50 protein-coding genes are annotated in these 57671 nt (G+C 38.3%); 5 read left to right on the top strand and 45 right to left on the bottom strand.

Annotated elements, in window-relative coordinates; genetic code table 11:
- Positions 1 to 261 precede the first annotated feature (261 nt).
- The 3 genes from CVD27_RS19765 to CVD27_RS19755 form a co-directional block, all read right to left on the bottom strand.
- Entirely contained in the window at positions 262 to 852 is a 591-nt protein-coding gene (locus CVD27_RS19765; protein ID WP_101649702.1) for a molybdopterin-dependent oxidoreductase, read from the bottom strand.
- A 165-nt stretch (positions 853 to 1017) separates the two neighbouring features.
- Positions 1018 to 1602 carry a general stress protein gene (locus CVD27_RS19760; RefSeq protein ID WP_101649700.1) on the bottom strand — a complete coding sequence of 195 codons (585 nt, stop codon included), beginning with the start codon at positions 1600 to 1602 and terminating at the stop codon, positions 1018 to 1020.
- 187 nt (positions 1603 to 1789) lie between these two features.
- Positions 1790 to 3835 carry a molybdopterin-containing oxidoreductase family protein gene (locus CVD27_RS19755; RefSeq protein WP_101649698.1) on the bottom strand — a complete coding sequence of 682 codons (2046 nt, stop codon included), beginning with the start codon at positions 3833 to 3835 and terminating at the stop codon, positions 1790 to 1792.
- A 172-nt stretch (positions 3836 to 4007) separates the two neighbouring features.
- Between CVD27_RS19755 and CVD27_RS19750 the strand changes: the two genes are divergently transcribed.
- The gene (locus tag CVD27_RS19750; RefSeq protein WP_101649696.1) at positions 4008 to 4220 is read left to right on the top strand and encodes a hypothetical protein; all 213 of its coding nucleotides are present in this window, start codon (positions 4008 to 4010) and stop codon (positions 4218 to 4220) included.
- 269 nt (positions 4221 to 4489) lie between these two features.
- Here CVD27_RS19750 and CVD27_RS19745 read toward each other — a convergent pair whose 3' ends face one another.
- Positions 4490 to 5449, bottom strand: a complete 960-nt coding sequence (locus CVD27_RS19745) for an aldolase catalytic domain-containing protein (RefSeq protein WP_101649694.1) — start codon at positions 5447 to 5449, stop codon at positions 4490 to 4492.
- A 284-nt stretch (positions 5450 to 5733) separates the two neighbouring features.
- Between CVD27_RS19745 and CVD27_RS19740 the strand changes: the two genes are divergently transcribed.
- The gene (locus CVD27_RS19740) at positions 5734 to 6885 is read left to right on the top strand and encodes an SLC13 family permease (protein ID WP_101649693.1); all 1152 of its coding nucleotides are present in this window, start codon (positions 5734 to 5736) and stop codon (positions 6883 to 6885) included.
- 66 nt (positions 6886 to 6951) lie between these two features.
- On the opposite strand, the gene CVD27_RS19735 is transcribed toward CVD27_RS19740, so the two are convergent.
- The 6 genes from CVD27_RS19735 to CVD27_RS19710 all read right to left on the bottom strand — a co-directional run bounded on the left by CVD27_RS19735 (position 6952) and on the right by CVD27_RS19710 (position 13213).
- The gene (locus CVD27_RS19735) at positions 6952 to 8592 is read right to left on the bottom strand and encodes an Ig domain protein group 2 domain protein (protein ID WP_374703090.1); all 1641 of its coding nucleotides are present in this window, start codon (positions 8590 to 8592) and stop codon (positions 6952 to 6954) included.
- Between the two features lie 646 nt (positions 8593 to 9238).
- Positions 9239 to 10315: a BMP family lipoprotein gene (locus CVD27_RS19730; RefSeq protein WP_101649691.1), complete on the bottom strand. Its 1077-nt coding sequence runs from the start codon at positions 10313 to 10315 to the stop codon at positions 9239 to 9241.
- Between the two features lie 184 nt (positions 10316 to 10499).
- Positions 10500 to 11324 (bottom strand): hypothetical protein, encoded by an 825-nt coding sequence (locus CVD27_RS19725; protein ID WP_101649689.1) that lies wholly within the window; start codon positions 11322 to 11324, stop codon positions 10500 to 10502.
- Positions 11314 to 11820 carry an RNA polymerase sigma factor gene (locus tag CVD27_RS19720; RefSeq protein WP_101649687.1) on the bottom strand — a complete coding sequence of 169 codons (507 nt, stop codon included), beginning with the start codon at positions 11818 to 11820 and terminating at the stop codon, positions 11314 to 11316. The genes CVD27_RS19725 and CVD27_RS19720 overlap by 11 nt, the downstream gene beginning before the upstream one ends.
- Positions 11821 to 12022: 202 nt before the next feature.
- Complete coding sequence (locus CVD27_RS19715; RefSeq protein ID WP_101649685.1) at positions 12023 to 12412, bottom strand: cupredoxin domain-containing protein; 390 nt, start codon at positions 12410 to 12412, stop codon at positions 12023 to 12025.
- A 66-nt stretch (positions 12413 to 12478) separates the two neighbouring features.
- Positions 12479 to 13213, bottom strand: a complete 735-nt coding sequence (locus CVD27_RS19710; protein WP_101649683.1) for a cation diffusion facilitator family transporter — start codon at positions 13211 to 13213, stop codon at positions 12479 to 12481.
- A gap of 429 nt (positions 13214 to 13642) precedes the next feature.
- On the opposite strand from CVD27_RS19710, the gene CVD27_RS19705 reads away from it, so the two are divergent.
- Positions 13643 to 14629 carry an acyltransferase family protein gene (locus CVD27_RS19705; RefSeq protein WP_101649681.1) on the top strand — a complete coding sequence of 329 codons (987 nt, stop codon included), beginning with the start codon at positions 13643 to 13645 and terminating at the stop codon, positions 14627 to 14629.
- Between the two features lie 103 nt (positions 14630 to 14732).
- Here CVD27_RS19705 and CVD27_RS19700 read toward each other — a convergent pair whose 3' ends face one another.
- Together CVD27_RS19700 and CVD27_RS19695 are read right to left on the bottom strand one after the other, a co-directional pair.
- Positions 14733 to 16043: a hemolysin family protein gene (locus tag CVD27_RS19700; RefSeq protein WP_101649679.1), complete on the bottom strand. Its 1311-nt coding sequence runs from the start codon at positions 16041 to 16043 to the stop codon at positions 14733 to 14735.
- Positions 16044 to 16111: 68 nt separating this feature from the next.
- Entirely contained in the window at positions 16112 to 16495 is a 384-nt protein-coding gene (locus tag CVD27_RS19695) for a MerR family transcriptional regulator (protein WP_101649678.1), read from the bottom strand.
- A gap of 310 nt (positions 16496 to 16805) precedes the next feature.
- On the opposite strand from CVD27_RS19695, the gene CVD27_RS19690 reads away from it, so the two are divergent.
- Positions 16806 to 17453 carry a lysozyme family protein gene (locus CVD27_RS19690; RefSeq protein WP_101649859.1) on the top strand — a complete coding sequence of 216 codons (648 nt, stop codon included), beginning with the start codon at positions 16806 to 16808 and terminating at the stop codon, positions 17451 to 17453.
- Positions 17454 to 17495: 42 nt separating this feature from the next.
- Here CVD27_RS19690 and CVD27_RS19685 read toward each other — a convergent pair whose 3' ends face one another.
- The 19 genes from CVD27_RS19685 to CVD27_RS19595 form a co-directional block, all read right to left on the bottom strand.
- A complete protein-coding gene (locus CVD27_RS19685) occupies positions 17496 to 18602 on the bottom strand; it encodes a glycosyl hydrolase family 18 protein (RefSeq protein WP_101649673.1) in 1107 nt (368 codons plus the stop codon).
- Positions 18603 to 18864: 262 nt separating this feature from the next.
- Positions 18865 to 20157, bottom strand: coding sequence for an MFS transporter (locus tag CVD27_RS19680; RefSeq protein ID WP_101649671.1), 1293 nt, complete (start codon positions 20155 to 20157; stop codon positions 18865 to 18867).
- 60 nt (positions 20158 to 20217) lie between these two features.
- Positions 20218 to 21393 carry a M24 family metallopeptidase gene (locus tag CVD27_RS19675; protein WP_101649669.1) on the bottom strand — a complete coding sequence of 392 codons (1176 nt, stop codon included), beginning with the start codon at positions 21391 to 21393 and terminating at the stop codon, positions 20218 to 20220.
- A gap of 63 nt (positions 21394 to 21456) precedes the next feature.
- Positions 21457 to 22899, bottom strand: coding sequence for an aldehyde dehydrogenase family protein (locus tag CVD27_RS19670; protein WP_101649667.1), 1443 nt, complete (start codon positions 22897 to 22899; stop codon positions 21457 to 21459).
- Between the two features lie 25 nt (positions 22900 to 22924).
- Positions 22925 to 23980 carry a homoserine dehydrogenase gene (locus CVD27_RS19665; protein WP_101649665.1) on the bottom strand — a complete coding sequence of 352 codons (1056 nt, stop codon included), beginning with the start codon at positions 23978 to 23980 and terminating at the stop codon, positions 22925 to 22927.
- The gene (locus tag CVD27_RS19660; protein ID WP_101649663.1) at positions 23970 to 25223 is read right to left on the bottom strand and encodes a M20 metallopeptidase family protein; all 1254 of its coding nucleotides are present in this window, start codon (positions 25221 to 25223) and stop codon (positions 23970 to 23972) included. The genes CVD27_RS19665 and CVD27_RS19660 overlap by 11 nt, the downstream gene beginning before the upstream one ends.
- 33 nt (positions 25224 to 25256) lie before the next feature.
- The gene (locus tag CVD27_RS19655) at positions 25257 to 26459 is read right to left on the bottom strand and encodes a cystathionine gamma-synthase family protein (RefSeq protein WP_101649661.1); all 1203 of its coding nucleotides are present in this window, start codon (positions 26457 to 26459) and stop codon (positions 25257 to 25259) included.
- A gap of 14 nt (positions 26460 to 26473) precedes the next feature.
- Positions 26474 to 27475, bottom strand: coding sequence for a cyclodeaminase (locus CVD27_RS19650; protein WP_101649659.1), 1002 nt, complete (start codon positions 27473 to 27475; stop codon positions 26474 to 26476).
- Between the two features lie 25 nt (positions 27476 to 27500).
- Entirely contained in the window at positions 27501 to 28685 is a 1185-nt protein-coding gene (locus CVD27_RS19645; protein ID WP_101649657.1) for a M24 family metallopeptidase, read from the bottom strand.
- A gap of 244 nt (positions 28686 to 28929) precedes the next feature.
- On the bottom strand, positions 28930 to 29928 hold the full coding sequence (gene eutB, locus CVD27_RS19640) for a hydroxyectoine utilization dehydratase EutB (protein WP_101649655.1): 999 nt from the start codon (positions 29926 to 29928) through the stop codon (positions 28930 to 28932).
- 48 nt (positions 29929 to 29976) lie between these two features.
- Entirely contained in the window at positions 29977 to 30798 is an 822-nt protein-coding gene (ehuA, locus tag CVD27_RS19635) for an ectoine/hydroxyectoine ABC transporter ATP-binding protein EhuA (RefSeq protein ID WP_101649651.1), read from the bottom strand.
- Positions 30798 to 31502: an ectoine/hydroxyectoine ABC transporter permease subunit EhuD gene (gene ehuD / locus CVD27_RS19630; RefSeq protein WP_101649649.1), complete on the bottom strand. Its 705-nt coding sequence runs from the start codon at positions 31500 to 31502 to the stop codon at positions 30798 to 30800. Before ehuD ends, ehuA begins: the two co-directional genes overlap by 1 nt.
- Before the next feature lies 1 nt (position 31503).
- Positions 31504 to 32163: an ectoine/hydroxyectoine ABC transporter permease subunit EhuC gene (gene ehuC, locus CVD27_RS19625; protein WP_308301806.1), complete on the bottom strand. Its 660-nt coding sequence runs from the start codon at positions 32161 to 32163 to the stop codon at positions 31504 to 31506.
- 56 nt (positions 32164 to 32219) lie between these two features.
- Positions 32220 to 32951, bottom strand: a complete 732-nt coding sequence (locus CVD27_RS19620; protein ID WP_101649855.1) for an aspartate/glutamate racemase family protein — start codon at positions 32949 to 32951, stop codon at positions 32220 to 32222.
- 35 nt (positions 32952 to 32986) lie between these two features.
- Entirely contained in the window at positions 32987 to 33280 is a 294-nt protein-coding gene (locus CVD27_RS19615; protein WP_180960366.1) for a 2Fe-2S iron-sulfur cluster-binding protein, read from the bottom strand.
- Between the two features lie 18 nt (positions 33281 to 33298).
- Entirely contained in the window at positions 33299 to 34963 is a 1665-nt protein-coding gene (locus tag CVD27_RS19610) for an L-aspartate oxidase (RefSeq protein ID WP_101649645.1), read from the bottom strand.
- 101 nt (positions 34964 to 35064) lie between these two features.
- A complete protein-coding gene (gene ehuB / locus CVD27_RS19605; RefSeq protein WP_101649643.1) occupies positions 35065 to 35949 on the bottom strand; it encodes an ectoine/hydroxyectoine ABC transporter substrate-binding protein EhuB in 885 nt (294 codons plus the stop codon).
- 257 nt (positions 35950 to 36206) lie between these two features.
- A complete protein-coding gene (locus tag CVD27_RS19600) occupies positions 36207 to 37895 on the bottom strand; it encodes a PucR family transcriptional regulator (RefSeq protein WP_101649641.1) in 1689 nt (562 codons plus the stop codon).
- A gap of 608 nt (positions 37896 to 38503) precedes the next feature.
- Positions 38504 to 39277, bottom strand: a complete 774-nt coding sequence (locus CVD27_RS19595; protein WP_101649639.1) for an SDR family oxidoreductase — start codon at positions 39275 to 39277, stop codon at positions 38504 to 38506.
- A 183-nt stretch (positions 39278 to 39460) separates the two neighbouring features.
- On the opposite strand from CVD27_RS19595, the gene CVD27_RS19590 reads away from it, so the two are divergent.
- Positions 39461 to 40000, top strand: a complete 540-nt coding sequence (locus CVD27_RS19590) for a hypothetical protein (RefSeq protein ID WP_180960365.1) — start codon at positions 39461 to 39463, stop codon at positions 39998 to 40000.
- A gap of 612 nt (positions 40001 to 40612) precedes the next feature.
- On the opposite strand, the gene CVD27_RS19585 is transcribed toward CVD27_RS19590, so the two are convergent.
- From CVD27_RS19585 to CVD27_RS19515, 14 genes are all read right to left on the bottom strand, one after another.
- Entirely contained in the window at positions 40613 to 41848 is a 1236-nt protein-coding gene (locus tag CVD27_RS19585; RefSeq protein WP_101649637.1) for an MFS transporter, read from the bottom strand.
- A gap of 132 nt (positions 41849 to 41980) precedes the next feature.
- Entirely contained in the window at positions 41981 to 43006 is a 1026-nt protein-coding gene (locus CVD27_RS19580; RefSeq protein ID WP_180960364.1) for an ROK family transcriptional regulator, read from the bottom strand.
- Positions 43007 to 43803: 797 nt separating this feature from the next.
- A complete protein-coding gene (locus tag CVD27_RS19575; protein WP_101649635.1) occupies positions 43804 to 44664 on the bottom strand; it encodes an HAD family hydrolase in 861 nt (286 codons plus the stop codon).
- 207 nt (positions 44665 to 44871) lie between these two features.
- Positions 44872 to 46353 (bottom strand): S8 family serine peptidase, encoded by a 1482-nt coding sequence (locus CVD27_RS19570; RefSeq protein ID WP_101649633.1) that lies wholly within the window; start codon positions 46351 to 46353, stop codon positions 44872 to 44874.
- Positions 46354 to 46722: 369 nt separating this feature from the next.
- Complete coding sequence (locus tag CVD27_RS19560) at positions 46723 to 48636, bottom strand: Ig-like domain-containing protein (RefSeq protein WP_101649630.1); 1914 nt, start codon at positions 48634 to 48636, stop codon at positions 46723 to 46725.
- 159 nt (positions 48637 to 48795) lie between these two features.
- Positions 48796 to 49347: a hypothetical protein gene (locus tag CVD27_RS19555; protein ID WP_101649628.1), complete on the bottom strand. Its 552-nt coding sequence runs from the start codon at positions 49345 to 49347 to the stop codon at positions 48796 to 48798.
- A gap of 462 nt (positions 49348 to 49809) precedes the next feature.
- Positions 49810 to 50139, bottom strand: coding sequence for a DMT family transporter (locus CVD27_RS19550; protein ID WP_101649626.1), 330 nt, complete (start codon positions 50137 to 50139; stop codon positions 49810 to 49812).
- A gap of 131 nt (positions 50140 to 50270) precedes the next feature.
- Positions 50271 to 51656 carry an ABC transporter substrate-binding protein gene (locus tag CVD27_RS19545; protein WP_101649624.1) on the bottom strand — a complete coding sequence of 462 codons (1386 nt, stop codon included), beginning with the start codon at positions 51654 to 51656 and terminating at the stop codon, positions 50271 to 50273.
- A 37-nt stretch (positions 51657 to 51693) separates the two neighbouring features.
- Positions 51694 to 52512 carry a carbohydrate ABC transporter permease gene (locus tag CVD27_RS19540; protein WP_101649621.1) on the bottom strand — a complete coding sequence of 273 codons (819 nt, stop codon included), beginning with the start codon at positions 52510 to 52512 and terminating at the stop codon, positions 51694 to 51696.
- Positions 52509 to 53438 (bottom strand): carbohydrate ABC transporter permease, encoded by a 930-nt coding sequence (locus CVD27_RS19535; RefSeq protein WP_101649619.1) that lies wholly within the window; start codon positions 53436 to 53438, stop codon positions 52509 to 52511. The genes CVD27_RS19540 and CVD27_RS19535 overlap by 4 nt, the downstream gene beginning before the upstream one ends.
- The gene (locus CVD27_RS19530; RefSeq protein ID WP_101649617.1) at positions 53435 to 54526 is read right to left on the bottom strand and encodes an ABC transporter ATP-binding protein; all 1092 of its coding nucleotides are present in this window, start codon (positions 54524 to 54526) and stop codon (positions 53435 to 53437) included. The genes CVD27_RS19535 and CVD27_RS19530 overlap by 4 nt, the downstream gene beginning before the upstream one ends.
- Positions 54527 to 54550: 24 nt before the next feature.
- Positions 54551 to 55090, bottom strand: a complete 540-nt coding sequence (locus tag CVD27_RS19525; RefSeq protein ID WP_101649616.1) for a glycerol-3-phosphate responsive antiterminator — start codon at positions 55088 to 55090, stop codon at positions 54551 to 54553.
- A gap of 288 nt (positions 55091 to 55378) precedes the next feature.
- Positions 55379 to 56098 (bottom strand): glycerophosphodiester phosphodiesterase, encoded by a 720-nt coding sequence (locus CVD27_RS19520; protein WP_101649614.1) that lies wholly within the window; start codon positions 56096 to 56098, stop codon positions 55379 to 55381.
- Between the two features lie 212 nt (positions 56099 to 56310).
- A complete protein-coding gene (locus CVD27_RS19515) occupies positions 56311 to 57297 on the bottom strand; it encodes a diguanylate cyclase (RefSeq protein WP_180960363.1) in 987 nt (328 codons plus the stop codon).
- Between the last annotated feature and the right edge of the window lie 374 nt (positions 57298 to 57671).

Here is a 57671-nt window from a genome sequence, read left to right as displayed (position 1 = left end):
CACCAGAAAAAAATACGTCATTATCTATTTGAAAAAATCACCGAGTGTCTTATTGAGGGTATTTTTGGTTTGTTATGGAGGTTACTTGTAGGTTTTTTTGGTCTTTTAGGCAGGTTGATTATGTCTATTTTTCATCATTTCTTTTAATTAATGTCCATTAGTGACCGTTACCCCAATAAGAAAATGCCTTGCTTCTTTTTTGAAGCAAAGCATTCTAAAAGAGAAGGATCGCGTACCCCCTTTGAAACATAGCTGAATATGCTAGCGGTACCGTTCTTCTTTAAATGGATTGGCTGTCATCGAATAGCCAAACTCTTCCCAAAAACCGGCCTCATCTTCTTTCATAAACTCGATTCCTGAAACCCATTTCGAGCCTTTCCAAAGATAAAATGTTTCTGGCGGAATAAACCGCAGTGGATAACCATGTTTGGGATCTATATCCTGCCAATCATGATGTTGATCCTTCCAACGGTAGACAAACAATGAATCCTCCCCTAATAAAGGCTCGAGTGGCAAATTAGCAGAATAACCAAATCTATCCCCATTATAGTAACCGTAAATTTTTATGTATTTAACCTCTTCATCGATTTCCACAAGTTTTAATAATTCTCTAAGGGCAATGCCTTCAAAAGTGGTATCAAATTTTGACCAGGTAGTAACACAATGCATGTTAACGGTTGAGATGGTCCTCGGCAGCTCCATGAATTCTTTATAGGATAAGATCTTTTCTTCTTTTACCTCACCAAAAAGCTTGAAATTCCAATAGGTTTTATTAAACACGGGGATATCCCCTTTGTGCAATATTGGCCATTTTTCTGTTTCGAATTGCCCAGGTGGAAGCAGCTTGTCCATCATACACCATCCTTTTTCCTATTAAACGATTATTAGACCACAGTATTTCGTATAGTATACTACAAAATAATTCAAGAAAACCATGTTAGTTTCCTGCACTGTATTCAATGAAAAAGGGTACCGCCTCCAGTTGTTTGGAGACAAGTACCCTTTTCTCTTCAATCCTTAAAATTCTCTGTTGTCTAAGTTCGTATTTGTTTGATTCAACGAAGTGACCGGAGTATTGTATGGATCATTTGATTTTATGGTTACGTCTGTATCGTTTTGGTTTATACTTGAATCCACTCGTTGTCCTTCACCTAGACGGTTTTGTCGGCGTTCCACCACAACAAGGAATTTACCTTCTTTTACATAGCCTTCGTAACGGTCCGCCTCCTCTTCAGGAATTCCTAATCCAATTAAAACTCCTGCCAAGCCGCCTACTCCCGCTCCGGCAGCTGCCCCAGTAAGAGTTGCAGCTATTGGCCCAGCCGCTACAATAGGCCCGATTCCTGGTATAGCAAGGGCACCTACGCCTGCAAGCAGTCCTAATATTCCACCAAGTGCCCCGCCTGTTGCAGCTCCCGTAAGAGCACTTTTTTCAGTTGTCGTACCAGTAGTATCATTAATGTCTTTTACAACGTCTTTGTCTTTCCCGATAACTGAAATATCTTCGGAGGCATAACCCTGTCGTTTTAAATCTTCGACCGCCTGAATAACCTCTTGTTCAGTATCGTAAACTCCCACCAAATTCTTTTCATGTTCGTACATTGAAATTCCTCCTTTGATTGGTTGTCCTTATTTTAACTACCCGACCTGAGGAGGAATGAAACATTTATTCTTTCATTGCTTTGGCCATTTCAATATTTTTTAAACAGCACCGTTTTTATCTGGCAGGTATTTTTACAGGTAGACAACTCATTCCTCAAGGCATAAGGGATCAGTCAGTCTTTTGGTGTCAGGCACCAGTTAATTTTTCGACGGTAACTCTCCCTGAAAAAAAAGTGGCGCCTCCGCCCATGTCTGCGATTCGGTCTGGAGTAAGCGAGTTGACCAGATGTTTTGTTCCTTTATCTGCTCCCCAAAGACCTTGAGTTACTGCCACACCTGGAAGGACGCCGTCACCAACACTCGCTTTAAGGATACATTCCCCTTGGTCGTTCCAAACCCGGACCTTCTCTCCATTTTTCACTCCCAATTTTTCGGCATCGTAAGAATTTAAAACCACTTCAGGCTCTTTTTCGAACCTAACATGCGTTGTCTGGTTTGCAAAGGTTGAATTTAAAAAGCTATGATTCGGCCCCGCTATGAATTGTAAGGGGTGATGAGAGTCATTTTTTAAAGGTTCATAGGTTGGTAATGGAGGATAGCCGTCCTGTTTCATCTTTTCTGAATATAGTTCGATTTTTCCACTCGGTGTTGGGAGCCTGACAGGAAATATCGCCTTTGCCTTTAAATATTGATGTTCAGTTAAGGTTTCGTAGTTTATTTCTTTTATATAAGGATTCATGGGATTCGCTAGTGATTGATTAATTAATTCTGCTTCTGTTTCGTCAAAAGCCGTTTCAGTGAAGCCCATTCCTTTAGCCAGCAGCCGGAACACCTCCATGTTTGACTTTGCTTCCTCGAATGGTTCGATTACAGGCTGTTGAAGCTGAATATAGTGATGCCAATACGATGTATAAAAATCCATGTTTTCAAAGGACGATGTAGCCGGTAGAAGAATGTCTGCGTATCTAGCCGTTTCTGTTAAAAATAAATCATGGACAACAGTAAATAGGTCTTCCCGCTCTAATCCTCTTCGAACCTTATTGCCAGCTGGCGCCACAACGGCTGGATTACTCCCATATACATAGAGTGATTTTACAGGGGGATCTAAAGTGAGCAAGGCTTCACCCAGCAGGTTCATATTAATCACCCGCGTTTTTTTATTTTTCAACAAATCAGGCCGTTGCAAATGAGCAGCATGATGGGCCAGGTAAGCGGAATTTCCTTTGATTGCCCCTCCTCCTTTTACTAACCACTGTCCTGTTAACGCAGGGAGGCAGGAAATCGTTCTCACAAACATACCGCCATTGTCGTGGTGCTGCGGTCCATTTCCTATCCGAATAAAAGCAGGGGAAGTTTTACCATACATCCTTGCCAATTGAATAATATCCTCCGCCGGTATGCCGGTAATGCCTGATACAATAGCAGGGTCATACTGCACAACATGTTCACGCAGCTGCTCATGACCGACTGTATATTGTTCTAGAAATGAGGAATCCACCATGTTCTCAGTAAATAAAATATTCATCAACCCTAAAGCCAGAGCCGTATCTGTCCCCGGTAAAATGGGAATAAACCAGTCTGCTAATCTAGCCGTTTGGTTTTTATGGACATCAATCACAATGATTTTAGCACCATTTTGTTTCCTTGCTTTTTGAGCAAGAGCAACTTGGTGCATGTTGGTACTTACTGCATTTATCCCCCAAAAAATAAACAGCTTGGTGTGGCTGGTATCCTCCGGATCGATTCCGAAACTTCCTCCCATTGTATATTTATAGCCAACTGCACCGGCTGAGTTACAGATACTCCTGTCAAGCTGAGTGGCTCCCAGACGATTGAAGAAGCGGCGGTCCATTCCTTCCGCACTAAGGTTCCCCATATTTCCATAAAAGCTGTAGGGCAGAATACTTTCGGCACCCTCACTGTTTATCAGTTTCTTCCAGCGGGTGGCAATCGTCTCAATAGCTTCCTCCCAGCTTATTCGAACAAACTTCCCTTCTCCTTTTACACCAAGGCGCTTCATTGGATACTTTAGCCGTTTTTCATCATAGATTCGTTCCGTCATATAACGAACTTTGTTGCAAATAAAACCCTTGGTGACTGGATGATTTGGATCACCTTCGACTTTGATAATTTTTCCGTTCTGTTTATGTAAAAGCAACCCGCATTGATCCGGGCAGTCTAGTGAACAAACTGAAGGGAAAATACCATCTGGGCTATCAATATAAGAGGGCATAGCCGGCCTCCTTTCCTTGGTGTCAGGCACCATTGTTAGATTCTACAATATCATAAAATAGGAATACTCGTCTCGAAGTGGTACTATTGGTCAATCAATTTCCTTTTGGCGTTATTATTTTAATCTGAATTGAACCTAACTCTAGATCATACATTAGTAAGAGGTGATTAAAATGGATAGACATCTAAAGCAAACTTTTAATTTCCGTTATTTGAAAATTGGTGAGATTGTTAATAGCGGAGTTTTGCAAATTGGTTGTGGAGCTGGTGAGACTCAACGAACCCCTCATGTTGCCTATACCACAGTAGGAACTTCATTAGTTGGTGTGTCAGCTCCTCCTCAATTTTCTGTCCCATTACAAGCAGCAATACGGGAGAAATTGTAAGATTTGCCCCTACTCTAAATAACTTCTTTAAGTTAATAACCTCCTAATATATGACTTCCTGTTGGAAGTCATTTTTCAGTTATTAAGCTTTCTTTAAAGGGAACATATTGCTCAAATAGACCTTATAAATAAATTCCTTAACCACATTAAGGATTTCTGCCTTTTGTTAAATGATTTCTTTATATAAAAATACACCCCAAAAGTTAAATTTTTCACTAACTTTTGGGGTGCCATTCCCTTCGCACTTCTTTTTATTTCCATTGAACTAATTACTTCGAAGCGGTCGCTAATGTAGCTTCTGGGGTGGTTACCTTGTCATAAAAATCGACGAATTGGTCACGTTCATCGCTATTGCGATAAGCCATTGCGACACGTGGATGTTCATTTAGCACACCAGAAATCATGTAAGGAATGATATAGCCCCACTCCCACTTTTGTCTCATTTCTACCATGTGCTTTTCTATTATGCCAAGTACTGGCCGCATTTCATAGCTTGATTTTTGAATATAACTAACGAGAAGTTCTGTATTACAGTTACCTGCCGCACGTCCCATGCCATAAACAGATGAATCTAAGAAGGTTACTCCATTTTGATACGCCATTAATGTATTGGCGAATGCTAACTGCATATTATTATGTGTATGAATGCCAAGCTGTTTGTTAGGAAGCAATGACTTAAATTTTTTTACTTGATGCTCAATCCCTGCAGGGTCCAAGCTTCCAAAGGAATCAACGATATATACAACATCTACAGGGCTTTCCTTCACCATTTCCATGGCTTCAATCAGCTGATGTTCAGGTACACTAGATAAAGCCATGATGTTAATGGAAGTCTCATAACCCAAATCATGAAACATTTGTACAAGCTCTAACCCTTTATCCACTTCACGGACATAGCATGCCACCCGGATCATATCCAAAACGCTTTGCTCACGTGGCAGGATGTCCTTCGGGTCCACACGACCAATATCTACTAGAGCAGATAGTTTCGTGAACTTTTTCTCTGGAATAATTTCTTTTAGAAAGTTATCATCCAGAAATCTCCATGGATTAGGCTCCTTCGCATTAAGAAGCCTAGCGGAATTTTTGTAGCCAATTTCCATATATTCAACACCGGCTTCACTTAGTCCATTATATAAGTCCTGAACAAATTCCACACTGAAATCCCAATTGTTGACTAGCCCGCCATCACGGATTGTACAGTCTAATATTTTGCTGCTATGTACCATATTTGCAACTCCCCCAGTTATTATGAGCATTCGTCATATTATTTGTTATTATTATTGCTTATATCATGATTTGATGAAAAGTGTCAAACTTATTTTTCAAATGAGAATGTTCTAAAAGAAATTTGGGGAAATTAACTTTTTATCCTCTTATATAATGTAAAGAGTTTTATTAAGTCTCTATTTTTCTTGTTTTGTAAAGCAAGCTACCCAACGACAAGAGAACGTGATAGAATCATAAGGTTAGATTTTGAGAATCATAAGGATAGTGTGTAGGTGATAGTACTGTGAAAGAAACTGTATTGATTCAACAAAAAAATAAATTTGCCATCCCATTTGGTTTACTAAAAAAAGATCTGGTCTTCACCATTTCCCTAGTTCTAGCCGCACTAAGCTGTCTCATTCAGCCGCCAAAACTGCAGTATATTAATTTCCATGTTCTGATTTCTTTATTTAATTTAATGCTTGCCATTAAAGCTTTTGAAGAACTGAAGGTTTTGGATAAATTAGCTATCAGCCTTTTAAATAAATGTAAGCATAGTAAATCGGTTTCAGCCATCCTTATTTTGTTATGTTTCTTTAGCTCCATGATTGTGACCAACGATGTAGCCTTGCTTACTTTTGTACCTTTGGCTCTAGTCATTAGCCAAAAGACAAACATTCCCATGATGGAAACAGTGATTCTTCAAACCATAGCTGCAAACATCGGCAGCAGTTTAACACCAATGGGAAACCCGCAAAATTTGTTTATTTATTCTTATTTTGGAATTCATCCGATGTCTTTTTTTACAACGGTGATCTTTATGGCTGTTCTTGGGATCAGTTCTCTCTATTTTCATATTCGAAGACTAAAGGGATCTAAACTAAGGGTAGACCTTAATCCGGTTATGATTGGAGATGGGAAAAAAGCGACGATTTGGGTTATGGCACTTATCATTATTATTGCTTCTATTTTTGGCATTTTAAATGATCAGATTGCCTTTATTATCACATTTATGTTTTCCCTTTTATTAAATAAAAAATTATTGCTCAAGATTGATTATTTATTACTTATAACTTTTATCTGCTTTTTTATTTTTATAGGAAATATATCTCATACTGAAGTCGTACAGACTTTTGCAGGTAAAAGCTTAAATGACGCGGGTTCTGTCTTTTTTAGTTCTATTTTTTTCAGCCAATTGATTAGTAATGTACCTGCCTCCATTCTTCTCTCCCACTTCACAACGGATTGGAAACCTTTGTTGTTAGGCGTAAATATCGGGGGACTTGGAACGATCATTGCTTCCCTAGCCAGTGTCATTTCATATAAATTGTATATTCAATCCAATCCAAGCGAAGGGAAAAAATACTTAACCAAATTTACGTTCTATAACTTTTCCTATTTATTCATTTTGGCACTACTACAGTATGCCATTTTAAAATTTTTAAAGATGATATAAAAAAATGCTAGGATCCTCTACTAATAGAGGTCCTGGCACCTTGAACGTTGTCACTTATAACAAGGATTAATTACTTATCACAAAATCATCAAAATTGATTCTACTTCCCGTTGTACCTGAAACCACAATCCTGAACCGAACTGGAGCTGTTTGGGTAAGGGTAAAAGTTTTAACTGTTAAAGAGGTTGAACTTGTATTCGTACTGCCAACGTTAGTCCATGTCGAGCCACCATTCGTAGACATTTGCAGCTGCCAATTTGCCCCGCTGTCGGTACTGAAATTAGCATGAGAAATTTGTACACTTTTTGCTCCGTTCACATCAAAATTCATCGAAATTTTTCCGGGAGCCCGCACCCGGGCAGACTGTAAGCCCGTTTTCTTATCGCTAGATAAATTCCCAATAAGAGCATTATCAAAATACCATGAACCACTTGCCAGAGATACATTTCCTGCAGAATACGCAGTTTTGGTTCCGGACTCAAACTTTTCATTCAAGTTTATGGTCCCTACCGAACCTCCGCTTGAACCGTAGCCATAGGACCCGGACTTAAATGTGGACGGATCATACCACTTATAACCTGACGCAGGTGCAGCCCACGGTTCTGCTACGGGCTCCGTGGATGTCTCAGGATTTTCCATTGATAACAAAGTCGTTCGTTGGTCCAACTGCAATCCGCTGACCTGGGATAAGGCTGTATAACTTTCCTGTTTTGCTAACCAGTCGACGATATTTACGAGTAACGTACTATCATTCTGTTCTTTAAAACCATCATACGTGGTCTTTGTTGATCCTGTTTCTTCACGTAAATATTTTGGAGTAGCATCTTCGACAGGAGAAGAATCGCCGATAAATGCAGCTTTTCCTAATCCTAGCTTGGAAACCGCTGCATAAGGACCCTCTGCTCTGCCCCCGCCATTATATACACCTTGATCGACAGCATTTCCCCAAGCTACCGTTGTTGGGGGAAGATAGACAATTCCTTTTGCTTTGTTAGGGTCCGTAATAGCTAATGTGGAACCTGCATGCATGGCCACAGTGGAAACACCACTTGTGATTCCAAAGGCTTGACTAGGTGCAACGATATCATTGGCAGTAACATCTCCAATCGCATTATATCGGTATCGGATCCCAAAGTTAGTTGCCAGCCAGTCTGATCCTGTTACACCCTGCATTGCTGCAGACGAAGCCTCTTCTGTGGTCATTCCTTTTGTCGGATTGGAATACGCCCCTCTGCGATAGCCATTAAAGACTTCGGAAGCATCCCAACGGTTTTTGTTGCGGTCCGCATTATAATGATCCCCAATAAAAAAGATACTTCCGCCATTTTGCACATACTGGATCATAGCGGCTTGTTCGGAGGTTTTGTAAGGAATATTTGCTTCTCCTATGATGAACACATTGTAGCCTTGTAAGTCTTCATAGGTAATCGGAGTGGTTTTTCGCAACTCTTTTGCATAATAGCCTTTGTTTGCCAGGGAATTGGCAAAATCAGAAAATCCCCCATTCAATACCCAGTCTGCTGCACCGGCTGTTTGTCCATGTGTATTATCAAATAAAATCTTCTTGCCATTCGCTGTTCCAACTGGCTGCAGTTGGGGAGCTGGATCCAGTGCATTCTCGGCTGAAACATACGGTGTGGCATAGATGAGAGTGGCAGACAAAAGCAAAAGAACGAATGCAAAAATGGTAAAGCCTTGACGTTTCATTTCGATCACTCCTTTTTATGTTGTCCTCCATAAAATACCACACCAATGTTAGGTGAATGTTAAGAATGATTAAAATTATAAAATTTTCCCAACTAGAATAACTAATCCAATTTACTTAACTTTTACAAACAAGAGAAAACCTTAATAAAACGTTTACATACTATTCATTCGAACTTAATGATTTAATTTTATAATGTAATTATTAAGCCCTAACTGTAATTCTTGCGGCTAAATAGGCCTGATGAAGTTGATTTATTAAACTAGAAGGAGAATTTCTGTGCAGTGGTTAGATAGTTTTTTATTTATGTGGATAAATAGAATTTTACTTTTCGGTACCGTAATCTCGTTTGTTTTAGCGGTCATTATATTTAAAAAGTCATCTGACCGTGATTTGCCGTTCATTTCTTTTCTTATAGGCATTGGCTTCATTAGCACTTTTTTTATCGTTCATTACACCTCCCGTTGAATAACCACTTTACCCCGCTCTCACTCGAGAGAGGGGTAAAGGTGAATGCATGACTTTACTTTTAGGAATCAAAATATGAGAAGATTTCTGGAATGCTTGGTCTAAAGTTATTTTAATAAAGCAGCACCTGTTCATAAAACAAAAAAAGGGCTACAACGAGTAACCCTTTTTATCCTTCCATTATTTTGGAGAAAATGTTTTAAATTCAGCAAGAGTTCCAGGAACTTTTATTGCTCCAGACTTAATTTTACCTGTCCAATCGGTAACAGCTTTATTAATTGCATCTTTATTGGCAGCTTTTGCATTTATAGGAGATAACCCTACACCATCTTCTGCTAATCCGTAAAGAATGTCCTTTCCACCAGGGAAGTCCCCATTTTGTGCTTTTTTGGCTGTATCTTGTACAGCTATATCAACACGCTTAAGAGCTGATGTTAGAACTACATCTGGACCCATGTCATTTTGATCACGATCTACACCTATTGCCCAAACGTTTCGGTTCGGGTCTCTTTTCTTTAAATCAACTGCTTCCTTAAATAACCCATTGCCTGTAGCTCCAGCTGCGTGAAAAATCACATCCGCACCAGTAGAATACATTTTAGAAGCGATTGATTGGCCAGCCTCCGATTTGTCAAAAGCACCTGCATATTGAACATCGACTTTTACTGAAGGTTTTGTAGCTTTAACTCCCGCTAAGTAACCAGCTTCGAATCGCTCAATTACTGCATTTTCCATACCTCCGATAAAACCAATATGATTAGTCTTCGTTGTAAGTGCAGCTGCAACCCCAGCAAGGAAAGCTGCTTCTTGCTCCTTAAAAAGAACACTAGCAACATTTGGCTCTTTTACTTCAGAATCAATAATGGCAAATTTAGTATCTTTTTGTTGTTTTGCCACTTCATCCACTGCACCTTGCATTAAAAAACCAATACCAAAAACTAAATCGTACCCTTGACGTGAAAGAGTATTTAAATTTGTTACATAATCAGCATCAGAAGTGGATTGAATATAATCGTATCCGCCTTTCCCTTTAGATAAATTATTTTCTTTCCCAAAGGCTTGAAGACCTTCCCATGCAGATTGGTTAAATGATTTGTCATCAACACCTCCAATATCAGTAACCATTCCTACTGAGAACGTTTTGGTTTTGTTACCCGCATTATTTTTTGCACCGTCATTATTTTTTCCGCATGCGCCTAAAAGAGTTCCAGCTGCAAGCAAAAGCGATAATGCCATGCCCACTTTACGCTTTATCAAGTGATTATACCTCCTAAATAATGGTTTGATTTTGTGCCAAGATGAATACTAAGATTATTATTACAAAGTTTCTCCAATGGTATTCTTTTCACTGAACTCCCCGAGTACTGAAGAACGAAAAAAGAGCTGTCACGTCCCAGCCCTTCTTCCACTCAAGCCCTATTTATTTGTATCTATTTCTACATTATTTTGTTTCCATCGGATTGTTTTCTAAAATTTTTTCAACTTCTTGATACCCCTCTAGAAATGCATAGTTATATCTAGCTGGAAGTGCGAATACATATTCATCATTTTGTCCCAGCATGGTTGGGCCAATAGGAGCTGCACCAATATGATATTCCTCCTTTTGAAGTGAGGACCATTGATCATGTGTAAATACCATAATCGGAATATCTTGTCTCGGTTTTTCCGCCGTCCAGTCGGGATGTCTAATTAAAAGAATTGGACCCTTTTCAATTACTGTATTTTGATCCGTAGAAATACCTTCCCAAGTATCCGTTACAATCTGATAACCCTCCCAACTTTTTGGTAACGTAAAGGTAAATCCATATTCTGTATTTTCATAAATAATCGTATCGGTAGCCGGATTGTTCTGATTATTTGACTCTTTATCATCTGCTGGTTTGTTTTGATTATTTGACTCTTTGTCATCTGCTGGTTTGTTTTGATTATTTGACTCTTTATCATTTGCCGGTTTGTTCTCATCTTTTGTAATTGGTTCTTTACTTTGTTGCCCTTGTTTATTTGAATGATGACTTGATGGACTATCTTTCGTTATGGGAATCGTAAGAATAGCGAATAACACAACTGCCGCTACACTAACTAAACCTACTGTCATCTTTTTCATTATTGCTCTCCCCTTTTTCTTCTTCTCATAGGAACTTGCAAATTGTAAAAGGTTTTCATGGATGATATCTTGGGTTTCTTTTGAAAACTTTTTATCATAATCTGGTTCTGGGAATGATCGAATTTTTCTCTCTAAATCAATAAGTTTCTCATTATCTTTCATAAAGAAAATCCTCCTTTACTTTTTGTAGCGTCTTTAACGCACGATGATAGGTTATCCGAACCTTATTTTCATCCCAATTTAATATGGATGCTGTTTCAGAAACAGAGAGTTCTTTAATCCCTCTAAGGATAATTACATCTCGATAATTTGCTTTTAAAGATTGGATCGCTTGATAAAGCAGCCTGTTATCTTCATTTAATTGGAGAATTTTCTCAGGTGTTTCCTTATCCGTTTCCTCATCCCGAAACCCGATTATTTGCTTCTTCCTTAAACGCTTCCTTTTTCTAATTTCATCTATCCCCACATGGCGAGCGATCGAAAAAAGCCAGGTTTTTGGACTTGATTTTTCCTGATAAGTATCAAAACCTTTAATCGCTCGAATAAATACTTCTTGGACCAGATCTTCTACATCACCTGAACCGATGTAATAAACCAAAAAATGGTATATATCTTTATTGTACATGTAAAACCATTCCGAAATTTTGTTGCTAATCATCAGCTGGTCAACTCCATTTTCCCTCCGATTTTTTTACTCATAAATTAGTCGAATCAGCGCCATATTTATTTCACTTTTCCAAAAATTATTTTAGATTAATAGTAAGTAAAGTTATAAGGAAAAGACAAATATTATTCCAAAATCCTGCTCGTTAGCTTAAGAAATACATAAAAAAAAAGCAAGGCCGATTGGCCCTGCTTGGTTATTTCACTATTACTTTCCCAGCCATTCCTTCCTGAAAATGGTACCGGCAGATCAAATCATATGTACCTGGCTCTTTCGGTTTCACGGTAATGGTTTTTTCTTGTCCCGCCTGGACTTCGACATCAATTGCGAGCTTTTCCACTGTGAAGGTATGCTTTTTCCTGCCTTTGTTTTTCAATATCAACGTTGTCGTTCTTCCATTCGGAATGGTGATATCTTTCGGATTAAAGTAATCATCGTTCAACCCGATCTCCATCGCTTTCACTGACTCGATAGGCTGTGTGAAGGCACCGGATTCGGCAAATACACTGAGTGAGCCTGAAGTTGTCGCAACCACAATTATCGCAAGTGAAACGACCAATGGAGTTAAACACTTTTTCACGTACATACCCATTCCCTCCTTTCCTAAGACTATCTTTTTCCAATTCATAAAATATTATCAATAACCTACGGATTATTCATGGTATTGGTCGTTCATGAGAGGAGAACTTCCAATTAGTTCAACTATATTGTCATAAGCCACTCGTAAAGATACCCCAAGCATTAACAATCCGATACTCACAGTAAAAACCCCATCTACAATATGAATGTTTGTACTAGAGGTAATGACTACTGCAATTAAGGCTAACAACGCACTAGTCACTGAAACAAGATCTTCGTAGAAGACAAATCTTGTTGGCGGAGTGGCTTTACTCACATTTTTAAATGATTCAATCACTAAACTGAATCCTTTACCAGTTACCCTAGCATCTTGATTTATTTCTTTCATTGCTTTTATTAATACGAACCCATCAATAACTAGATTCAATATTAAAATCAAAACGTTCATAATCAGGCCACTCCTTGGCTCAGAAGGGTGTTTTATTAAATGACATCCCTCATGGATGGTTTCAAAGGCCATCGTTAAAACAACCAATGCCGCGATTATACTAAAAATATGGTTCAAAGATTCAAACCCATTTGGAAATCGTTTTGACGGTTTTTTTTGTGATAAAACACTGCCCATAAAAATGAAACCTTGGTTCACTGCATCTCCTAAAGAGTGCATAGCCGCTGCAAACATGGCTCCACTACCACTTAGTACTCCAGCTATAAACTCGGTAACAGCAATAAACATGTTTCCCGTCATAGCTAATGCTGAAGATTTATTCCCTTTTTTTAATGCCTCCAACACTTGCTTCATTTCCATCTACTAACCTCCCCCAACCTATTTCTCTATATTGTTCCAAAGGTAATGGGAAATATTGATAAAACGGTAATTTTTCAATAATCAAAAAGGTCAAATAACGTTTAAATAAAATAAATAAACCCTCTTGTGTAAAAGATTATCTTTTTACACAAGAGGGTTTATTATTATTTTCACAATGATTTAATGATTAACTATAAGATAAATTAATGAATTCATAAACTTTTTTTATCATTTATTCATTAACTTGTAACAATTGAATTGTATACTAGCAATGGTTGAAGCGATTTAGATGGCACATTCCTTTTGACCATTAGTGGATTGGTAGTTTATTCCCTCCTTGAAATGGGTAATAACAAGGTTATAATCATATGGGATTTTTAAAATTTATATTTACATAAATACAATCTGACATGGAGGTGTTTTACAAAAATGGCTTCGTCTTTAAGTAGAAGTCTATACTTCGATAACGCAAAATTCTTCTTGATTTTCTTAGTCGTGTTTGGACATGTGATTAGCCCATTAAAGAGCAATGACGATATATTATTTTCTATCTACTCGGTCATATTTCTTTTTCATATGCCTGCCTTCATTCTCATTTCTGGATACTTTTCTAAAGGATTTCATAAGAAGGGGTATTTCATAAAAACAGTTAAGAAAATCCTGTTACCTTATTTGATCTTTCAAGTGATTTATTCTCTTTTTTATTATGGGAACGGACAGGTATCTACACTTAAATTTGACCTTTTCCAGCCTCATTGGACGCTTTGGTTTTTACTTAGCTTATTTAGTTGGAATGTACTCCTTTATGTCTTTGCTAGATTAAAATGGTTTGGGTTAGTCATAGCAGCCGCAATCGGAGTAGGCATCGGTTATTTCGATCATGTGGGAAGCTATTTATCACTATCAAGAACCTTTGTATTTTTCCCTTATTTTCTTTTAGGATTTTTATTAGAACAAAAGCACTTTAAACTAGTTAAAAAAGTAAAACATTCAACTGTCATTGGGTTTTCCGTTCTCTTAAGTACGATGATTTTAATTGGTCTATTCTTCCCAAAAGAGGCCATACCATGGTTACTTGGAGATACTTCATATGCTGATATGGGTTCGAAGGAAATGATCGATGGTTTGATACGGGGTTCTCAATATGTAGTTACAATTATTGTTATTTACGGATTCTTGGCGATTGTCCCGTCACAAGGATTTAAAATGACTGTGATCGGTCAAAGAACCTTATATGTATATCTTCTTCATGGATTTATTATTAAGACGATTCAAACCATTCTCTCTGATGAGACATTAAATGGTATATCCGATCATTACTTAACATTGATGGTCTTTTCTTTAGGGGTATGTTTATTATTAGGTAATTATTTGATTCAAAAATTTACTCGTCCATTGATTGAATTAAAAATATAAGGTAAGAAAAGAGAGTTGGTTCACCAATTCTCTTTTTCTTAACAACCTATTATGAAAAACATTTTTAATTAAAAAACTCCCTCTTCATAGAGAGGGAGCTAAATTAAGCATGAGCTTCTAGGTTTGAAGTTCTTACAATTTCTAATGACTTGATATGGTAACCATCTACTTCAAGCACTTTAAATTGGTAATTACCGTGATGGATCCTTTCACCTTCGGCAAGGTCCATTTTTTGTGATAATATCCACCCACCGATGGTATCAATATCCGTATCATCTAGATCAAGTCCGAATAAATCATTCACTTCTTCAATTAAGACTTTTCCATCTACGATGGTTTTATTTTCATTAATCTTATTAATTTCAGGGACCTCATCGGCATCAAATTCATCACGAATTTCACCGACAATTTCCTCAAGAATATCCTCGACCGTTACTAATCCAGCTGTTCCGCCATATTCATCCATTAGGATGGCCATATGAATGCGATCTTTCTGCATTTTAAGCAACAAATCGTGTATGGCAATGGATTCAATCACCTGGATGACAGGGCGTACGTAATGTTCAATTGAAATTTCTAGATTATTGTTGATAATATAATCTGTCAGAATCTCTTTCATATTGACCATTCCGACTATATTATCTTTTTCACCATCGATAACTGGATACCTTGTATAATTTTCATTCTTTACAATTTCTAGGCATTCTGCTAACGTTTGAGATTTATCGAAAGCAACGATTTCAGTACGAGGAACCATGATCTCTTTCGCAATTCGATCATCAAATTCAAAAATGTTATTCACATATTTAAATTCAGATTGATTAATTTCTCCACTCTTATAACTTTCAGTAATGATCAATTGTAGTTCTTCTTCAGAGTGTGCAGCTTCATGTTCAGAAGCCGGTTTTAATCCAAACATCCCGACAATTAATCGAGCAGAGCCGTTGAGTGCTTTAATAAAAGGATACATTACTTTATAAAAAAGGATCATTGGTCTAGCAAGGAGCAATGTGACCTTTTCTGCTTTTTGGATAGCCAAAGTTTTAGGTGCAAGTTCTCCCACTACGACGTGAATAAAAGTAACCGATGCAAATGCAATAATAAATGAAGCAATAGCTGAAGCAGACTCAGGGAGGTTTAAGCTAACCAACAATGGATGAAGAATATGCTCTACCGTCGGTTCACCTAACCAGCCTAAACCTAATGCTGTTACCGTAATACCCAACTGACAAGCTGATAAATATTCATCTAAGTTAGATACAATCTTTTTAGCTGCGATGGCATTTTTATTCCCTTCAGCAACTAGTTGATCAATTCGTGTACCACGGATTTTTACAATAGCAAATTCATATGATACGAAAAATGCCGTTAATGCAATTAGAATTGCGATTACTATCAAATTAATAAGGATCAATAGTCTCCTCACTTTTTGTTTTAAAGTGAGGAATACACCTCCTGGTTTTTAAAAAATCATTTTATGTTTTATCCAAATAATAACAACAATGTTTGGGCCAATGTCATTCCCTGTAAGGAAAGTTTATTTACGAGTATCTCTTTTTCATCTTTGTTTAATTTTTGGAGTACAGGCTCCATAGCCTTAATTTCCTCTTTTAGATGCTCCATGAGAACCGCAATTTGTTCACAGTGTTTTTCCACTTTTTCTTTATCTATTGTGTTCTCAGACTTTAACATTTTAATCGAAGATTTTATTTCCTCGAGTGGCATATTAAGAGTTTTATAGTGTTCAATCAATCTTAGGATTTGAATAGTATCTTCTCCGTACATCCGATAGTTTGAATCGGTCCTTACAGGGTTTAGTAAGCCTTTTTGGGTGTAATAATCAATGGTTCTTTTTGAAATGTTCATTAAACTAGCTATTTCACCAATCCGAAGCAACTCCCCAACTTACTCACCCCTTTCTAATTCTGTTAACTATAACACAGTCCAAACCGTACAGTCAACGTTATGGTTTTTTACAAAGAAAAAAATGGTTTTTAAATTACAACAATAAATTCTTTTTATAATAAAAAAACATTCTACTCTTTTGATAATAGAGTTTGTGAGAATGTTATAATGATATACGTTGTATATTAAACAAAAGTTTCAAATTTGTGCAGGAACATGTGTAAATACTAGATAACTAGCTTCAAAAAATGAGGTGGAGGATTCAATGATTATTAGAAGAAAAAAGAAAATCCAATTTATTCTCCTGTTCTTGATCATTTCTGCTCTAGGGATATTATGGGTTTATCACACCATTAAACAAAAAACAACAGAAAAAAATCTCATTGAATATCTACCATATATTTCCAATGAACTGAATAATTATCACTTATCAGAGTTTACACCCATTATTCTTGCGATTATGGATCAAGAAAGCCACGGAGAAGGAAATGATCCTATGCAATCTTCAGAATCGGCTGGCCTCAAGAGAAATGAAATTAATAATCCTCATGACAGTATCAAACAGGGCATTTATCATTTTACTGAAATGTACAAGTACGGTACAAAGCGGCAAGTCGATTTAAATACTATTATACAAAGTTATAATATGGGACCAGGCTATATCGACTTTGTAGCCGAACATGGTTTTAAACACAGTGAAAAACTCGCTAAATCTTATTCTGAAATTCAGGTTAAAAAATCCCCTTCCCTATATACATGTGGTAAAAATAAATGGAATTTTAGATACCCATATTGTTTTGGTGATTTTTCATATGCCAATAAAATAAACAACAGACTATCTAAAATTGAACAAATTCTCAAGAAAAATAGAGTGGGTGATTTCTCTTTTGAGGGAATTTACTTTCTGTTCTTTGCCTAGAAAGAAATAAAGCACCCCTAGGCAAAGAACATGTACGATACTTCACTTTTTTACTTTGATTTTCTCGGGTATCACCTTCCAGTACATTGGATCTTCTAAGCCGAGCCGCCAAATCCCGATTCCACGTAAGTTATATTTTTCTACAAGGTCAAGCTTAAACCGCAGACTATAGCTATTCTCAAACCATGCCTGGTGGCTATGGTTTTTTTTATCTACATAACTGAAATGAGGTGTTTGCGAATGGGAGTCCCATAGAACTTTTGCTTTGTATTTTGTTTTCTGACCCATTAACTGTGCATAGGAGCTATACAAGGCTTTGTCTGTTGTCGTATCCCAGTCCCATCCATAACCCGCGATACCTAGTAACATTTTTGATGGTGGTACCTTATGTTTCAAAGCATAACGAATCGTTGCTTCTGTCCAATTGACTGATGCGGTTGATCCGGGTGTTGTTCTCGGGTTGTGTTCATCGTATGTCATAATCATTAACCTATCCGAAAATTGACCAAGCTTTTCGTAATCAAACCATGGTGACCAGGGATTAGCACGGGAATCGCCTGTGTTTGCCGGTACGGAAACCGTAACTACCTTTCCATCACGATGCAGCGTATCAGTCAACATTTTTATTAGCTGACTAAAAGAATCTCGGTCAGTCAAATATAAATTTTCCATGTCAATATTAATACCGTCATATTTATACTGGTTCATTTCATTGCGTAAGTTTTGAATGAAAACATTGCGGTTTTTATCGTTATCGAGTACATTACTCGCTACTTGCTTGCCCTTCTCTACGGTTTCATATAAAAGATTATGTACAACCATATATACCTTTAGGTGCTTTTTATGAGCTGTCTGAATAACCTTTCTCTTATGATCAGCTGTAACGGAACCTATAAGATTGCCGGGACGTTTATCATCAAGCTTATACCAGAAGGGTGCAATGATGCTTAAACGGGTAGATTGCGAGTTCACTGTAGGTTGAGACCCTGGAAGAGTTCCTTCCTGTTCTGTGTAGAAACCTAAAACTTCACGAGGAGTTGTTTTCTTATTTGATTCCTCTTTTCTTTGTAACTGACTACAGGATGACATTAATAATAATGCCATGCTTAAAGAAATGACGGTGAATGACCGATAACCAGTTTTCGCCATAATACACCTTCTTCTATTTTGTATATTTCTTAAGTTGATAAGAATAGCTGTAACTTATTCACGAATTTACATCCCCCAAGTCAAAAAAAGACCTTGTAACCGAATTATCAATGACAAAAATAAAGAAAGGCAGAGTCATCCGCCTTTCTAAACATAAAATACTTTTCAACCAATGTGATCAACTCACCGATAGCAACGAAGAAACTATCATTTTATCCTATTCTACTCGGACTATTCAACTAATTTTTTCACTTCACAAACTTTAAACGGCTTCTATATTTCCATTTTTCTGAATATTATTTTTGTCCCTCTCCACTTTCCCTATTTTAGGAAGAAACCATATAGAGATTATAGCCATTACCCCTGTTCCCATCAAGAAGAAGGCTGGCATCAATTTATTTCCTGTAGCTGTCTGCAAGGATGTGATAATAAATGGTGCGCCACCACCGAAAATGGCTGTCGATATATTATAAGAAATCCCATACGCAGTATTTCTTACTCGATTTGGAAACAACATTGGCAGTGTAGAAGGAAAAACACCAATAAACATTGCTACGATTACACTTAGAGCAAAATAACCTACCAATGGTCCTGCCGGCGATCCACTTGTGACGAGAGCGATAATAGGAATCGCCGTAAATATCGACAATAAAGCAGATAACAGCAGAAACCTCTTTCTGCCAAATCGATCGGCCAGTGTTCCAAAAATCGGGAAGAGGATCATCATAAACACCATTCCACTAGTCGTAACGACTAGGGATTGAAGGGTCGATAGTCCAACTTGAGTTTCAAAGTAAGAAGGTAGAAATGTTAATAATGTATAATAAGCTCCATTTGCGAATGCTACAATGAAGAATGAGATGGCAAGAGGCTTACGGGCAGTCGATAACATTTCTTTCAAAGGATTCTTTGACAGCTTGTTTTCATTTTGCATCTTAATAAAAGTTGGCGTATCATCAATCTTAGTTCTAACGTACATTCCCACTAAGGCTAATGGCAAGGAACAAATAAAAGGGATCCTCCATCCCCATGCCGCCATACTATCATGACTGAGAATACCTGTAAGAACTGCTACAAAGATAGAACCGATGATGTAGCCGAGCAAGGAGCCTGATTCTAGTAAACTAGTGAATAATCCCCTTCGATGATTAGGAGCAGACTCATTCATAAATACTGACGCTCCTGTATATTCTCCTCCAGCGGCTAATCCCTGTGTCATCCGCATGACAATGAGTAACAACGGCGCCAAGATACCGATAGAACTATAATTAGGAATTAAGCCAATGATAGCCGTTGAAGAAGACATCATTAGAATCGTTACAACTAATATCTTCTTTCTCCCAAGCCTGTCCCCGATGGACCCAAAAATCAATCCCCCCAGCGGCCGGAAGAAAAACGAAATAGCGAATATCGCAAAACCGTAAAGCAAAGCTACAGAACTACTCTCTTCTGGGAAAAACTGCGCCCCAATAATTGCGGCAGTATAACTATAGATACCATATTCATACCATTCGACTAGATTTCCTATTGCAGTAGCCATAGTAGCCTTCTTCATCCATCCATCATCCCCCTTTTATTTAAAAAGCTCCTCCCTGAACGAGAGAGGAAGCTCACCTTATACCAATTCCTTCAACGTCAAGTTTCTTGGCAGATTTGCAAATGTTTCGCAGCCTGCTTCCGTTATTCTAATCGACTCACTCACTTCAAAACCATAATCATCCAACCATAACCCAGGAATAAGGTGGAAAGTCATATTAGGCTGTAAAATCGTTTTATCGCCTTTTCGAATACTTACAGTATGTTCACCCCAATCAGGCGGGTAATTGAGTCCCATTGAATAACCTAGACGTGATTCTTTTACGAAACCACTTTTCTCGATTGTTCTTCTCCACGTTTCTTCAATTTCTTCACAAACAATACCAGGGCGAATCATTTCTATACAGGCATTGATGCCTTCAACTGCGACCTCTGCTAGAATTCGCATTTCATCCTTTGGTGTTCCAATCTGGACAGTTCGAGCAAGCGGTGAATGATATCGTCTATAGCAGCCCGCTAATTCCAAAATGACCGCGTCTCCGTCCTTATATCGATTATCTGTCCAGGTCAAATGCGGGGTTGACGTTTTTTCTCCAGATGGGAGCAGCGGAACAATGGCTGGATAATCCCCGCCGAATTCTTTTGTTCCTGTAATCTGAGTGTAAAAAATCTTGGCCGCTACATCGCATTCCCTGACTCCTTCTTGAATCATATGGATTCCGGCCATCATTGCTTTTTCAGCAATTACTGCAGCTTTTTTCATATATTCAATTTCATCATCCGATTTGATAAGACGTACCCAATTCACCAGTAAAGTGGCATCTCGAAAGGAGGCATTTGGTAAACCTTTCTTAAGCTGTTCATAGCTTTTCGCAGTAAAATAATAGTTTTCCATTTCTACGCCAATGTTTCGGTTCTCTTGGCCAATTTCCTTTAAAATGTTTGCTACAAAATCCATTGGATGATTGACATCTGAATGGATGTACTTATCAGAGTATGGAATAATATTATCCCGATACAGCCAAGTGGTTACCTTCGCAGCATTAGCATCCATCTCCCTGCCAATCCACATGGGCTGCTCTTCGTCAATAATAACAACAAGCATCTGATGAACATAAAATGACCAGCCGTCATAACCAGAAAGATAATTAATATTGGCAGGATCAGTAATAAGGAGTACATCAATTCCCTTTTGAGTCATACTCTCTTTTGTTTTCCGAATTCTCTCTTTATACTCATATGTTGAAAATGTCATAAGCCATTCTCCTCCCTTATCTCTTATATGAAATGAATGACAGCCGGGGATTCGTCATTTGTTTTACCGGGCAGATAACTTAAAACATACTACCTTTGGTTCGGTCATTTCTTGAAGGGCAAACTTTATTCCCTCTCTCCCTAGACCGGATTTTTTCACTCCGCCAAATGGCATGGCATCCATTCGATAGTCGCTGCTGTCATTGATCATTATGCCGCCAACATCCAACTTGGATATAGCCTGATAAGCTAATTCAATATTTTTTGTGAAGATTCCTGCCTGCAAACCATAATCCACACTGTTTGATTTTGTAATCGCAGCATTTAAATCCAATGCCGGAAAAAGAAGGACCACTGGGCCAAAGATTTCTTCTTTAGCAATTTGGCAATCGTCCGGTACATTCGTTAGAACAGTGGGGGCATAAAATGCGCCGTTTCGCTTTCCACCAGTGAGTAAAATCGCCCCTTTGGCGATCGCCTCATCAACCATTTTTTCTACTCGGATGGCTTCTTTTTCTGTAATCAGCGGTCCCATATCCGTTTCCAGTGATTGTTTGTCACCTAAACAGTACTGCTCCGTCCGTAAGATAAATGCTTGCTGGAATTTCTCCATAATACTTTCTTGGATATAAATGCGCTGTACCCCGAGACAATTCTGTCCTGCTGCCCAAAATGCGCCCGATACAGTAGATTCCACCGCTTCCTCTAAATCCGCATCTTCCAGAACAATAACGGGAGAGTTCGATCCAAGCTCCATACTTATTTTTTTCAAACCAGCCTTGCGGACAATGTCTTCTCCTGCCTCCAATCCTCCTGTGAAGCTGATCATCCGAATCGCAGGATGGGTGATCAGTGTGTCACCGATTTCACGCCCATGTCCTGTAATAACAGATAATACTTTGGGAGGGAGTCCCGCATGAAAGAAGGCTTCGGCCAGCAATAAGGCACTTAGCGGTGTGACACTTGCAGGTTTTACGATAATGGCATTGCCCGCTGCAATCGCAGGCCCTACTTTATGGGCTACTAGGTTTAACGGATCGTTAAAAGGAGTAATAGCTGCAATAATGCCAATGGGGAAACGATAATAATATCCAACTCGATTTTCACTGCCAGGCAATTGATCAAAGGAAAGAGTCTCACCATTAATTCTTCTTGCTTCTTCGGCACTAATTCTTAGTGTTTGAATACATCTCGCAGCTTCTTTTCGAGCTTCCCGAATAGTTTTGCTTCCTTCTCTGCTGATGATGTTGGCGTATTTTTCTTTATTTTCTTCAATATAATCGGCCGCTCGATGGATAATTTCAATTCTTTCATGCACAGATAGTTCCGCCGAGATTTTTGCACCTGCTTTTGCCTCTTCAATACAATAAAGCATATCCTCTTTACTAGCAGCTGGAACATGATCTATTAGGCTATTATCTTGAGGATCCCGTACTTCAATAATCCTGTCACGTTCTACCCATATACCTCCGATCAACATCTTCTGTCCTCTCAATTGAACTGACATCCGTTTTCCGCCCTTCTCTTTTTTATTAAACGATTACCGCTTTGCGCTCACGGTTGATATGAATCAAGTCGATTAATAAAGAAAATCCTGTTTCTGTTTTACCAGCTCCTGCCCCGCTTAATGTGACAGGTCCAAGCAAATCACACTCATAGGTAATGGCATTAACGGCACCGCCGATGGAAGCCAAAGAATCGTGAAGATCGACTTTTTCTGGTGTAACTTGGGCTTTTATTTTCCCATTTTCCTTTTTCACCTTTGCTAGAAGCTTCCAGCGTTTCCCTTCCGTCTTTGCATCTTCGATGTCCTTTAATGAAATATCACGGATCCCTTTACACGCAACGTCTTCCACTTTTAACGGAAGGCCCATGATATAATTCGCTAGAATAACAATCTTATATCTTGCATCGTATCCTTCCACATCACTTGTAGGATCTGCTTCAGCATACCCGAGCACCTGTGCTTCCTTTAACGCCTGTTCGTAAGAAACACCTTCCTGTTCCATTTTCGTTAAAATATAATTGGTAGTCCCATTCAAAATCCCGCGAATTTCCTTTATTTCATTCCCAGCTAGTGTGGCGATTGGCATTCTTAACGATGGAGTACCGCTCATCACTGTTCCTTCAAATCCCCAGAAAACGCCATTTTTTTCAGCCATTGCTGATAATTCTTTATAGGCAAGAGCAACTGGACCTTTATTTGTCATCACCACATTTTTTCCACTTTCAAACGCTGCCTTGCAGTGATCAATCGCTGGCTGACCAGTTTTCACGTCTGTATAGGACACCTCGATAATCGTATCGGCATTTGTCCCGGTTATGGTTTGAAAGCTATCCCATCCAGTGATCAATCCCGGGGTAGGCGGATAATTTTCTAAATTCCCTGTTTCTTTTAATGTTTTTAAAGCCACTTGTAAATCCAAACCGTTCGGGTTATAAATAGAGCCTTTTATAAAATCAGAAATGGCTACTAAGGTTGCTTCAAAGCCTTCTTTTTCCCTTAATTCTTCTTTTTTCTCAAGCAAGATTTCTGCTAACCCCTGACCAACCACACCAAATCCAATAAACGCTAATTTATGAGACATGTATCTTAACCTCCATTTTTTTTATGAGGGACGGATGGGGTCCATCTTTCAAAAAATTTATAGCTGTTTGCGTCAAGATGGCAACTCCCTTTGGCAGGCTGCTCTCATCTAGATCAAAGTTCGGAGTGTGCAAATCCCTTTTGATGCCATCCTTTGTTCCACTTCCAAGGAAAAATAAAGCACCTGGAAGTTTTTGCGTTACATAGCCAAAATCTTCTCCGCCCATCCCGAAAGGACGTTTGACAATCTGCAGTTCCGGATACATTTCTTCCATTGACTTTAAAAATAAACGATTGATTCGTGCATCATTGTTTAAAGCCGGTTCACCTCTTTCGACGTCGAGCGAATAGCTGCCGCCCATTGGTCCTACGATGGATAGGGCCTTCTTTAACTCTACACTTAATAAATCCCGTGCTTCAGTTGTATAACTGCGAATCGTGCCTGCAATAACTACTTCATTCGGGATAATATTACTTGCCGTCCCTGCATGAATCTGTCCAATGCTAATCACCCCTGCATCCAAGGCCGGTAATTTTCTGGAAACAATCCCATGCAATGCTTGCATCACAAGTCCAAGCATCCAAATCGGATCGGTCCCTAATTCAGGGTAGGCGCCATGACCGCCGGTTCCAAAAATTTTAGCGGTAAACACATCAACATTAGCCATACTGTAACCATCGTTTACTTGTGCGGATCCGTCAGGGAGCCACGGACACATATGAAGAGCAATTGCAGCATCGACATGGTCATAGACACCTGCCTGAACCATGTATGGTGATCCTGAAAGGCCTTTTTCATCTGTTGCCTCTTCTGCAGGCTGGAAGATGAATTTGACGGTTCCCTTCAGCTCTTCTTTTTCAAACTTATCCGCGAGAAGATGGGCTGCCCCGAGCAGGATTGCAGTATGGGCATCATGACCGCAGGCGTGCATAACCCCTTCATTTTTCGAATGATAATCGAATGTATTCTCTTCCTTAATCGGAAGTGCATCCATATCGGCTCGGATCGCTATCACCGGTCCCTCACCTGATGTTAGCGTTCCGACCACACTCGTTTCGACACCAATGCCCATTTCGACTTCTATTCCTTTTATGTTCGAAAGTGATTCAGCTACAAACCTAGAGGTCCTGAACTCTTGAAAACTGAGCTCGGGATTTTGATGAAACCGGCGCCTCCACCCGACTAGCTTAGCTGATAACTCGTTTGCCTGAAGCACTGTAGGATGATCCGTATGTTCTACCATCTGCTAAATGCCTCCCTTCCATTTGCCTGTAAATTACTTCACTTTTAAAATACTTTCAATGTGGTTAAAGGCTTGCTCAAAATCCGCTATGATATCTTCGATCTCTTCAATTCCGCAAGAAATTCGGATCAGACCTTCCGGAATTCCCATTGCTGCACGTTCTTCTGGTGTACATTCAACATGGCTTGTGGTACGAGCCGGTCCTACTGTTGTTTCAACAGCCCCTAAGTTCGCTGCACGGTTGGCATATTGTAATTTTGGAAGCAGATCACGAACCGTATCCACTCCGCCTTTCACTGCAAAGCTGAGCATGCCGCCAAAGTTTTTCATTTGCTTTTTGGCCACATCATGGTTCGGATGTGTTTCAAGACCTGGATAATAGACAGCTTCAACGATGTCTTTTGTCTGTAAGTATGTTGCAAGCGCTATTGCATTTGCACATTGCTGACGAACACGCAGGTGAAGTGTTTTCATTCCTCGTAAAATAAGATAGGCAGCCATTGGATCCATTGTTGCCCCATTAATTTCACGGAAGTGATAAATTTTTTCCACAAGTTCGTGAGACCCGCAAACCACTCCGCCTAACGCATCTGCGTGTCCTCCTAAAAACTTAGTTGCACTATGGATAACCAAGTCAGCACCTAAAGAAAGCGGATTTTGATTCATCGGTGTGGCAAAGGTATTATCAACGACTACAAGTGCACCAGCGGCTTTACCTGCTTTTGCCATTCTTTCGATATCAGTAATTTTCACTGTTGGATTAGTTGGAGTTTCTAAGTATAAAATTTTGCAGCCTTTTTCAACTTCACGTTCAATTTGGTCGTGATTTCCAGTTTCACATAAGGCTACTTCAATTTCCTGGCGAGGCAAGAATTCAGTAAAAATCTTATTGGTACCGCCATATGTATCTTTGATGGATACAATGCGATCTCCGGGTACTAGAAACGTAGAAAGTGTATTGCTGATTGCGGCCATCCCTGTTGAGAAGCTTGTTGCTGCTTCTGCACCTTCTAGAGTTTTCACTTTATCTTCGAATGCCTGAACCGTTGGATTAGTATTGCGTCCATAGATATGACCTTTCTTTTTCCCAATCGCTACATCGTACCATTCATCCATATCGTCATAACCGTAAGCGACACTTAACACAACTGGTACTTGGGTTGCGCCATGTACTAAATAATCCTTCTCTCCTGCCCATACTGCTTTCGTTCCCATTTTTGCGTTTGTGTTTGTCATGAAAACCACTCCTCTTATTTATTTTGTAAAATTTTATTTTCAATGTTTAACCCTTTATTTCTTTTTATCATTTCTTGATAAGCAAACAGGGCAATGGCTGTATCCTGGACACCCGTTCCTGTTAAATCACATACAGTAATTTGTTCATCATTTACTCTTCCAGACGTCTTAAAGGATGTCAGTTCACCTAATTCCAAAACCCGCGACACCTCTGTAAGAACTCCAGTGGCAAGCGCATGATGGAGTTCCCCTAAGCGTGCACATTGTGCTTTTGTATCACACACGAGGATATCTGCCTTCGCTAAAACTTCCGGCTCTAATTCTTGTTTTTGTTCTGCATCTGATCCCATAGCTGTAATATGCAGCCCTGGATGCAGCCAATCTGCTTTGATTATCGGCTCTTTTGACGGAGTAGTCGAAATCACGATCTCACTATTTCTCACTACAAATTCCGCACTTTGAACTGCAATGACTTCCCTTCCTAATTCAGCAGTCATTTCTTCTGCAAACTTTTGGGAACGTTCCGCTGATCGGGAATATATAAGGACTTTTGAAAAGTTCCTCACTAGACTCAGAGCCCTTAGCTGGTACCTTGCCTGGCTGCCCGCTCCGATGACACCGGCTGTTTCAATCGTATTTTTGGAAAGATAGGCAGCGGCCACTGCACCAGCAGCAGCAGTCCGAACATCTGTTAAGTAACCATTATCTAACAGTACCGCCTCCGGAACCCCTGTTTGCGTGTTGATCAAGATCATCATTCCATTTCCAGTCGGAAGCCCGAGCTGAAAATTATTGAAAAAGCCGGACGAAATCTTGATCGCAAACATTTCTTTCCCTTTTAGATAAGCTGTTTTGACGTCGACTTCACCATTGTGTTCCTCCAAGTCTACTCTCATGATTGGCGGCATCACTGCTTCGTTATTCGCTAATTTGGTAAAAGCAGCTTCGACTAATTCCACTGCTTCTGAATTTATGTCAACATATTGCTTTAATTCTTGTTCTGTAAATATAAGCACTGAATATCTCACCTCCGCATAAGGTTTACTTTGAAAGCTGATGTCCCTTTAAAGTTAAGTCTCTTGGAATATTTGCAAAGGTTTCGCATCCGTTTTCCGTAATTCGGATGGACTCACTGACCTCAAATCCGTATTTGTCCAGCCATAATCCAGGAATAAGATGGAATGTCATGTTTGGCTGAAGAATCGTTTTATCGCCTTTTCGGATGCTCACCGTGTGCTCGCCCCAGTCTGGCGGATAATTACATCCCATGGAGTAACCAAGTCGTGATTCTTTTACAAATCCACTCTTCTCAATGGTTTTTCTCCAAGTCTCTTCAATCTCCTCACATGCTATGCCTGGACGAATCATATCTAAGCAAGCATTAATACCTTCTACTGCTACACTTGAGAGTGTTTTCATTTCCTCTGTTGGTCTTCCAATTTGAACCGTTCTTGCCAGTGGTGAATGGTATCGTTTATAGCAGCCGGCCACTTCTAAAATTACAGCATCGCCATCCTTATAGCGCTCATCTGTCCAAGTTAGGTGTGGTGTAGAGGTTTTTTCTCCGGATGGCAGAAGCGGGACAATCGATGGATAATCTCCACCAAATTCTTCTGTTCCTGTAATTTGCGTGTAGAAAATCTTCGCGGCGACATCACATTCCCTGACACCCTCTTCTATTAACTCGATTCCTGCCTGCATGGCTTTTTCGACAATCTTGGCTGCCCGTTTCATGTAACCAATTTCAGCTTCCGACTTGATCAGACGTACCCAATTTACAAGTAAAGTAGCATCCTCTAGGCTGGCATTCGGCAGACCTTTCTTTAACTGCTGATAACATTTCGCGGTGAAGTAATAGTTTTCCATTTCTACTCCAATGGAGCTATTGGCTTTTCCGAATTCTTTTAATCTATCAGCAACAAAATCCATCGGATGCTTAATATCTGAATGAACATAGTCATCAGGGTAAGAAATAATATTTTCATGCGAAAGCCATGTTGTCGCTTTGGCTCCGTTAGCATCTTGCCCGCGTCCAATCCATTTTGGCTGTTCTTCATCAATCATTAAAACCAGCATCTGGTGAACATAGAATGACCAGCCATCATATCCCGAAAGATAATTAAGGTTAGCTGGATCAGTGACAAGCAAAACATCGATTCCTTTTTGCATCATCCGTTCCTTTGTTTTTCGGATTCTTTCTTTGTATTCTGTTATTAAAAATGACATACTTCTATCACTCCCGTTTCTCAAATCGATTTACATAATTTTTTGAATATTTCTATTTGTTTGTATTATACGAAATGAAGCGATGTTTTTTCATCTGACATTGTGTATGAAAGATTCATAGTTTTTATAGTCAAATCCAAACATAGTTCAAAAAGAAAAACCGTCTTAGTCATCTATTTGGACAGAATGAATAAGACGGTTTTTATACTTTAAATCTCTTCAAAAATCGTAATTTGTTGAAAAATTATTTTTTATACAGATATTTTTGAATGATTGTAGGTAAAACGGAAAGATCGACATTTTGTCCGCTGATAATAACCGCAACATCACCCTTTTGATGCGGAATTTTACCATCTAAAACGGCTGCAATCCCGGTTGCTGCTGCACCTTCTAAAATCATTCGGTGTTTGTCCATCATAAAACCCATACTATAGGCTATTTTCTCTTCAGAAATGAGTACCACATCATTCATATATTTCTGGACCATTTGAAATGTGTATTGATTATCAAGTCCAATTCCGCCTAGTAAACTATCAGCCAGTGTCTCACTTTCTTCCATCATTATGGGTTTACAAGCTTTTAAACTTTCATACATGACTGCTGATTTTTCCATTGAAACTCCTGTTACTCTTATGTTACGATCCATAGATTTCAATGTTAAACCGATGCCTGAAAGCAGTCCGCCTCCTGAAAGCGGAACAATCACATCTGTTAAGTTGGGAAGGTCCTCAAGTAATTCCAGCCCAATGGTTCCTTGTCCAGCAATCACATAGGGATCATCAAAGGGCTCAATAACCGTTAAACCCTTATCTTTTTCCAGCTGATAACAGTGCACACCCGCTGCATCCTGACTGTCACCCACAATTTCAATCTGAGCTCCCAGCCGTTTTAATGAATCCACTTTTGCTTTTGGAACGCGATTTGATATACATACAACAGCATCAATACCTAGCTTTTTCGCTACATACGCAACTGCCATTCCATGATTTCCGGTTGAGTACGTTGTGACTCCTCGCTTGCGTTCTTCTTCACCCAAGCTTAGTATTTTATTGGCCGCACCTCTTACCTTAAAGGCCCCCACCTCATGGACATTTTCCAGTTTCAAATAGACATTTCGACTGATGAGTTCTGATAAAATAGTAGATTGAATGACTGGCGTCCGACATATGATTGAACTGATCTGTTTTCTTGCTTCCCATACGTCCTTAATTTTTATCTCTTTTCTCAGTTTTGTAAAAGACATCCAATCCTCTCCTTATTACTTCTTATTTCTTAATGTACAAATACGCCTTTACTTTGATTTCATTCGCTTTAAAAAGGATTGAAGACGATCACTCTTAGGCTTTTCAAAGATCTCCGTAGGAGGACCTTGTTCGACGATTTTCCCGCCATCCGTAAACACGATTCGATCAGCAACATCTTTAGCAAATTCCATTTCATGTGTGACAAGAATCATGGCCATATCCCCTTCTTCTGCAATTTCCCGAATAACATCAAGCACCTCGCCGACTAGCTCTGGGTCAAGTGCAGAGGTTGGTTCATCAAACAGCATAACTTTTGGACGCATAACCAAGGCACGCGCGATTGCTACACGCTGCTGCTGCCCGCCAGATAATTGCGCTGGGTAGTTATCCAGTTTATTGCCTAATCCTACCTTTGTCAGCATGGCTTTTGCCCGTTCTTCGGCCTCTTTACGGCTCATTCCAAGCACATTAACCGGGGCCTCTGTGCAATTTCGCAAAACAGTCATATGCGGAAAGAGATTGAATTGCTGAAAAACCATTCCGATTTGCCCCCTCATTTTATGTAAGTGTTTTTCATCAGCCTTTACCAGTTTCCCCTTTACCTCTTTATGCCAAAGCGGTTCACCGTTAATCTCTATAACACCTGAAGTCGGTTCCTCTAGAGTCATTAAAAGTCGAATCAGCGTTGTTTTTCCTGAGCCGCTCGGTCCGATAATTGCCACCTTTTCCCCAGGGGAAACTATGAAATCTAATTCACGAATAACTTTGATATCACCAAATGACTTACTTACTTGTTTATAAGCAACCAGTGGATTTACTGTATCCACCGCTTTCTTTTCAATTAACTCTTGTGTTTTTACTGCTAACATTATACCGCCACTCCCTTTTCTATTGATCTCTTTTCCTTTTTCCCTAGATTTCTTCGATTCATTTTAACTTCCAGTTTTTTAATCAATAGTGCAGAAGGATAGCTTAATAATAAGAAAAGTAAGCCTACGATCGTGAATGGTTCTAGATAACGGAAGGAAGCAGAACCAGCAATTTTTGCCGCTTGTAGCATTTCAACAACCGTAATAGCCGATAATAACGGAGTATCTTTAAACATAGAAATTAAATAGTTACCTAACATTGGAATAATGGGTGGTATTGCTTGCGGAAGGATAATCTTCATCCATTTCTGGGTACTAGAGAAATTAAGAGAAGTTGCAGCCTCCCATTGTCCCCGTGGAACAGAGTCAATTCCTGAACGATAGATCTCTGCACAATAGGTGCTGTAATGAACCCCTAATGCAAGTGTTCCCGCTACAAAGGGAGTTAAAGATACTCCGTAAAACGGTAATACATAGAAAACAAAGAAAAGCTGCACGAGCGGAGGGGTTGCCCGAATAAACTCGCTAATGGCGATTACTAACCATGTAATTGGTTTATAGGATACCCGCCGCAGAACAGCTAAAATTAATCCTAGTACCATTGCTAGGGCAAACGCAGTAATAGTGGCTGTAAGTGTTGTCCACATCGCTCGAAAAATGACGGGGAACACCTCAAATGTATAATTCCAATCCCATAAGTTCATGCTAAACCCTCCCTATAGATGCTCTACGCTCTAACCATCGGGCAAAAAAAATAAGAGGCAGGGCAATGAGAAAATAGATTACGAGTAAGGCGACGAAAATTTCTGTTGTATGAGCGACATTTGTATTACGTAAGGTTAAGGATTGGTATGTTAGATCTCCTAGGGTGATTAATGAAACAAGTGAGGTCCCTTTCATTAATTCTATCGAGAGATTTCCGAACCCTGGCAGCATGATTTTGAATGCTTGCGGAATAATAATTCTAATCATTCTTTGAAAGGGTGTCATATTTAACGCAATGGCAGCTTCTGTTTGTCCAATTGGAATGGATAAAATGGCCCCGCGAACAACCTCAGATGCATATGCACCGTAGCATAAGGACATCGCAATTACGCCTGCGGTCAATGGAGAAAATTCAATCCCGAAAAACGGTAAAACAAAGTAAATCCAAAATAATTGAACTAGTAAAGAGGTACCTCGGAAAATTTCAATATAAACCGTACAAATGACACTTATTACTTTGAATTTGGACAGTTTTCCCAGGCCGGCAATAAACGCAATCATATAGGTGAAAATCAAAGACAATACAAGCACTTGGATGGTAATCTTGGCCCCATTTAATAGGGAAGGTACCAATTCAATATAGGTATTTATCGTAACCACACTCCTGTCGTAAAGAATTTTATGCGGCGAGGGCAGAAATGGATGTTAACTCTATTTCACATATATCCTTCAAATCTCTTTTTAACGACTGACGAATAGACATAATTAATCATTGTAATATAATCAAAGACTGGCAGGTTAATCGCTTCTTGAACAGATGCAGCATAGGGCGGAAGCATGCTGCATTCTAATAAAATGGCTTTCACCATTGGGTTATTTTCCACCATTTGTTTGGCTGCCGAAACGACTTCTTTTTCTATTTGTTTCGCATCAAGCGTTCCCACTTCTTCAATGGCCGCTTTATAAAAATTCTCTTTATTTTCAAGCCCGCTTACGCAGATTGGGATAGAAGCATGAACCCCTGCTGCCTCTAACAAATCACTATCTAAAATCCTAGAATCCGCGCAGATTATTCCCACCTTTTCATCCTCACTTAACATGTTCGAGATAAATGGCACTTGCAGCAGACTAGAAAGAAAGATGGGAACTTCCACCCTTTCAGCTAGTTCTTTTTGAAATAATGCCATATAACCACAATCCCCTGTAATGGCTTTTACCCCTTCACTGACTAGCTCTTGGCAGGCCTCAACTAATGAGTCAAGGACGGTCCGATCTTTGTTAAACAAACGGGTAACCGAAAAGCCCTCAACTTTACGAAATCTTACAGGAAAAGAGTACGTGGTGGCATTGCCAACATCACCTGGAATAAACGGTGCAAAAGTGTCTAAAAGCAGAATTCCTATTGCTTCTCCATAACTTACTTGTCCTTTTCTCGCTTCATATATCATTCCTACCCCCACTTTCGTATTCCAACTTATAATCATCACTTTACTTCTTTCACAAAATCCCTTACTGTAATTCCCTTTGGCAGTGGACTAAGATGAAGGTATCCATCACTGTATGCTTCTGCAGCCTTCAAGCAGCTTAATCCGGATTTATGATTGATCATTATCCCGCATGTACCGCAAAGACCAGTTCTACATGAGAAACGATAAGCAATGGTCGGGTCTCTCTCACGATAGATTGTTTCCAAAACCTCTAACACAGTCATTCCTTTTTGAAGGGGGATCTCAAAATTATCCGTCCGAGGAAGGCGTTCCTCCTCCAATCGTTCCATCCTTATTTTTAGCATAGGTCACCAACTTTTTTCGGCTAATTTTCTCGAAAAATACAGCTTCCCTTTTTTCCATTGAACGGTTGTGTGTTCCGTATTCGCTATGGCTTCAGGAAAATCGATAAGACAATGTGCCCCTCTGCTCTCTTTCCTCATTAGTGCAGAACCTATGATCCCCCTGGCTGTCCATAGCATATGATTGGCTTCAATATAATCCAAAACTTCTCTAGCAAAAGGTTTCCCAACACCTGTTACCGTCACTTTGGCAAGGTCTTGATGAATCATTTCCAATTCATCATGTGCTGTTTTAAGCTCCATTCTGGTTCTTAAAACACCAACATGTTCACCCATAATATGACGAATCTGGTCCTTCATTTGATAGGGGCGCTTTTTACCAGAGGATGTGGCGATCGAGCTTACAAACTTATTAGCCCTGTTAATCAATTGCTCTATCTTGCTGTCAGAAAGATTGGGCACTGCCTCCCTATAACATGCCGCCGCTTTTCCTGCTCTTGCTCCAAATACCAAACATTCGGAAAGTGCATTATTTCCTAAACGGTTACCGCCATGAAGGCCGCCTGCTGTTTCACCTGCAATATACAGCCCTTCTACACTGGATGCACTCCATTGGTCTACCTCCACTCCACCCATTATAAAATGAGCAGCAGGCGCTATTTCCACAAGATCCTTCGCTAAATCTACACCATGCTGAAGGCATAACTTATATTCATGAGGAAATAATTGCTTAATTTCTTTAATCGATGCTGTTCCATCCAGCCAAACCCCATTATGTTCAGTTCCCCTGCCTAAACGCACTTCCCGCTCCACTGCATAGGCTAACCGGTCCCTCGTAACATCCTCGAGTTTTTCAGGTTCATAGCGATACATAAATCTCTCATAAGATTTGTTGAACAACTTGGCCATAGGATAGAAACTCATACAAAATCCACTAAGAGATTCCGGGTAAATAAGACTGACAGGATAAAATTGAATTTGCTCCATATCAATCAAAGCCGCACCCGCTTGTAACGCTAAAGAAAAACCATCCCCTGTTGCTTGAATGGGATTACTAGTAACAGGGTATAGCTGACCAGCTCCTCCTGTTGCAAGAATGACTGAATGGCTTAAAAGCAATACAATCTCTGCTTTCGCCAAGTCATAAACAACCGCCCCATGTACTTTATTTTCAAAACTTATTAATTCAATCGTTATGGTATCACTCATTAGCTTGATGTTCGTAAGATTTTTCACTTTCCGTGTTAACGTTTGGATGATTGCCCGACCGCTATTCCCCTTTTTAGCACTAATTGAACGTGGGTGACTATGCCCGGAAGCTGAAGAAACTAAAAGATTTCCATCAGAGGCGATATCCGGTTTCATTCCCCACTCCACCAAATCATTAATGATTTTTTCAATATCTTGGACAAGTGCTTGGACCAATGGAAATTTACTTAACCCCTTTCCACTGACAAGGATGTCATTTGTATAGGATTCAATCGTGTCATACTTACTTGACCAACTCCCGGATCCTGCCATTTGAACAGCCCCTACCGTCGAACCACTTTTACCTGCAATCCCCTTGTCAATCACAAGAACATCCCTGCCGGTCAGACCTGCATACACCGATGCCATTAACCCAGCAGCACCGGAACCAATGATTAAGATGTCTGTTTCTATGATTCTCATAAAAACCCCCAGCCAGAAAATAAAGTGTTCCGTATCTTACATGCTTTTAAAAAAATTCAGAAATCAGATAAAACATCTGATTTCTGACTGAACCTTATTTCTTACTTTAATACGTCCTCGACTGTGACATCCTTAGGCAATTCATCTTCCGACATACCGAACTTTTTCAAAATCTTTAAAAGCTCCCCTGAATCCTTCAAAGCTTGCAACTCCTTGTTATAGGCCTTACGAAATTCATCATCTCCCTGCCTGAAGACAATGGCCCCATAAGCCCTGAAACTTTTTCCATCTATTACGGGCTGTACAAAGTCATTAACACTCTCGAGATTTGGATCATTAGCTGATTCTAGCATTTTACGAATGGACGGCCCTGAAACTGTGACAGTATCAACACGCTTTGACTGTAAGGCAGAAATGAGGGATGAATTATCGGGAAAAATGGAGATCTGTTCATTAGAGACACCGACTGCTGTTAAATAGCCGCTTTCAACAGAACCTCCGATTACACCGACTTTGACCTTTTTGTTTTTGGCAATATCCTCATAGCTATGAAGATTGTAAGGATTCCCTTTCTTAACAGCAATTGCCTGGCCAATCATATAGTCCGGATTTCCATATGCAACTTCCTTTGCACGTTCTGGCGTGATGTACATACCAGCTGTGATGATGTCAAAACGTTTGGCCTTGAGACCAGGTATTAATGAACCAAACTCTGTTAATACTCCGTTTACTTCTTTAATTCCCAGTCTTTTTAGAACAGCTCTTGCAACTTCAACAGATTCTCCTGTTAATTTCCCATCGGAAGTAGCATAAGCATATGGAATCTCGTTTGCAAAACCAACAGTAGCATAGCCTTGTTTTTTCATTTTTTCTAACGTGGTCTCTCCGCTGACTGAACCCCCTGCAGAAGTACTTTTGGAAGTACCACATCCTGCTAATACCACAAGCATAACACCTACTAGAATAGACATGATCCATTTTTTCATTGCTCGTACCCAACTCCTCATATTTAATTTGAAAGGATAAATCTTGGTCTTGCTATTATGTAAAAGTATTATGTCTGCATGTGTGCAATTTACTATTGGTGATTCTTATTATAAAAATAGGTGATGTAAAATACATTCGATAATTTGTATGAATTTTCTTAATATTCTTTCTTACATTTTGTATAATAACATGACTGACAATAAAAAAAGCCAGCAAAGAGATATCTATTTCTCTTTGACTGGCTTCTTTTGTTATGCTAAAATCTCATTTTCCATGTTTTGATACTTAAATCCAGTAAAAACAAATCCTCTGGATCCACCAGGGAAAGACCTGTCAATTCTTCAATCTTTCTTAAACGATAAAGCAAGGATTGCCGGTGCAAGAATAGAGCTTTTGCTGTCTTACTAACATTCCCTTGATAATGATTATAGGTACTGATGGTCTCTATTAAATCAAGATTCCTCTGTTTATTGTATTCTACTAATGGTTCAACTGTTGTCATAATAATTTCTTTCATTTCTGAGTTTTGAAAGAGATTTAACAACAAGCGGTCGATGCGGGTATTTTCATACATAACCCTATTCCCATATCCTTTTTTATTCCTGCTGATATTCAAAGCTATTTTAGCATTTTGGTAGCTTTCCTTAAAACCTAATATCCCTTCATTGTAATTGCCAATCCCCCAAGAAATGACGACATTAGGCAGTAAGTTTCGCAAGCGCCGATCCACTAAATCTAAAAAATTTGTAATCCCTTCTTTTTTATTATCCAGGGAAATTTCAAGAAAAACCAATAGTTTCTCTTCTTGATATGTAAGCATAACCTTTTTATGTAATGACTGGGCCGCATAGAAAATTTCTTCTTTTATATAATGAATCATGCTTTCAAACCATAACTGATAGAATTCTTCATCTAAATTCCTTTGTTTAAAAAGGTTCTTTAAATTTTCCGGATAACCCGTAATACAAATATATGGGCACGTAAGAGTATAACCCATCTTTTCAGCACGGGAATTTGCGAGATCCCAGGAGACAAATTCACCGTTATAGATGGCTTTAATAAAAGAATCGTGGAGGATGGATTTTGCTTCATCCACGGCATTTTTTCTAGAAAACCAGAGAGCGATTGTTGTTACGGCGTGCTCTAAAACATTGACTGTATATTGAGTTAAAAACTGTTCGAGCGAAATAGAAGATGGGAGAATTACAAATAAAAAGTCTTGTGTATTTTCTGAAACTTGAATAACCGGAAGCTGTACAATAGAATAATCCTCAATTTTAATCGTTTGTATTTTTTGAATCATTGGGTCATGTGAAGCAAGCGACACCAATTTTCTTGCAGGAATGATTCCTTTTACAGTATATTCCCGCCACTGATCAAGTAAGTCAGGGCAAACATTACTATTGGCTTGAACTGTTCCGATCTGATCAGTAATAATAACTGGGTACCCAACATTCTTGTATAAATAATTTGCAATACATGTCAACTCTGTTTCTTGAAGGATTAGATTTAAAAGCTCCTGCTGCACTTTTTCCGAACGTCTGCTCTCTTTATAATTAGCATCATTTAATTCAAGCATCACCTCTTCAATGATCTCAGAAAATCTGATTTCCCATGGGATTTCAATCAGAATTAATTGGTTCTTATTCGCTAGTTCAATGGCTTCTATTGGAATTTCAAAAATATGCCTGCCAAGTGCCACTACTAACGCAGATGCCTCTGAATCAATAATATCAGACAAAAATTTCAAGAATTCCTTATAATCTTGACCACAGCCGATTGCAGTGGTCAAAACAAATTCATTCTTGCGGACAAAGCTTTCTACTGGCATTTCCATCGCAGAAACCCACTGAACTTCTTTTTCCTTTACTAAATTTTCCCCTGTGACCACAATTGCGTCCTTCATAATTTCTAAATTTAAAATATCATTTACCTTTAAACTCATAGAAACCTCCTAATTTTCAAATGGCTTACCATGTTGTTTGTAGATTAGAATTTTCAATGTTTGTATTTTAGGAAGAAAAGTCTATGGATATTGAATTATGATTCGTCATAGGCTCAATAAAAAATTTTAGATTTCTCTTCCTTTTTGTTAAAAAATAACAGCAAAAAAACACATTGTTTTTTTGCTGAATGGGTAAATGAAATAAACTGTTAACTATTATTTATAATTCTACCAAAATAAAATTATTCAGTAAATTAGGTAAATAGTTTTGTTTTATAAAGACGGCAAATCTACACATTCTTTCATATATGGCTAATATGTACTGTAGACCTAGTAAGACAATTTTTTTCTGTTTCTTTCATAATCAAATAAATCTTCTGTTTTTAATGTTATAAAACCTAACATCACTCGTAACAATTAGTTACATAATAATTAATTAACTATCATCTGTCATTATATAAAATAACTAAAAATTAAGATTTGCTCTATTCATTGTGAACAAAAGTAAAAAAACAAAGCAGTTTCACTGATTTCTTTCTGTCATTTTTCCATGTCAATAAAGTTGTAACTTATTCACGAATTGATTTTCACCTATTGAAGGGGCTTAATTATCTTTTAAATCCACCTTCTGAATGTATGATCTGACCTGTAATCCAATCTGCTTCTTCGCTGACAATAAATTTAATGATTTTTGCGACATCTCTCGGTTCACCTATTCTACCGAAAGGAAACAACGGTTTTAATTGACTTTTTATTTCCTGTGTCATCCATCCTGTATCAGTTGGACCTGGATTGACTGCATTAACCGTTATTCCTAAAGGGGCTAGTTCTGCAGACAATGTAATAGTTAGAGCATCCACTGCCCCCTTTGTTGTTGCATAGGCTAATTCACCAGGCATGGGTCCTTGAAACTGACCTGAAGTCAGATTGACTATTCTTCCACCCGATTTTTTATTAAAGCCTTGGGCAAATTTACTACTTAATAGAGTCGTTGCACGAACATTTACCAGGTAATGTTTATCCAGTTCTTCTGCAGTTATAGTAGAAAAATCGTTGTTCGTTGAATAGGCAGCATTATTAATCAAGATATCAGGATAACCGAGTTGTACAGAAACTCTATTTATAAGTTGTTCCGCTGCATTAGGCTGAGTTAAATCCAACTCCATACATGACACCTTAACACCTGTTTTTAGTAGTTCTTCTTTTAATTTTATTGGCTCCTCTAAATCAATACTCCAGGGCATTTTTTTATCATATTCCGTCCAGTAGGTAAAAAAGATATGATAACCCGTTTCAGCCAACTCTTTACAAATAGCTGCTCCAATCCCTTTTAATCGGCTTACCCCTGTAATAATTGCTATTTTATCTTTTAATTGGTTCATTATAATCTTCCTTCCAACGAATGACGTTTAATTAATGGCTTACTATATTATAATTTAGTAATTTTATTATACTGTGAATTTTTTCTAGTTAACGTTTTTTGTTTACAGGGTACATAAAAAAACGTTCATTTCACACACAAACGAAATAACATATTCTACATTGTTTATTTAAGGGGGATCGTCATGTTTGGATTCGCTGATGTTATAAAATTTTTAATCTCTTTTTTTGTAATCCTTCCTATCGTTACCCTTATCCATCTATGCGGGCATATTTTTTTCGTTACGCTTTTCGGGGGATCAGAGAAAAAAATCGCCATCGGATGCGGTACTATGGTATTTTCCTTTTGGAATATTGAAGTAAGGAGATACTATTTCTGGAATGGGGCCTGCGAGTTTAAGACGTTAAAGCACGATAACCGTGTTACAAACACCTTCATTTACCTTGGCGGCTCTTTATTCAACTTGGCAGGTATTTTTCTGGTACACGCCCTTATTTCTCAAGGAATTCTAGTTAAATCAGTTTTTTGGTATCAGTTTATCTATTTCTCCTTTTATATGCTATTTTTCTCACTTTTTCCAATGTATTTTTCTGATGGGTCGCCTAGTGACGGGAAGGCGGCACTACTCACATTGAAGAACCAGCATGAAAAGAAAATAAGTGACGACATTCTATTCTTGAAAATTGAAGAGCAAAATAATCCCGAGGAACAAGCCAAGGATTAAAATAAGTAACTTTTTATCGGTTTTTAAACGTCTATTACCTTAGCAGATAATCCTTTTTTAATTACCGTCCGGGTTTTTCCGGATAAGCTGGTGAAAGAAATTATCAAAATATAATGTCCCGATGTTATTGTTGGGTTCTATGATAAAGATAAGGGTTTGGGAGATTCCTACATAGTTTTAAAAAAATTGTGTAATTTTCATTTGTTTAGGGGGTTGAATGGGATGCAATTCAGTGGACTTCGACTGGAATTCCGCGCGGTTTCGGATTTTTTCCGCGCACTTTCTTATTAATACCGCGCAAACCCCCTTTTTTTACTGAAATCCTTTCTTTTTCAGTTACATTTTTTAAAATCCCCCCAGACTAGTGAACTGGTTGCCTGCCTCTGAATTGAGCGGTCGAATTCTGCCCCTGCCCGGTAGTAGAAAAAGAAAAAGGGCTGTTGAAAAGCAACCCTTTTTACAACGCAAGCTTCAGTTAGTTTTAATACATATTTCACAATCTTGCTTGTGTCTTAAGATTTATATATTTATAAAACCTTGCAGGATTTCCAGCCACTATTGAATTAATTGGTTATCCATCTCTTATCTAGTCTTCTTACAGCATTCTTCAAATCATAAAAAAATGGTTGAACTTTTATTTTCGCTCTTTATTAACTCATTCTTTTTCAATAAGGCATTTAATTTTTCTGAACTTAGGAGCATTGCTGCAACAAAAATAACCATACAATATGGAAAAATTCCTATTGTTGAATGAGAGGCAGTGAACCCAAGAAGGGGTGGCATAAATGTACTTCCTGTATAGGCAACTGCCATTTGATAGCCCATAATGGTCTGGGAATGCTTCTTCCCAAAACGCGTTGGTGTTTCATGTAACATACACGGGAAGATTGGAGCTAATCCTAATCCAATCATAATAAAACCGACAAGCGAGAAAATAGACGGCAATGGCAGGAATAGAAGTGTGGTACCGCCTAATGCAATGATCTGCCCCATTCTAATCAGAGATGGGTTACTAATTTTAAAAGTAATAAAGCCAGTAATAAATCTCCCCATTGTTATTCCTGCATAATATAAGGAAACCCATTGTGCAGCTGCAGCTGCGGGTAACTCTTTAACATTAACCAAAAAGCTGCTTCCCCAAAGACCCACTGTTGATTCAACTCCACAGTAAAATAAGAAGGAAATCAGAGCCAGCTTCACTCCTTTTATTTGCAGAGGCTTTACATTTTTAGACTCTGACATATGAAGTACATCATTTAAATCTTCCTGCTCATCATTTAATGAGAGAGCATTGTTTTTCTTCACTTTGTTCCACAAGGGCAAAGTGAAGAAAAGGATAACCGCTAACGCGAACTGCATTACAGAAATGGTAAAATAACCACTTCTCCAAGAATTATCCCCTGAAATAAACTGAGCCATAATGATCGGACCCAAGGTAGCTCCGACTCCCCAAAAACAATGTAACCAGCTCATATGGTGGGCCTTATAATGTGTGGCCACATAATCGTTTAATCCCGCATCAACCGCTCCTGCCCCTAATCCAAGTGGTATCGCACAAACAATCAACCAAACAACGGAAGGAGCAAAATGAAATCCCAGCAAAGCAGCAGCAGTCATTAAGACGCTGACAAACGTGACTTTGCTAGTCCCGAACCTATTCAGTACCTTTCCGCTGACTAGGCTGGAAATAATGGTCCCCCCTGCAATGGTCATAAAAAGGAATCCAGCCGTCTCAAGCGGAGCCCCAAAGTCCAATTGCATCACTGGCCAAGCTACCCCCAACAATGAATCTGGTAAACCTAAGCTAATAAATGCTAAATAAATGATGATTAAAAGGAATGTTGTCATGTTTTACTTCACCTTTCATTATTTAGTGTCCAATGTACTTCACTTATTCTCCATTATGTAAACACACTTATTAAAGATATTTAAAAAGTATGGAAATAAAAACTTATTAAATTTCTTTAATAAGTTTCCAGATTAATTGTTTACTTCCTCGATTAGGAGATCAAGGCTTAATCTTTGTAATCCAAATAAATAGTCTTGCTTCAAATCACTCATTGTAAGCTCTGGAAGATGTTCTGACGGGATATATTTTGAGCTGTCTATGGCAATTTTATCTAATATTTCCTTTTCCACTTCATCCTTACAAAATATGATAGTATGAGGGTTAAGAACCGCTACAAAAGTGGCTACTAATCTGCTAATGGCATCAATCTCATTGTCCTTACCGATTTTAGATCCACTACCATTTTCAAAAGCTTGACCAAAATTTTGATCATTATACTGTGGGACGAATGAAATCTCTCCTGAAAAATAGGTACTTCCTCGAACCACTTCACCATTTATCATTATTCCTGCACCTGGTCCGTTTTGACCAGCATATAAATAGATAAGGGATTTCTTGCCCTTCATTCCTCTAGTTTTGTAATAACCGAGAACAGCAGCATTCATATCGTTCTCTACTACGACTGGTATTGAAAATTGATCCTCATAGTAACCTTTTAAATCAAAATTTTGAAACTGCTCGTATCCTGGTATATAAAAAATCCTACCACCATCAACCGAACCAGGAACGCCAATGGCCATAGAACTAATTTTCGGATATTTAATCATTATGTTATCAATGCATTTAGTTAATAAATTTAAACCATCCTCTTGTAAAACACTAGGCGCGCTTCCTTGTTCCTTTACATCTCCTACACAATTAAAAATAGTATAATTTGTCTCTGTTTTCTCTAAAAATATGGCCAGACCTAACATGTGCTCAGGATTATACTTATATCTTTTTGCTCTTCGCCCGCCACTTGAATCATCTAATCCAACTAAAATAATTTCCCCATCCTTCTCCATCTGTGTTAGGAACTTACTTATGGTTGGGAAACTAATTTCTAATTTATTGCTGAGTTCAATCTTTGTTGCACTTCCAAGTTCTAAAAGTGTTGTACGTATACCACGAAGGATTACTTTTTTCAAAGATTTCGGAGTAGCTAATATCTCATTCACTCAATTCACCACCATGAAGACTTATTAAAGATCTTTAATAAGTGTTGGTATTAATATACCATATACACTTTTTGAAAACAATGCAATGGAAATTCCCCTTTTTAATCACAGCCCATACTTATTATATTTGTCCACTAATTGTTAAAAAACAAAAACCCCATACCAAATCAGGTAACGGGTTTACTATAGAGTTGCAAACATTGTAAAACACATATGAAAAGCACTTGAATTCACTATATAATTCATAGTACTTTTTTTACTGATTTATCAACATTTCGGCAAATTTTAATTGTTTATTTTGTCTTAATTCACATAGTAAATCACAGGGTTTGAAATAATTATTGGAGTGTGTGTGAATTATTTGTGATCTAGTAAGAGGTCTTATCCTTAATTGAGTAACCAGTAATATTTAAATAAGCGGAGATTTTTCGGTTAGACTGCAGAATAGAGCTCGATTCGGGGGATATAAGCGGAGGTTTTCCGATTAAGCAAAGCAAAATTAACCATTTTCACGTTTTTCGAATCAATAGTCGGAATCTTTCCGTCTATTTAAGCTAATTTCAGTGCTATTTTCTAATTAAGAGAAAATTCTCCGCTTATTTATCAGACTTTCTTTTTGAAAAAAAGAAAATTCAAAAAAGGCTTAGAGATAGTTGCATCTCTATGCCTTTTTGACTGTGAAAAATACTGGGAAGTTTATGTGATTTGCTATTTGATTTGGTCTGCGATTTACCGTTTTGCACCTCACAAGTAAACCCGTACCAATTTAGGGCCGAGGTTCCATTTTTGCATTAAAATTAATCTTTTAACATAAGCCTAGACTTAAGATAATAAAATACCCCGTCTTCATCACAAGTAAAGTCCGTGACGTCATCGGCTACTTCTTTAATACTATCCGGTGCATTTTTCATCGCTACTGCATAATTCACGAGACGCAGCATCGGTAAATCATTGTCACTATCGCCTATTGCCATAGTCTCTGTCTCGGACAAATCAAACTGCTTTAACATCTGTTGAATTCCAGTAGCTTTGTTGACGTTCGCCACCATCAATTCGACATTATATTCAGTCGAGATCGAGGTCGTAAAGTCTATTTCTTGCTTTAATTGCTCTAGTTCTTCCTTCCAGCGATTGATCTGTTCCTTTGTTCTGCCAAAGAAATAGAACTTGGAGAATTCATTTCCAATCATTTCATCCGCCCATGTAATCTTTTCTTTAATCGCTTCCTTACGAGAAAGCCACTCATTTATACCCACACCTTCCGGCTTAGGCTCTCTTATTTCGTTTTCTACATATGGACGGTCCTGTTTTAATGTGATACGTGGTGAGCCATAGGGAAACAGCTCATAATAAACCTTGTTTTCCCTAGCCATTTTAATAACTGTTTCTACTAACTCACGTGATAGAGAATGTTTAAAAATTACTTCATGGCCTGCATATCCAACCATACCATTAGAGGCTACGATTCCATCTACTTGAAAACCTGGTGGTACGAGTTCCTCTATCTCCTCAAACGCTCTCCCAGTAGCAATGAATACTTTAATCCCGCGGTTTCTTACTTGATCAATGATTTCTTTCGTATGTATACTTACCTTATTTTGATGATTTAAGATAGTTCCATCCATGTCTAAAAAGATGGCCTTTGGATTAAATTCCACTAAAGTTCCCCCCTGTAGTGTAAAAAGTGTTCATTTAGTAAGTATACACTTTTTATTTAAATTTCCCACTATAATGCCATCTTCCCTCTGTATCAGTGGTATCTAAAAAGAGCTTTTAACTTATAAAAAATTATCATATAGGTGCAAAAAAAGAAGTCCCCTTCTATTGAAGTGAGACTTCTTTTTTGGTGTCAGGCACCACGAAGATTATTTACTTGTTAAAGCTGTATACGCATTCGCTTCACCGGAACCATACAATTCATCATGGCCTTTTTTACCATAATCTAGTGCTGATTTTTCGATTAGAGCCTCCACTTGAGATGGAGTATAATCCGGATGGGCAGCCTTAATGACTCCCGCGATTCCCGCTACTTTTGGTGCAGCCATTGATGTTCCGTGCAAATAGGCGTACCCATCATTCTTTTGCATGGTGAAATAGGCATCCAGGTATCTAGGCCATGTGGAAAGTGCTCGATAGGTAAAATTGCGTTGATTTAAATCTAATGTTGCATCATATACTGGTCCGTTATCTCCTCCCGGGGCCGCTACATCAATAAATCCATTTCCGTAGTTCGAATAGAAAGCAAGTTTATTGGTTGACCATTCATTGGAGGAAGATACATTAATGACTCCTGGTGTGCTGCCAGGAACCTCAATCGTTACACCGCTATATTTGATTCCTAAATAGCCATAGGATTCATTCATATAGTCCGTAAGTGCCTTTTTATCCGCGTAATTGAGGGAATCATTTCCTGCAGATGCCACAACGGTTACATTTTTCTTAACAGCGTACTGAACAGCCCGTTTCCAAAGGAGTACATCGGCCACATCACTATAACGAGTGCCTTCATAGTAATATTTAAGACTATCAAATCCTCCAATCGACATATTAATGACATCGACCCCATCGTTGGCCGCTTGAACTATCGCATCCACGATCGGTCCTGTTGGCGCACTGCCGCTGGCATCAAAAATACGATAGGCACGGATTCCCAAGTCAGGGCCGACACCTTTCACTTTTCCATTTCCGGCGATTGAACCGGCTACATGTGTTCCATGACCGTTGGTATCTGTGACATTGCTGGTATTTCCTTTCTCTTCAGGAACATCTCCATAATATCCGCCAGCAGGAACAAAGTTTTCACCACCCATAAAGTTCGCTTTTAGGTCTGGATGTCCAGCATCAATTCCTGAATCGATAATTCCGACAACCGCCTTATGTTTAACCCCAGTCGTTGTTTTTGTACCACCAGATTCAATGGCGTATGATTTTCCTCCATTTGTTAAATGTTGAATATCCCATTGGGAACTCCAATATGTACCATCAGGATCAGGAGTTAGGGCAACAGGCTGACCATCCGCCCCTTCTGGGTTTCCATTTTCCAGTTTAAAGGATTTCTCCACATTGGCTGCCACAACGGATGTTGAATTCAGCTTGTCTAGAAAATTAGGGTTTGAGGATTTTACTTCAAGCGCCCCAAGCTCAGGAATCGCTCTTACTACTACACCTCCTGCATTTTTCACTTCTGTTTGATAGTCCTTTGGCAATGATTGATTATAAGCGATTAGATAGTTTTTGCTTACCGTCTGTGTTTTTGCAGAGGTGTGAGTGCTAGTTGAAAAAGATAATAAAGACATAGCCAAAACACTGCTGGCAACCATTGTCATTCCTCTTTTTTTCTTCCTCATGAATAAAAACCTCCTTTATTTATTTTTCTTAACATTCCTAATTTTAAGTCTATTATTATCCAAAGAAAATAAATACTTCTCGCTTTATAACGACATCTAGCAACTGAAATTTCCCTATTTTTGTAAAATATTCGTGCATATAGATGAATAATTCCACTAAAAAACAATCACTCATTAAAACTTGGCTTATTTTGTCAAAAGAACAGTAAATTAAGACTATTACTTTTAAAAAAATCATCTCAATAAAAGACACTTGAATGGAGTCCAAGCAAAAAACACCCTTCAGAAAAAGGGTGCTTGGATTTAATAATTAATGCTTACGGAGATATGTAATTGTAGATAGGATACCAGAAAGGGACTAAGATTTATTTATTTTGAAACTGTTATTAGTCTTGTTGCACTTACCATCCCTTTTGCATCTTTCGCATACACATATACTTTTGTTCCAACCCGTTGCTTCGGGATATACACTTTATAATTTCCATAAACATTCGCCTTGGCTGTGTATGTCCTTGTTCCGATTTTTACTGCAACGGTTGCATATTTCTCTGTTTTTCCTGTTACATTCGTAGAATAGTATCTTACTATATTCACCGTCGGCTGATTCGGTGCCACTCGTATAACTGTAGTACTTCTCGCCACACTTACATGTCCCAGACTGTCTTTTGCCGTGACAGATAATTTTGTTCCTGTGTTTTGTACGGGGATCGTCACTTTGTAATTTCCTAGTTTATCCGCTTTTACTGTATAAGCTTTCCCGGCGATTGTCGCAGTCACCGTTGCATTGGCTTCTGTTTTTCCTGTCACTGCAGCTGCCTTGTTATTCACCGTGTAAACCGTTGGGATATTCGGGGCTACTTTTACAACTTTCATAGTCCTTGCCACACTTACATTACCTGCAAGGTCTTTTGCTGTGACAGAGATACTTGTTCCTGCATTTTGAACCGGTATATCTACATGGTAGTTCCCATACCCATCCGCTTTTGTCGTATAAGCTTTCCCGGCGATTGTCGCGGTTACAGTTGCATTGGATTCTGTTTTTCCTGTCACTGCCGCTGCCTTGTTATTTACCGTGTTTACGACTGCACTAGCAGGAGCCGTTTTATCTGTTATTCCTTTTGTAGTAGGAGTGCTAGGAGCGTTATATTGATCCTTATAGAATATCGTCAGTTGAGTGCCTGCCTTTTGAACAGGAATTGTCACCTTGAAAGCCCCATTTCCATCAGTGACAGCGGTGCCGATCACTTTGGCTCCGCTCATGACTTGAATGGTGACATTACTCGGTGCGGTGCCAGAAATAGATACATTATTATCATCGACGGGACCGACCTTCGGAGAATCTAACTTGTTTGTAATATAAGCAGAAGAAATATATCCGGTTAATTTTTGATCTGCTGTTTTGACTGGGTACCAGACAAATTGGTTGCTGATTGATTCTTGGTCGTACACAAAATCCCCTTCAACAGTTAGAGGAGTACCTTTTGTTAACTCATTCCAACTCGAAGAAGTACCAGGTTGTGGCCTTAATTTTGCACCATCTTTTGTTACAATGACTTTGTCTCCCGCTTTAAATCGATAGTTAGAAGGGTGCATTTGGTCAGAAATGATATATTCCTTCTTTAAAAATTCAATATTATTCGTGCTATCTGTTTGATATTTAAAGTCGCCTACACTAAAAGGGAACTGTGCTAGTTTGGTATCTTCCAAGTAACTATCTTGAAAAATATGGTCAAAAACCTTTTCTTGATACGCCATGTCATTCACAATCCCGGTATCTTGCTTAAGAGGACTATTTACAGGCTTTGTCCCATTATACGCCATAACTGGGAAGTACCAATTTTCTATCACCTCAGGTCCCGCCCCTTTTATTTTAGGAAGATCGGTACGATGATACATACCACTGAGGATTTCTACGCCTGCCTTGATATTATAGTAGATATCATCTTTTAATTGATTTACATCATAGCTTGATTGATTGGTAATTTGCATGATACCGATTCCGTCATCTGTCGAAATAAAGGGTTGGCCATCGTCGGTAAATTGTCTCCAGCCACTTTCTTGTGCTGCTATCGCTTTAACCACTTCAGGAGGAATCTTTGCTTCTACAGCAGCTTTCGTTAATAGGCAGTTTACTTGTTGAAACGAGGGATTTTGATTTGTTTGAACTTTACCTAATGTTGTACACTGGGCTGGCCATACCGTTTGTGCAGAAGCTTTTTCATGAGAAAATCCAAGCAGCATAAAACCAGCCAATAATCCCGTTCTTACTATGGGCAACTTCATTCTTTCATTCTCCTATTCAATTAATTTCCAATATTCATATTTTACCATGTGAGTAATTGTATTCCTATTAAATAGATTAATTGGTAGATAGAATTTGTAAAAACAGCAAAATAAAAACACTTGGATGCACTCCAAGCATTTTTCAAACGAGATAACTATTCAGATGCTTTTGATCAGTTTTATTTCTCCATTTTTAGGGGTTAATTCACTGATGTTTTCATATTTTTCATTCGTATCGTTTTGATTCTCCACTACATATTCTTTAAAGGAGTAGTTAAAGAGTTTACGGGCGACTTTTCCTTTTTCACCAACCAAGTTGAACCAGCCTTGTCCAACATAAAAAGGATTCGTTAATAATCTATCAATGATATAAGTAATCCGTTCCTTTTCCTCCTTAGGAGTAAATTTTATTTTGGAGGAAAATGCCAAGATAAAATAGTTCTTAAACTTATCTAATTCCAGTAATTGAAGATGATATTTTTCACGCTGCATTTGATTGAATTTTTCTAAAACTGTCTTGATACTTTTTTCCACATCAATCTCAAATTTACTCGCTTCTTTCCAGGATGATAGACGTGAATCAAAAATGGTCAGTGTTAGGATATAATAGGCAGCATAATTGTTGGGATCAAACACTTCATTAACCAAGCGCGTTTCATCTTTTGGTACCTCAATAAACTTTTTATAGTCAGCAAAGAATTTTTCAATCATTTCGTATACCTTCTTTCATACCTTGATAGAATGGATGAATTAAATGGGTTAAATCTTTTTCTATCTGCAGCTATTGCTTGATGAAAAAACAACTTGTGACGATATACTATTATCTTGTTTCTCTTACAGGTTCAACTCGTCCACTTTTAAACTTCACGGTTACTTGTTTAACATATATATTCCTTCATCAAAATCAAAAATCCTGCTTTTTCTTCCAAAAATCCACATCTTTCACGTTTTTTAATGAAAAAGTCCTATGAAAGCATTGGTCATTTGTCGTAAAAGGGGCTCATTTTTGAGATTAATAACCTTTAATTTTTTAAATTATACTCTAATGTGTGGTGAACAAAAAAAAGTTTTATTCTAATGGCATAGAATAAAACCGTTCGACTATAGAATTCAAAAAAATCTTTTACAGCAGTATCTTCTTTTCTAGTAGTTCAAAATTACTTAAGTTTATCCTCAATGTAAAGCAGATTTATTAAAATTAAGTAAAACGACCCCAGCTATAATCAAGATTATACCTATTGCCCCTTGTATACTTATTCTCTCTTTCCAAATTAAAATACTTATCAAAGCCGTTAAAGCCGTTCCTACTCCGGACCAAATAGCATACGCCACATTCAGTGGAATAGACTGCATTGCTAGAGAAAGAGAATAAAACGCCAAACTAAATCCGACAATAAAAGCTACACTCGGCCAAAATTTTGTAAACACCTCTGAAGCTTTAAGCATCGAAGTGCCGAATATTTCACTTACAATTGCTATGGTTAAAAATACATATCCCTTCATCCTGCCATACTCCTTATTTGAGTTCCAAAAATGATTTTATTTAAAAGATGAGGGCTACCTCAAAAGTATCGAACTTTCAAGATAGCCCCTAATGACTATGATTCTTTTTTTGACTCTGTTAACTTGCCTGTTTATTTTGCACCATTTGTACGATTAGCAATTTCAATGGCACGATCTGTTGCTTTAGCCGCATCATCTAAAGCTTGTTTAGGATCATTACCACCATACATTGCCTCTAATGATTTAACCACTGCATCACGTGATTCAGGGAATACACTAATTAACGCACCTTGTGTTGCCGGAGTTGATTTTGTCGCTTGTAATTGATCAACCGTTACCTTTAATTGTGGATATTTCTTATACTCTTCTGCGATGGAAGGATCCTTATAAGCCGCAGGTGTAATTGGGAAATAGCCTGTTTCCGTATGCCATTTTGCTTGAACATCAGCCTTTGTTAAATACTCCATAAAATCCCATGCGCCTTTCTGAGTTTCATCGCCTACCATGTTTGTCATCCATAGTGAAGCTCCTCCGATTACAACCCCCTTTGGTTTTACGCCATCAGGGTGAGGTAAGTAAGCAACCCCTACATTAAATTTAGAGGTATCGATTATATTTCGAATACCAGCTGATGAATCTAAATACATCGCAACCTGTCCAGATTGAAATGCTGCACGCATACCATCCCAGTCATTTCCGTACTTTCCTAAGTTTCCATTTTTATTTAAATCATTTAACAAGTTAAATACTTTTTGGCCTTCTTTACCATTAAATACTGCTTTCTCAGCTCCACCTTTTCGTCCATTCTCATGGTCCACATACAGACCGCCTTGGGCTGCTAACAATTCTTCGAAGAACCAGCCGTAGTTTAGCATGGTAAATCCATATTGTTTGGTTGTATTTCCTTCTTTAATTGTCAGCTTGTCTGCAGCATCTTTCAGCTCTGAATAGGTGGAAGGTGCCTTTTCTGGATCTAATCCTGCCTTTTTAAATGCATCTTTGTTATAAACTAATACAGGCGTAGATGAGTTAAATGGCATAGAGTACATTTTACCATTGACAGAATAATAGTTTGTAATAGCCTTTTCTAACTTAGATGTATCGTAATGATCTTTATCAATCCATTCCTGTACAGGTGTAATTTTCTTACTGTCTATCATATATTTTGTTGTAATTTCACTTGACTGAACTAACGCCGGCACATCTTTAGAAGCAGCAGTACTGCGGAATTTAGTTAATAACTCTTCATAGGTTCCTTCAAATTCGGGCTTTATTTCATATTTATCCTGTGATTGATTGTATTGTGCAACAATTTCATTTAACCTTTTTTCTAAATCCCCACTCATTGCATGCCAGAAGCGGATCACGATTTTGTTACCATCTTTTTCAACAGGTACGGTCTGTACCTTTGTTTTTGCTTCTGCATTATTGGTTGTTTGAGTGCTTGAACATGCTGTTAATGAGAGCGCCAACGCTGCTGCTGATAGTAATAATCCGCCTTTTTTTGCTAGTTTCATCTGTTTTTCCACCTTTTTTTATGATTTTTTATGTGAATTACTTGATTGCACCTTTCGTCAAACCTTGCTGTAACTGCTTTTGTCCTACAAATAATAAGATTAAGGTTGGGAGAATAACAATTGTTATTCCAGCCATCACACTTCCCCAATCGTTAGCCACTTCTTGTGTTTGTAATTGTTTAATACCAATTTGCACGGTACGTGCGGTTTCATCATTCGTAACAAGAAGCGGCCAAAGGTACATATTCCATGTGGTAAGAAAACCGTATACTCCTAATGTAACAAAGCTTGTTTTACAATAAGGAATCACTACTTTAAATAAGAAAGAAATATGATTAACTCCTTCAATCATCGAAGCCTCTCTAAGCTCATGCGGTACGGTTAAGAAATGCTGCCTTAATAAGAAGATCCCAAAGGCCACTGCGAAAAATGGCACTGTTAACCCCATTAACGTGTTTGTCCAGCCGAATTGCTGAACCATTAAGAAATTGGGAACCATCGTTGCTTCCCATGGTATAAGCATCGTTGAGATAAATAGAAAGAATAGTAAATTTCTACCTTTAAATTTTAGAAACACAAATGCATAGGCCGCTAAACTTGATACAACAAGCTGCCCGATCATGACCGTAGCGGAAACTATAAAACTATTTTTTAAATAAGTCAGGAGCGGTACCTTTCTAAAAACATTGACAAAATTATCAAACGTAAAAGTCGACGGAAAAAGGTGACGCTTTTGAATATCATCCGGTGTCATGAAACCTATTGAAAAGGCATATAAAACCGGAAAGAATACGAGTATCGCACTAACCAAAAGCAATACGTATAACAGCAGGTTCCGTTTCCACGTATAAATCATTGATAATGCACCTTTCTTTCCGTGAATTTAAACTGAAGGATGGTCGCAATAAAGATAAAAATAAATAATACAATTGCTTGCGCACTGGCCGTACCAAATTGGTAGTTGACAAACGCTTCTTTATAAATAGAATAGACAATTAAATTAGTTGCATCGTTTGGACCGCCCTTCGTTAAAATATCAATTTGCCCAAAGCTTTGAACTGCATTGATTAAAGTAACGGTAGCGACAAAAAACAACGTTGGCGATAACATTGGCAGCGTTACTCTGCGAAGTTTATAAAAGTAAGAAGCTCCGTCAATCGATGAACTCTCATATAGAGTGGTATCAATATTCTGCAAGCCCCCGAGAATAACTAAAAATGAAAAACCAATATTCATCCATATGGTGGGGATGGATACAGAAAATAATGCCAGCTTTTGATTGGTTAACCATTCTAGTGCAGGTAGATGCAGCATACCTAACACATTATTAAATACTCCAACGCTCGGATGAAACAAAAACAACCAGATAACAGCACTTGCCGCGACAGAAATTCCCATTGTCGAGGAAAAAATCACACGAAATATTCCAATTCCACGCAGCTTCTCATTGGATAATAGAGCCAAGAATAAGGCAATGATTAAGCTTGCAGGCACCGTGTATAAGGTAAATAACACTGTAGACTTTATGCTTTGATAAAAGGCCGGGTCCGTGAATAAGTATTGATAGTTTTCTAACCCGACAAATACACTTGCCTCCCCCTGTGCATTAGTTAAATGAAAACTGTAGTATAGGGTTTTGAACAAGGGGTAAAACAAAAACAATGAAAATAAGATTAGTGATGGAGCTAGAAAAAGAATCGCCATAGGCCAATCGGTTTTATAACGCAGCCCTTTTTTTCGTCCAATTTGTTGCCTGGTTAATGATTGGGCGGAATCGATCATATTGCAACCACCTCTCGCTCATTGTCTAATACAATGACTTCTTTTGTTGATTTATGGAAGAAGTGCAAGTTGTCCATTTGGAATTGTAAACAAACCCTATCACCACGTTTATACTTCATTTGACCAGGCACTTTGGCACTCCATATATGATTTCCTACCAAAAAATTAATAATCGATTCGTTTCCTAAAACCTCAATCGATTGCACTGTAACCGGCTGACCCTGTTCGCTAATATTAATATGTTCTGGACGAATCCCTACACGAATGTCCGTTTGCTGTAGTCCTTTACTAATTGGTCCTTCAAGTGAGATTGACAACCCTCCCACTCTAGCTATCTTTTGCACAGCATCGATTTCACAATCTGCTATATTCATAGAAGGAGATCCTATAAAACTTGCAACAAACTCATTCGCAGGATGGTTATATATATCAAGCGGCGTGCCAACCTGTTGAATTTCTCCTTTGTTTAGAACCATCATACGATCGCCCATGGTCATCGCTTCAATTTGGTCATGTGTTACATAAATCATCGTAATCCCTAACCGCTGCTGTATTTCACGGATTTCCACACGCATTTGTGCCCGGAGCTTCGCATCAAGGTTTGATAATGGCTCGTCCATTAAACAAATAGGTGCTTCACTAACAATTGCGCGTGCTAAAGCAACACGTTGACGCTGACCGCCAGAAAGCTCCCTAGGTTTTGCTTTTAGATAGGGTGTCAATCCAACCATTTCTGCTGCCTCAACCAGTCTCTTTTGCCGTTCAGTTTTGGCGATTTTGCGTACCTTAAGGCCAAATAAGATATTTTCTTCTACGGTAAGATGGGGATACAATGCATAGTTTTGAAATACCATTGATAATTGTCTGTCTTTCGGCTGCAAATGATTGGCTGCATCATTATTGATAAGAAGCTTACCTGAAGAGATTTCCTCTAACCCAGCGATCATTCGAAGTAAGGTACTTTTTCCACAGCCTGATGGACCTACTAATACAAAGAATTCTCCCTTTTTAATATGAACAGACACATCTTTTACCGCTTTTTGGTCTGAGTTTTCATATGTTTTACTTACTTGATGCAACGTGATCATTTATAAACACTCCTTTTTCATTACTTAAGTCCAGATTTTTGAAGAGCTCGCTGAAACAGCACTTGCACCAGCTTCAAGTGCAGCCTGTGCGTCTTCCTTCGAATGAATAAGACCACCTGCAATAATTGGAAATGGAAGCTCGTCCACTAGTCTTGAAATAATGGTTGGCATAAGGCCAGGCATGACTTCAACCGCATCTGGCTTTGTTGACAGACAACTCTCAATCGACTTTGTCAACGATAAGGTATCTAACACAAAAATCCGTTGAATGGTTTTTAATCCTGCTTTATTCGCATTGCGAATGGTGGATCCTTTTGTTGAGATAATACCGTCTGGACAAATGACTTCATTAATATAGTCCATTGCTTCTTTTGTATTCGGATTTAATCCATGAATGAAATCACAGTGTAAAAACACCTCATGATTATGCTTTTTTAACTCATATACTTGCTCCGGTAATTGAAGCATCGTGCCCGTCATAAGAAATACAACCTTAGGCAATTTACGATACGTTTTATATTTTTCCCAATCTTGAATTGTTGCAATATAAGGATCAGGGAACATCCTTTAGCGCCACCTTTCTAGTCATCTATACCACTGGGTATCACCGTGTCTCAAACAACAAAGAACACCCGCTTGCGTACATAGTAAATTATTTACACACAATTCGATGGAAGTCGGTTAGATAGACCTCGATTGATTGTGAATAACACTATCGTATGCAAGCGGGTGTTCTCATATCGGCTCTACCCCTACATTCTCTAATTTAATTGTGGCATATCTCTTTTTATTTCCTAGCCATGACTATACTATAACTTTTATTTATTAAGCAGGTTTGAATGGTTTGTGAAGTTAACGTAAAGGTTCAGTAAACATCAGCTGAGGGTAATCTGTTATCACTGATTCGACTCCCCAGTCACGAAACTTCTGCATGACCTGCGGTTCATTTACTGTATAAGGTCTAACCGCAATACGGCATCGATCTAATTCCTTCACTAGCTCCCGCGTAACTGTTGAAAAATTAGGATGATATCCAGATGCTCCTAAATTAAGAATATAGTCCACCGTATTCTCGATAGTATTTTCAGTTAATACAGCTGTTTGCACATCTTTCGTGATTGAGCGGAAGTGCTTAAGTGATTCATGATTAAAAGAAGAAATCACAACTTGATCTTTCAATTTATATGAATGAATCAGGTCATAAACCTTTTCCTCAAGTGTTGGATACGAAACAATTTCATTCTTTAACTCGATATTAAGTGTTATGGACGTATGACTAATGAAATTGCACACTTCCTCTAATGTTGGAATCGGACAGTGCCCAAACTGTTCTCCAAATTTATAAGATGCATTAAACTTCCTTAACTCTTCATACACAAAGTCTTTGACCCATCCCGTTCCATCCGTCGTACGATCGAGTGTTTCGTCATGAATCACAACTGGAACTCCGTCTTTTGTTAATTGAACATCTAGTTCTATACCATCACACTTCATTCTAGCTGCCGCTTGGAAAGCAACCAATGTGTTTTCAGGATATAAACTAGCAACTCCTCTATGTGCGTAAATTTTCATTAGAATTCTCCTCCTTTACCTTTTTTATGATAGACGATCATTGTAAATATAGTGTTAAAAATAAGTTTTCTTTTTATGAGAAGCTTTCCTAGATACAAATCTTGGTATCTACTAAAGGTAAACAGCAAATAAAAAATCCCCTCCATTAATTGGAGCGGGATAAAAAGTAGTTTTTTCTCTATGCCTCTTTAAAATCCTCTGGTTTTAGTTCTTCAACTTATCCAGCAAATTTTATTTCGACCTGTTTCTTTTGCTTTATATAAAGCTTCATCCGCCTGATTTACCAAGTCCATTGATGATTCATCTTTTTTAGAATTGGTCGCCACCCCGATAGAAATCGTAACCTGTAAGGATGACTGATCAGGTAAGGTAAAGGAATGGTTTTCAACAGATTTTCGAAGCCGTTCCGCTATTTGGGCTGCTTCCTCTAGGTTTGCATCCACTAGCAAGGCCGAAAATTCTTCGCCCCCATTACGGAATACCTTATCCTGCTTGCGCACGGATTTTTTTAATAAGACTGCAAATTCTTTTAAGATTACATCTCCTGCTGGATGTCCATAGGTATCATTAATTTGTTTAAAATGATCAATGTCGATAAAAAGAAGTCCAATGGTGTTTTTCTTTAAATTTGGATTGGAAAAAGCTTCGGACAAATGTAATTCAAATTGCCGAACATTTTTCAGACCTGTTCGATAATCGTAGGTGGCTTGCTGTTTATAATCGAAGTATAGGAAATTGTGAAGCTTTAAAAAGTGAACCAAATAAAAGGTAAATATCCCCCCAATAATGGATAGGACCAAAAATTCCTCTAAATACAAATGATAATGCTCTAAATGCCGGATCCGGAAATATAAAACCACAGAGTATATTAATGTGCTTGAAATGGTCATTAGAAACCATTGTTTAAATGGAGATGTATTTAACCTTTTTATAATCCCCATTAATAACCCCACCATGATGGTAACAATCGTAATCGCAATGAGCGTCCCATTCACATCTGAAAAGAGTAAACGGACAGCTCCAATGATGACAGAAGCAATTAGACTTGCTGTAATACCTCCAAGAAAAGCAGCGGTGACAATCGCCATATGCCGTAAATCAATAAAGGTTCCATTCTCAATTCCAATACTAAATTCCATTAATATTGAACCTAATATACCTGTTAAAATCCCCATGATGACTTTTTTTCTAAAATTCATAATCGATGGATTGTTTCTAAAGAATAACGACCCTGCAAATAAAAAACTAACCAAAATACACACGTGAACAAAGATATCTTTAAACATTGTGAAACAAACACACCCCAAAAAACAAAATTTGCGATTTTATTATCATAACACTCATACTGATAATTTAAAAATTTATTTATTGAGGTAGGCAGATTTTGAAAAAAATGATGTCAAATGAGGTCTCAGCGAGTGTTCATGGGGACTTTGTGCTCGGGTTTTGAATCATTGATTGTCCTTATAGAGTGTTCATGCGGACAATTTGCTTGGATTTTGAATCATTGATGTCCTCATAGAGTGTTCATGCGGACAATTTGCTTGGATTTTGAATCATTGATGTCCTCATA

The sequence above is a fragment of the Neobacillus cucumis genome (assembly GCF_002860255.1).
Lineage (GTDB): Bacteria > Bacillota > Bacilli > Bacillales > Cytobacillaceae > Neobacillus > Neobacillus cucumis_A.
This window is presented reverse-complemented; position numbering and strand designations above follow the sequence as displayed.

What these genes read in the sequence shown, in the direction of transcription:
- CVD27_RS19765 (WP_101649702.1), bottom strand. Translation starts at nt 852, where the DNA reads ATGGACAAGCTGCTTCCACCTGGGCAATTCGAAACAGAAAAATGGCCA.
- CVD27_RS19760 (WP_101649700.1), bottom strand. Translation starts at nt 1,602, where the DNA reads ATGTACGAACATGAAAAGAATTTGGTGGGAGTTTACGATACTGAACAA.
- CVD27_RS19755 (WP_101649698.1), bottom strand. Translation starts at nt 3,835, where the DNA reads ATGCCCTCTTATATTGATAGCCCAGATGGTATTTTCCCTTCAGTTTGT.
- CVD27_RS19750 (WP_101649696.1), top strand. Translation starts at nt 4,008, where the DNA reads ATGGATAGACATCTAAAGCAAACTTTTAATTTCCGTTATTTGAAAATT.
- CVD27_RS19745 (WP_101649694.1), bottom strand. Translation starts at nt 5,449, where the DNA reads ATGGTACATAGCAGCAAAATATTAGACTGTACAATCCGTGATGGCGGG.
- CVD27_RS19735 (WP_374703090.1), bottom strand. Translation starts at nt 8,592, where the DNA reads ATGAAACGTCAAGGCTTTACCATTTTTGCATTCGTTCTTTTGCTTTTG.
- CVD27_RS19725 (WP_101649689.1), bottom strand. Translation starts at nt 11,324, where the DNA reads ATGAAAGATAATGAGAAACTTATTGATTTAGAGAGAAAAATTCGATCA.
- CVD27_RS19720 (WP_101649687.1), bottom strand. Translation starts at nt 11,820, where the DNA reads ATGATTAGCAACAAAATTTCGGAATGGTTTTACATGTACAATAAAGAT.
- CVD27_RS19715 (WP_101649685.1), bottom strand. Translation starts at nt 12,412, where the DNA reads ATGTACGTGAAAAAGTGTTTAACTCCATTGGTCGTTTCACTTGCGATA.
- CVD27_RS19710 (WP_101649683.1), bottom strand. Translation starts at nt 13,213, where the DNA reads ATGGAAATGAAGCAAGTGTTGGAGGCATTAAAAAAAGGGAATAAATCT.
- CVD27_RS19705 (WP_101649681.1), top strand. Translation starts at nt 13,643, where the DNA reads ATGGCTTCGTCTTTAAGTAGAAGTCTATACTTCGATAACGCAAAATTC.
- CVD27_RS19695 (WP_101649678.1), bottom strand. Translation starts at nt 16,495, where the DNA reads ATGAACATTTCAAAAAGAACCATTGATTATTACACCCAAAAAGGCTTA.
- CVD27_RS19685 (WP_101649673.1), bottom strand. Translation starts at nt 18,602, where the DNA reads ATGGCGAAAACTGGTTATCGGTCATTCACCGTCATTTCTTTAAGCATG.
- CVD27_RS19680 (WP_101649671.1), bottom strand. Translation starts at nt 20,157, where the DNA reads ATGAAGAAGGCTACTATGGCTACTGCAATAGGAAATCTAGTCGAATGG.
- CVD27_RS19675 (WP_101649669.1), bottom strand. Translation starts at nt 21,393, where the DNA reads ATGACATTTTCAACATATGAGTATAAAGAGAGAATTCGGAAAACAAAA.
- CVD27_RS19670 (WP_101649667.1), bottom strand. Translation starts at nt 22,899, where the DNA reads ATGTCAGTTCAATTGAGAGGACAGAAGATGTTGATCGGAGGTATATGG.
- CVD27_RS19665 (WP_101649665.1), bottom strand. Translation starts at nt 23,980, where the DNA reads ATGTCTCATAAATTAGCGTTTATTGGATTTGGTGTGGTTGGTCAGGGG.
- CVD27_RS19660 (WP_101649663.1), bottom strand. Translation starts at nt 25,223, where the DNA reads ATGGTAGAACATACGGATCATCCTACAGTGCTTCAGGCAAACGAGTTA.
- CVD27_RS19655 (WP_101649661.1), bottom strand. Translation starts at nt 26,459, where the DNA reads ATGACAAACACAAACGCAAAAATGGGAACGAAAGCAGTATGGGCAGGA.
- CVD27_RS19645 (WP_101649657.1), bottom strand. Translation starts at nt 28,685, where the DNA reads ATGTCATTTTTAATAACAGAATACAAAGAAAGAATCCGAAAAACAAAG.
- eutB (WP_101649655.1), bottom strand. Translation starts at nt 29,928, where the DNA reads ATGTCTTTTACAAAACTGAGAAAAGAGATAAAAATTAAGGACGTATGG.
- ehuA (WP_101649651.1), bottom strand. Translation starts at nt 30,798, where the DNA reads ATGTTAGCAGTAAAAACACAAGAGTTAATTGAAAAGAAAGCGGTGGAT.
- ehuD (WP_101649649.1), bottom strand. Translation starts at nt 31,502, where the DNA reads ATGAACTTATGGGATTGGAATTATACATTTGAGGTGTTCCCCGTCATT.
- CVD27_RS19620 (WP_101649855.1), bottom strand. Translation starts at nt 32,951, where the DNA reads ATGATATATGAAGCGAGAAAAGGACAAGTAAGTTATGGAGAAGCAATA.
- CVD27_RS19615 (WP_180960366.1), bottom strand. Translation starts at nt 33,280, where the DNA reads ATGGAACGATTGGAGGAGGAACGCCTTCCTCGGACGGATAATTTTGAG.
- CVD27_RS19610 (WP_101649645.1), bottom strand. Translation starts at nt 34,963, where the DNA reads ATGAGAATCATAGAAACAGACATCTTAATCATTGGTTCCGGTGCTGCT.
- ehuB (WP_101649643.1), bottom strand. Translation starts at nt 35,949, where the DNA reads ATGAAAAAATGGATCATGTCTATTCTAGTAGGTGTTATGCTTGTGGTA.
- CVD27_RS19600 (WP_101649641.1), bottom strand. Translation starts at nt 37,895, where the DNA reads ATGAGTTTAAAGGTAAATGATATTTTAAATTTAGAAATTATGAAGGAC.
- CVD27_RS19595 (WP_101649639.1), bottom strand. Translation starts at nt 39,277, where the DNA reads ATGAACCAATTAAAAGATAAAATAGCAATTATTACAGGGGTAAGCCGA.
- CVD27_RS19590 (WP_180960365.1), top strand. Translation starts at nt 39,461, where the DNA reads ATGTTTGGATTCGCTGATGTTATAAAATTTTTAATCTCTTTTTTTGTA.
- CVD27_RS19585 (WP_101649637.1), bottom strand. Translation starts at nt 41,848, where the DNA reads ATGACAACATTCCTTTTAATCATCATTTATTTAGCATTTATTAGCTTA.
- CVD27_RS19570 (WP_101649633.1), bottom strand. Translation starts at nt 46,353, where the DNA reads ATGAGGAAGAAAAAAAGAGGAATGACAATGGTTGCCAGCAGTGTTTTG.
- CVD27_RS19560 (WP_101649630.1), bottom strand. Translation starts at nt 48,636, where the DNA reads ATGAAGTTGCCCATAGTAAGAACGGGATTATTGGCTGGTTTTATGCTG.
- CVD27_RS19555 (WP_101649628.1), bottom strand. Translation starts at nt 49,347, where the DNA reads ATGATTGAAAAATTCTTTGCTGACTATAAAAAGTTTATTGAGGTACCA.
- CVD27_RS19550 (WP_101649626.1), bottom strand. Translation starts at nt 50,139, where the DNA reads ATGAAGGGATATGTATTTTTAACCATAGCAATTGTAAGTGAAATATTC.
- CVD27_RS19545 (WP_101649624.1), bottom strand. Translation starts at nt 51,656, where the DNA reads ATGAAACTAGCAAAAAAAGGCGGATTATTACTATCAGCAGCAGCGTTG.
- CVD27_RS19540 (WP_101649621.1), bottom strand. Translation starts at nt 52,512, where the DNA reads ATGATTTATACGTGGAAACGGAACCTGCTGTTATACGTATTGCTTTTG.
- CVD27_RS19535 (WP_101649619.1), bottom strand. Translation starts at nt 53,438, where the DNA reads ATGATCGATTCCGCCCAATCATTAACCAGGCAACAAATTGGACGAAAA.
- CVD27_RS19530 (WP_101649617.1), bottom strand. Translation starts at nt 54,526, where the DNA reads ATGATCACGTTGCATCAAGTAAGTAAAACATATGAAAACTCAGACCAA.
- CVD27_RS19525 (WP_101649616.1), bottom strand. Translation starts at nt 55,090, where the DNA reads ATGTTCCCTGATCCTTATATTGCAACAATTCAAGATTGGGAAAAATAT.
- CVD27_RS19520 (WP_101649614.1), bottom strand. Translation starts at nt 56,098, where the DNA reads ATGAAAATTTACGCACATAGAGGAGTTGCTAGTTTATATCCTGAAAAC.
- CVD27_RS19515 (WP_180960363.1), bottom strand. Translation starts at nt 57,297, where the DNA reads ATGAATTTTAGAAAAAAAGTCATCATGGGGATTTTAACAGGTATATTA.